At 63.8% G+C, this 57671-nt stretch carries 52 protein-coding genes, 3 tRNA genes and 2 pseudogenes (1 of these 57 running past the window's edge); 26 read left to right on the top strand and 31 right to left on the bottom strand.

What is annotated here, in order from left to right:
• A protein-coding gene (locus MSTE_RS00290; protein ID WP_162291335.1) for a MinD/ParA family ATP-binding protein crosses the window boundary here: on the top strand, positions 1-343 show its 3' portion. It extends 887 nt beyond the left edge of the window; only the last 343 of its 1230 coding nucleotides appear in the window; its start codon lies off the left edge, out of view; its stop codon occupies positions 341-343.
• Here MSTE_RS00290 and MSTE_RS00285 read toward each other — a convergent pair.
• A pseudogene (locus MSTE_RS00285) lies at positions 340-2055 on the bottom strand (NAD-binding protein). The gene MSTE_RS00290 and the pseudogene MSTE_RS00285 sit on opposite strands and share 4 nt — an antisense overlap.
• A 130-nt stretch (positions 2056-2185) precedes the next feature.
• Between MSTE_RS00285 and hrpA the strand changes: the two are divergent.
• Positions 2186-6070, top strand: coding sequence for an ATP-dependent RNA helicase HrpA (gene hrpA / locus MSTE_RS00280; RefSeq protein WP_096498304.1), 3885 nt, complete (start codon positions 2186-2188; stop codon positions 6068-6070).
• A gap of 79 nt (positions 6071-6149) precedes the next feature.
• On the opposite strand, the gene MSTE_RS00275 is transcribed toward hrpA, so the two are convergent.
• The 5 genes from MSTE_RS00275 to MSTE_RS00255 form a co-directional block, all read right to left on the bottom strand.
• Complete coding sequence (locus MSTE_RS00275; RefSeq protein WP_005062633.1) at positions 6150-6440, bottom strand: WXG100 family type VII secretion target; 291 nt, start codon at positions 6438-6440, stop codon at positions 6150-6152.
• A gap of 32 nt (positions 6441-6472) precedes the next feature.
• Positions 6473-6766 (bottom strand): type VII secretion protein EsxS, encoded by a 294-nt coding sequence (locus tag MSTE_RS00270; protein WP_096505247.1) that lies wholly within the window; start codon positions 6764-6766, stop codon positions 6473-6475.
• 64 nt (positions 6767-6830) lie between these two features.
• The gene (locus MSTE_RS00265) at positions 6831-8348 is read right to left on the bottom strand and encodes a PPE family protein (RefSeq protein WP_096498303.1); all 1518 of its coding nucleotides are present in this window, start codon (positions 8346-8348) and stop codon (positions 6831-6833) included.
• A 5-nt stretch (positions 8349-8353) separates the two neighbouring features.
• Entirely contained in the window at positions 8354-8662 is a 309-nt protein-coding gene (locus MSTE_RS00260; protein WP_096498302.1) for a PE family protein, read from the bottom strand.
• A gap of 437 nt (positions 8663-9099) precedes the next feature.
• Complete coding sequence (locus MSTE_RS00255; RefSeq protein WP_096498301.1) at positions 9100-9681, bottom strand: TetR/AcrR family transcriptional regulator; 582 nt, start codon at positions 9679-9681, stop codon at positions 9100-9102.
• A gap of 193 nt (positions 9682-9874) precedes the next feature.
• Here MSTE_RS00255 and MSTE_RS00250 point away from each other — a divergent pair, with 193 nt between their 5' ends.
• Together MSTE_RS00250 and MSTE_RS00245 are read left to right on the top strand one after the other, a co-directional pair.
• Positions 9875-11368, top strand: a complete 1494-nt coding sequence (locus MSTE_RS00250) for a flavin-containing monooxygenase (RefSeq protein WP_096498300.1) — start codon at positions 9875-9877, stop codon at positions 11366-11368.
• Entirely contained in the window at positions 11365-12435 is a 1071-nt protein-coding gene (locus MSTE_RS00245) for a DUF6670 family protein (protein ID WP_096498299.1), read from the top strand. Before MSTE_RS00250 ends, MSTE_RS00245 begins: the two co-directional genes overlap by 4 nt.
• 20 nt (positions 12436-12455) lie before the next feature.
• Here MSTE_RS00245 and MSTE_RS00240 read toward each other — a convergent pair whose 3' ends face one another.
• From MSTE_RS00240 to MSTE_RS00225, 4 genes and pseudogenes are all read right to left on the bottom strand, one after another.
• Positions 12456-12893, bottom strand: coding sequence for a DUF350 domain-containing protein (locus MSTE_RS00240; protein WP_096505245.1), 438 nt, complete (start codon positions 12891-12893; stop codon positions 12456-12458).
• A gap of 34 nt (positions 12894-12927) precedes the next feature.
• Positions 12928-14095, bottom strand: a pseudogene (locus tag MSTE_RS00235) (glutathionylspermidine synthase family protein).
• Positions 14095-14712: a hypothetical protein gene (locus tag MSTE_RS00230; RefSeq protein ID WP_096498298.1), complete on the bottom strand. Its 618-nt coding sequence runs from the start codon at positions 14710-14712 to the stop codon at positions 14095-14097. Before MSTE_RS00230 ends, MSTE_RS00235 begins: the two are co-directional and overlap by 1 nt.
• 251 nt (positions 14713-14963) lie before the next feature.
• Positions 14964-15046 (bottom strand) — tRNA-Leu (locus MSTE_RS00225).
• Between the two features lie 255 nt (positions 15047-15301).
• On the opposite strand from MSTE_RS00225, the gene MSTE_RS00220 reads away from it, so the two are divergent.
• From MSTE_RS00220 to pknB, 7 genes are all read left to right on the top strand, one after another.
• Positions 15302-16657, top strand: coding sequence for a DUF3662 and FHA domain-containing protein (locus MSTE_RS00220; RefSeq protein WP_193442050.1), 1356 nt, complete (start codon positions 15302-15304; stop codon positions 16655-16657).
• 161 nt (positions 16658-16818) lie between these two features.
• On the top strand, positions 16819-17283 hold the full coding sequence (locus tag MSTE_RS00215) for an FHA domain-containing protein FhaB/FipA (RefSeq protein ID WP_096505243.1): 465 nt from the start codon (positions 16819-16821) through the stop codon (positions 17281-17283).
• Positions 17280-18794: a PP2C family protein-serine/threonine phosphatase gene (locus MSTE_RS00210; protein WP_096498297.1), complete on the top strand. Its 1515-nt coding sequence runs from the start codon at positions 17280-17282 to the stop codon at positions 18792-18794. Before MSTE_RS00215 ends, MSTE_RS00210 begins: the two co-directional genes overlap by 4 nt.
• The gene (locus tag MSTE_RS00205) at positions 18791-20224 is read left to right on the top strand and encodes an FtsW/RodA/SpoVE family cell cycle protein (RefSeq protein ID WP_096498296.1); all 1434 of its coding nucleotides are present in this window, start codon (positions 18791-18793) and stop codon (positions 20222-20224) included. The genes MSTE_RS00210 and MSTE_RS00205 overlap by 4 nt, the downstream gene beginning before the upstream one ends.
• Positions 20221-21735, top strand: a complete 1515-nt coding sequence (locus MSTE_RS00200) for a penicillin-binding transpeptidase domain-containing protein (RefSeq protein WP_096498295.1) — start codon at positions 20221-20223, stop codon at positions 21733-21735. Before MSTE_RS00205 ends, MSTE_RS00200 begins: the two co-directional genes overlap by 4 nt.
• A complete protein-coding gene (locus tag MSTE_RS00195) occupies positions 21732-22994 on the top strand; it encodes a serine/threonine-protein kinase (RefSeq protein ID WP_030098145.1) in 1263 nt (420 codons plus the stop codon). The genes MSTE_RS00200 and MSTE_RS00195 overlap by 4 nt, the downstream gene beginning before the upstream one ends.
• Complete coding sequence (pknB, locus tag MSTE_RS00190; protein ID WP_096498294.1) at positions 22994-24877, top strand: Stk1 family PASTA domain-containing Ser/Thr kinase; 1884 nt, start codon at positions 22994-22996, stop codon at positions 24875-24877. The genes MSTE_RS00195 and pknB overlap by 1 nt, the downstream gene beginning before the upstream one ends.
• Before the next feature lie 3 nt (positions 24878-24880).
• On the opposite strand, the gene MSTE_RS00185 is transcribed toward pknB, so the two are convergent.
• Positions 24881-25555 carry an aminodeoxychorismate/anthranilate synthase component II gene (locus tag MSTE_RS00185; protein ID WP_096498293.1) on the bottom strand — a complete coding sequence of 225 codons (675 nt, stop codon included), beginning with the start codon at positions 25553-25555 and terminating at the stop codon, positions 24881-24883.
• Positions 25556-25622: 67 nt separating this feature from the next.
• Positions 25623-26339, bottom strand: a complete 717-nt coding sequence (locus MSTE_RS00180; protein WP_096498292.1) for a DUF881 domain-containing protein — start codon at positions 26337-26339, stop codon at positions 25623-25625.
• A gap of 203 nt (positions 26340-26542) precedes the next feature.
• On the opposite strand from MSTE_RS00180, the gene crgA reads away from it, so the two are divergent.
• From crgA to MSTE_RS00155, 5 genes are all read left to right on the top strand, one after another.
• Complete coding sequence (gene crgA / locus MSTE_RS00175) at positions 26543-26806, top strand: cell division protein CrgA (RefSeq protein ID WP_005082859.1); 264 nt, start codon at positions 26543-26545, stop codon at positions 26804-26806.
• Positions 26807-26927: 121 nt separating this feature from the next.
• On the top strand, positions 26928-27350 hold the full coding sequence (locus tag MSTE_RS00170) for a PH domain-containing protein (RefSeq protein WP_096498291.1): 423 nt from the start codon (positions 26928-26930) through the stop codon (positions 27348-27350).
• 57 nt (positions 27351-27407) lie between these two features.
• On the top strand, positions 27408-28307 hold the full coding sequence (locus MSTE_RS00165; protein WP_096498290.1) for a class I SAM-dependent methyltransferase: 900 nt from the start codon (positions 27408-27410) through the stop codon (positions 28305-28307).
• A 161-nt stretch (positions 28308-28468) separates the two neighbouring features.
• Positions 28469-29434 carry an SAM-dependent methyltransferase gene (locus tag MSTE_RS00160; protein ID WP_096498289.1) on the top strand — a complete coding sequence of 322 codons (966 nt, stop codon included), beginning with the start codon at positions 28469-28471 and terminating at the stop codon, positions 29432-29434.
• A gap of 106 nt (positions 29435-29540) precedes the next feature.
• Positions 29541-30470: an SAM-dependent methyltransferase gene (locus MSTE_RS00155; RefSeq protein ID WP_162291334.1), complete on the top strand. Its 930-nt coding sequence runs from the start codon at positions 29541-29543 to the stop codon at positions 30468-30470.
• On the opposite strand, the gene MSTE_RS00150 is transcribed toward MSTE_RS00155, so the two are convergent.
• Positions 30458-31219 (bottom strand): rhomboid family intramembrane serine protease, encoded by a 762-nt coding sequence (locus MSTE_RS00150; RefSeq protein WP_231896961.1) that lies wholly within the window; start codon positions 31217-31219, stop codon positions 30458-30460. The genes MSTE_RS00155 and MSTE_RS00150 overlap by 13 nt on opposite strands.
• A gap of 111 nt (positions 31220-31330) precedes the next feature.
• Positions 31331-31858 carry a peptidylprolyl isomerase gene (locus tag MSTE_RS00145; protein ID WP_096498286.1) on the bottom strand — a complete coding sequence of 176 codons (528 nt, stop codon included), beginning with the start codon at positions 31856-31858 and terminating at the stop codon, positions 31331-31333.
• 125 nt (positions 31859-31983) lie between these two features.
• Between MSTE_RS00145 and cwsA the strand changes: the two genes are divergently transcribed.
• The gene (cwsA, locus tag MSTE_RS00140) at positions 31984-32388 is read left to right on the top strand and encodes a cell wall synthesis protein CwsA (RefSeq protein ID WP_070941687.1); all 405 of its coding nucleotides are present in this window, start codon (positions 31984-31986) and stop codon (positions 32386-32388) included.
• 34 nt (positions 32389-32422) lie between these two features.
• On the opposite strand, the gene MSTE_RS00135 is transcribed toward cwsA, so the two are convergent.
• The 4 genes from MSTE_RS00135 to gyrA all read right to left on the bottom strand — a co-directional run bounded on the left by MSTE_RS00135 (position 32423) and on the right by gyrA (position 36224).
• A tRNA-Ala gene (locus tag MSTE_RS00135) sits at positions 32423-32495 on the bottom strand.
• A 126-nt stretch (positions 32496-32621) separates the two neighbouring features.
• Positions 32622-32698 (bottom strand) — tRNA-Ile (locus MSTE_RS00130).
• A 48-nt stretch (positions 32699-32746) separates the two neighbouring features.
• Positions 32747-33700 (bottom strand): DUF3566 domain-containing protein, encoded by a 954-nt coding sequence (locus MSTE_RS00125; protein WP_096498285.1) that lies wholly within the window; start codon positions 33698-33700, stop codon positions 32747-32749.
• Positions 33701-33710: 10 nt separating this feature from the next.
• Positions 33711-36224, bottom strand: coding sequence for a DNA gyrase subunit A (gene gyrA, locus MSTE_RS00120; protein WP_096505241.1), 2514 nt, complete (start codon positions 36222-36224; stop codon positions 33711-33713).
• 154 nt (positions 36225-36378) lie between these two features.
• On the opposite strand from gyrA, the gene MSTE_RS00115 reads away from it, so the two are divergent.
• The gene (locus MSTE_RS00115) at positions 36379-37344 is read left to right on the top strand and encodes an SAM-dependent methyltransferase (protein ID WP_162291333.1); all 966 of its coding nucleotides are present in this window, start codon (positions 36379-36381) and stop codon (positions 37342-37344) included.
• Positions 37345-37349: 5 nt separating this feature from the next.
• Here the strand turns inward: MSTE_RS00115 and MSTE_RS00110 are convergent, their stop codons facing one another.
• The 4 genes from MSTE_RS00110 to MSTE_RS00095 form a co-directional block, all read right to left on the bottom strand.
• Positions 37350-37922, bottom strand: a complete 573-nt coding sequence (locus tag MSTE_RS00110) for a YdeI/OmpD-associated family protein (protein ID WP_096498283.1) — start codon at positions 37920-37922, stop codon at positions 37350-37352.
• Positions 37923-38547: 625 nt separating this feature from the next.
• Positions 38548-40122 (bottom strand): DUF4185 domain-containing protein, encoded by a 1575-nt coding sequence (locus MSTE_RS00105; protein ID WP_096498282.1) that lies wholly within the window; start codon positions 40120-40122, stop codon positions 38548-38550.
• Between the two features lie 9 nt (positions 40123-40131).
• Positions 40132-40419 carry a hypothetical protein gene (locus tag MSTE_RS00100; RefSeq protein WP_096498281.1) on the bottom strand — a complete coding sequence of 96 codons (288 nt, stop codon included), beginning with the start codon at positions 40417-40419 and terminating at the stop codon, positions 40132-40134.
• A 16-nt stretch (positions 40420-40435) separates the two neighbouring features.
• Complete coding sequence (locus MSTE_RS00095; protein ID WP_096505239.1) at positions 40436-40660, bottom strand: hypothetical protein; 225 nt, start codon at positions 40658-40660, stop codon at positions 40436-40438.
• A 142-nt stretch (positions 40661-40802) separates the two neighbouring features.
• On the opposite strand from MSTE_RS00095, the gene MSTE_RS00090 reads away from it, so the two are divergent.
• The 8 genes from MSTE_RS00090 to MSTE_RS00055 all read left to right on the top strand — a co-directional run bounded on the left by MSTE_RS00090 (position 40803) and on the right by MSTE_RS00055 (position 47124).
• Positions 40803-41639: an arylamine N-acetyltransferase family protein gene (locus MSTE_RS00090; protein ID WP_096498280.1), complete on the top strand. Its 837-nt coding sequence runs from the start codon at positions 40803-40805 to the stop codon at positions 41637-41639.
• A gap of 9 nt (positions 41640-41648) precedes the next feature.
• Complete coding sequence (locus MSTE_RS00085) at positions 41649-42353, top strand: methyltransferase family protein (RefSeq protein ID WP_096498279.1); 705 nt, start codon at positions 41649-41651, stop codon at positions 42351-42353.
• Positions 42354-42559: 206 nt separating this feature from the next.
• Complete coding sequence (locus tag MSTE_RS00080; RefSeq protein WP_162291332.1) at positions 42560-42835, top strand: hypothetical protein; 276 nt, start codon at positions 42560-42562, stop codon at positions 42833-42835.
• 17 nt (positions 42836-42852) lie between these two features.
• Positions 42853-44295 carry a hypothetical protein gene (locus tag MSTE_RS00075; RefSeq protein WP_096498277.1) on the top strand — a complete coding sequence of 481 codons (1443 nt, stop codon included), beginning with the start codon at positions 42853-42855 and terminating at the stop codon, positions 44293-44295.
• Between the two features lie 121 nt (positions 44296-44416).
• Entirely contained in the window at positions 44417-44725 is a 309-nt protein-coding gene (locus MSTE_RS00070) for a hypothetical protein (RefSeq protein ID WP_096498276.1), read from the top strand.
• Between the two features lie 186 nt (positions 44726-44911).
• Positions 44912-45310: a hypothetical protein gene (locus MSTE_RS00065; protein WP_231896960.1), complete on the top strand. Its 399-nt coding sequence runs from the start codon at positions 44912-44914 to the stop codon at positions 45308-45310.
• Entirely contained in the window at positions 45307-45903 is a 597-nt protein-coding gene (locus MSTE_RS00060; RefSeq protein ID WP_231896959.1) for a DUF3558 domain-containing protein, read from the top strand. The genes MSTE_RS00065 and MSTE_RS00060 overlap by 4 nt, the downstream gene beginning before the upstream one ends.
• 15 nt (positions 45904-45918) lie before the next feature.
• Positions 45919-47124 carry a hypothetical protein gene (locus MSTE_RS00055; protein WP_096498274.1) on the top strand — a complete coding sequence of 402 codons (1206 nt, stop codon included), beginning with the start codon at positions 45919-45921 and terminating at the stop codon, positions 47122-47124.
• 117 nt (positions 47125-47241) lie between these two features.
• Here the strand turns inward: MSTE_RS00055 and MSTE_RS00050 are convergent, their stop codons facing one another.
• From MSTE_RS00050 to dnaA, 9 genes are all read right to left on the bottom strand, one after another.
• The gene (locus tag MSTE_RS00050) at positions 47242-47820 is read right to left on the bottom strand and encodes a DUF3558 family protein (RefSeq protein WP_231897176.1); all 579 of its coding nucleotides are present in this window, start codon (positions 47818-47820) and stop codon (positions 47242-47244) included.
• Between the two features lie 5 nt (positions 47821-47825).
• On the bottom strand, positions 47826-48083 hold the full coding sequence (locus MSTE_RS00045) for a hypothetical protein (protein ID WP_096498272.1): 258 nt from the start codon (positions 48081-48083) through the stop codon (positions 47826-47828).
• Positions 48080-49270 (bottom strand): WXG100 family type VII secretion target, encoded by a 1191-nt coding sequence (locus tag MSTE_RS00040; RefSeq protein WP_096498271.1) that lies wholly within the window; start codon positions 49268-49270, stop codon positions 48080-48082. The genes MSTE_RS00045 and MSTE_RS00040 overlap by 4 nt, the downstream gene beginning before the upstream one ends.
• Positions 49271-49408: 138 nt before the next feature.
• Positions 49409-51436 carry a DNA topoisomerase (ATP-hydrolyzing) subunit B gene (gyrB, locus tag MSTE_RS00035; RefSeq protein WP_096498270.1) on the bottom strand — a complete coding sequence of 676 codons (2028 nt, stop codon included), beginning with the start codon at positions 51434-51436 and terminating at the stop codon, positions 49409-49411.
• A 212-nt stretch (positions 51437-51648) separates the two neighbouring features.
• Entirely contained in the window at positions 51649-52200 is a 552-nt protein-coding gene (locus MSTE_RS00030; RefSeq protein ID WP_096498269.1) for a DUF721 family protein, read from the bottom strand.
• On the bottom strand, positions 52193-53341 hold the full coding sequence (recF, locus tag MSTE_RS00025; RefSeq protein ID WP_162291330.1) for a DNA replication/repair protein RecF: 1149 nt from the start codon (positions 53339-53341) through the stop codon (positions 52193-52195). Before recF ends, MSTE_RS00030 begins: the two co-directional genes overlap by 8 nt.
• Positions 53342-53360: 19 nt before the next feature.
• Positions 53361-54254 carry a phosphogluconate dehydrogenase (NAD(+)-dependent, decarboxylating) gene (gene gnd, locus MSTE_RS00020; protein WP_096498267.1) on the bottom strand — a complete coding sequence of 298 codons (894 nt, stop codon included), beginning with the start codon at positions 54252-54254 and terminating at the stop codon, positions 53361-53363.
• Between the two features lie 49 nt (positions 54255-54303).
• On the bottom strand, positions 54304-55503 hold the full coding sequence (gene dnaN / locus MSTE_RS00015) for a DNA polymerase III subunit beta (RefSeq protein WP_096498266.1): 1200 nt from the start codon (positions 55501-55503) through the stop codon (positions 54304-54306).
• A 692-nt stretch (positions 55504-56195) separates the two neighbouring features.
• Positions 56196-57671 (bottom strand): chromosomal replication initiator protein DnaA, encoded by a 1476-nt coding sequence (gene dnaA / locus MSTE_RS00005; protein ID WP_096498265.1) that lies wholly within the window; start codon positions 57669-57671, stop codon positions 56196-56198.

Genomic DNA, 57671 nt, shown 5'->3' with positions numbered 1-57671 from the left:
GGCCGCCACGCCGGTCGGTGCCGAGGGCGCGGTCCGCGCAATCGAGTGGCTCATTTCCGAGGGTTACGAGTATCTGATCCCCCGCATGGTGGTGGTGATCAACCATGTTCGCGGCTACGACAGTCGCGAGGATCGCAGGAACTCCGAGCGTCTGGTGGCGGCGATGGTCGCTCGCTTCCACCGCTGGATCTCGCCGAACCACATCGTCGCCGTGCCCTATGACCCGCATATCGCCACGGCGGGACCGCTGGACATCCATCAGCTACAGCCCGAGACCTGGCATGGCCTGGTCACCGCGGCAGCCTCGGTCTCGGCCGGCCTGGCGAGCGCCTGGAGCGTCTAGTCGCGACAGACCGTCCGCCCCCCGCGAAGCGTCTCGAGCAGCTCCCGGTACGGACCGACCACATAGGCGGTATCGCCGGCCACAAGGCGGGTATCCCGGCGGGGATGCAGCCGGATCGGCAGGCCCTGCCGGGATATCGCGATGACCCGTGTCTTCGTGGACAAGTCGGCCATCCGCATTCCGGCCAGTTCACTGCCTTCTTCGACCAGCACCCCACCGACGGTGAAGGACTGCTGTCCCACCGAGAAGGTGCCCAGCACCTGCAGGCCCATCGCGGCGCCGATGAACCAGGGTGCCGCGAGTTCGACCGTGGAACGCAGGTTCTCGAATCCGAATCGCTGAGCCACCGCCGTACCAAGCGTGCGATCAAAAACCCGCACTACCAACGGCACATGAGACCATCGCGAGCCCAGGCGGTTTCGCACCACAATTCCTGTTTCGATATTGGTGACATCGTCTTGAGTAAGCACCGCGACCGCCGCCGCCTCGTCCAGTCGCGCCGCATCCCAGGTCTGGGGCAGGGTCGCGTCGCCGAATATCACCGGAATCCCCAGATCGGTGACCGTCGCCAGGTATCGGTTGCTCTCCGAACGCTCGATGATGACGACGTCGCAACCGGCCGCTTTCAGATCTGTGGCCACCCGCACACCAAAGGACCCCACGCCGACGACGATGACGTGGTCCGAGAGCTCGCGCACCTTCCGGCGGCCCGAATTCTGCGCGATGCGCCGTGACAGCAGCAGATCCACCACGAAGGCCATCACCACCGCGGTGGTGGCGATTCCGGCGAACATCAGGAAGATACTGAACAATCGCAGCCACGTCGGCTGGTCGACGAAGCTGAAGTCCCCGTATCCGACGGTTGCGATCGTCTCAGTAGAAAAGTACAGCGCATCAACGTAACTCATTCCCGGCCGCTGATAGGTGTACCGCAGCAGAACGGTCGCTCCGACCAGTAGCCCGAAGGCAACGCCCAACGCCCGGAAGAAGATCGGATTCACATCGTCGCGAAAAGCACGGACGCCGTCCAGCAATCGAGATACCGGGGAACGCCGGTGCCGCACCTTCGTCTGCCCGGTCACAGAGACAATTCCCTGGGCCGTCAGGTCCTCTTGCGTACCGATCATTGCCGCCCAATCACCCTCGCGAACCGCAAGATCCCTCCCCGGGCACGCGACTACCTCTCCCGGAGTGGGTGAGGCTTCTCCATGGACGACCGCCACCGGCGCCAAGTCTCCGTATATCCCCCGTAGGGTTCCCGCTCGCAGCACGGTCGCCCCGAGACGATGAAATCGACACCGGCCGCGGGAATGACGTGGGTGGTGCGCCGCAGACACGCCTCCACCACCGAGCTCGCCGTCAGATCCGCGACACTGAGCACAGCACCCGGTCCGTTGTCCGCGGCGACGGCCGCGCGAAGCGCGAAGCACATCATTGGCCAGTCGGGCGATGACCCTCATCGTCGGATTGAGTTGCCTTGCCAGTAGGGCGATCTCGAGGTTCTTCTCGTCGTCGGCACTCGCACACACAATCGCAGCGGCGTCGGCGATCCCCGCGGCGGTCAGGCCGTCCACGCCGGATAACGCGGAGACGACGACTCCTGCGCTCCATAACTCCTCGGCAATCCGCACCGCCAGCGCATCCTTGCCGTACACAATCGTGTGTCCCTGCACTAAGCTTCCCCTTCTCCACCGCGCTCTTCCGCGTGACATGCTCAGGCAAACACGTTTCACCCTGGTCAACAGGGCATTTCCACGGTTTGACGCTGAGTCGGCAGTTCTACTCAGCGCGACCGGTAACTCGTCGGCGGCGCACCTCGGTCACGCGTTTATGATTGCGTGAGTGTCCGACCTGTCCCGCGCCGAGATCCGCGCGCGCCTCGACAACGTGACCCTTCGCGACGCGTCCCGGCTCGGGCGCCGCCTCAAGAATCTGCGCAACTCGGCCGATACCGAGAAACTCCTCGAACAGATCTCCGCCGCCGAGGCATTGGTGGCCACCCGGACCGCTGCCGTCCCGACCATCACGTACCCAGACCTACCCGTCAGCGCGCATCGGGACGAACTCGCCCGCGCGATTTCCGCGCATCAAGTGGTCGTCGTCGCCGGCGCCACCGGCTCGGGGAAGACCACACAGCTTCCCAAGATCTGTCTGGAGCTGGGTCGTGGAATCCGCGGCACCATCGGCCACACCCAGCCACGCCGACTCGCGGCGCGCACAGTCGCCGAACGCATCGCCGAGGAGCTGGGCACCTCTCTCGGCGAAACCGTGGGCTATACCGTCAGATTCACCGACCAAGCCAGCGACCGCACCCTGGTCAAGCTGATGACTGACGGCATTCTGCTCGCGGAGATCCAGCGCGATCGACGGCTACTGCGCTACGACACCCTCATCCTGGACGAGGCGCACGAACGCAGCCTAAACATCGACTTCCTCCTGGGCTATCTACGCGAACTGCTGCCACAGCGGCCCGACCTGAAGGTCATCGTCACCTCGGCCACCATTGAGCCGCAACGCTTTGTGGCGCACTTCGGAGGCGCACCCATCGTCGAGGTGTCCGGGCGGACGTACCCGGTGGAGATCCGCTACCGGCCGCTGGAAGTCCCCGTGTCCGGTGATTCGTCAGATGATCCCGATGACCCCGACCATGAAATCGTCCGTACCGAGATCCGCGACCAGACCGAGGCGATCGCCGACGCCGTCCGCGAGTTGGAGGCCGAACCGCCCGGGGATGTACTGGTGTTTCTGTCGGGCGAGCGCGAGATCCGCGATTGCGCCGAGACGCTGCGTGGCAGTTTCCGCAACACCGAGGTTCTTCCGCTCTACGCACGTCTACCAACAGCAGAGCAGCACAAGGTTTTTGCGCCCCACACCGGCCGGCGTGTGGTGCTGGCGACCAACGTCGCCGAGACCTCCTTGACCGTTCCGGGCATCCGATACGTCATCGACCCCGGCACCGCGCGCATCTCCCGATACAGCCGACGCACCAAGGTGCAGCGCCTGCCCATCGAACCCATCTCCCAGGCGTCGGCCGCACAGCGGTCCGGCCGGTCCGGACGAACGGCGCCCGGTATCTGCATCCGGCTGTACTCCGAACAAGACTTCGAGGCCCGGCCACGCTACACCGATCCGGAAATCCTGCGCACCAACCTTGCCGCCGTCATCCTGCAGATGGCGGCGCTGCAGCTCGGCGATATCGAGAACTTTCCGTTTCTGGATCCGCCCGACAAACGCAGCATCCGCGACGGTGTGCAGCTACTGCAGGAACTGGGTGCGTTCGATACCGGCGGTGCCATCACCGAACTGGGGCGGCGGCTGGCACGTCTGCCCCTCGACCCGCGCATCGGCCGGATGATCTTGCAGGCAGATGCCGAGGGCTGCGTCGGGGAAATCTTGGTACTCGCGGCCGCACTGTCGATTCCCGATCCGCGGGAACGTCCGACCGATCGCGAAGAAGCAGCTCGCCAAAAGCACGCGCGCTTCGCCGACGACCATTCCGACTTCAGTGCCTACCTCAATCTGTGGCGATACATCCAAGATCAACGAAGCCAACTTTCGGGCAGCGCCTTCCGGCGCATGTGCCGCGAGGAATTCCTGCACTACCTCCGTATTCGGGAATGGCAGGACTTGGTGGGGCAGCTGCGCAGCATCGCGCGCGACCTCGGCATCCGTGAGTCGGGTGAACCCGCCGATCCGAGACTGGTCCACGCAGCCCTGATCGCCGGCCTGCTGTCCCATATCGGTCTGCGCGAAGGCGACTCGCGCGACTATTCCGGTGCACGCAACACCAAATTCGTACTCGCCCCCGGCTCAGTGCTGACCAAAAAGCCACCCCGATGGGTGGTCGTCGCCGATCTGGTCGAGACCAGTCGGCTGTTCGGCCGGACCGCGGCCCGCGTCGAACCACAATCGGTAGAGCGGATCGCCGGGGACCTGGTACAGCGCACCTACAGCGAGCCGCACTGGGACGCCGAGCGCGGATCTGTGATGGCCTTCGAGCGGGTGACTCTCTACGGGCTGCCACTGGTGCCTCGCCGCCGGGTGGGTTACGCGCAGGTGGATCCAGAGCTGGCGCGCGAAATGTTCATCCGGCACGCCCTGGTGGAGGGCGACTGGCAGAGCAAGCACCACTTCTTGCGCGACAACGCGCGACTGCTGCGCGAACTGTCCGAGCTCGAGGACAAGGCACGCCGGCGTGATCTGCTGGTGGGCGATGACGAAATCTTCACCCTGTATGCCGCGCGCATACCGGAGGACGCCGTGTCCGCACGGCATTTTGATGCCTGGTGGCGCAAGCAACGGCACAAGACGCCTGCTCTCCTGACATTCACCCGTGACGATCTGCTGCGATCCGAGCACGCGACCGACGATATGCCCGACACCTGGAGATCCGGTGACGTGGCATTGCCTGTCAGCTATCGATTCGAACCCGGCGCGGCCGACGACGGCGTATCCGTGCATATTCCGGTCGAGGTGCTTGCTCGCCTGGGCGGTGATGAATTCGCTTGGCATGTACCTGCTCTGCGCGAAGAACTGGTCACTGCGCTCATCCGTTCATTACCAAAAGATCTGCGCCGCAACTTTGTTCCCGCACCCGACACCGCTCGTGCGGTGCTCGGGAACATTGAGCCCGGTCCTGAGCCGCTGGTGTACGCGTTGGGGCGGGAGCTGCACCGGCTCACCGGCATCCGCGTACCCACCGACGCGTTCGACCTCGACAAAGTGCCCCCGCACCTGCGGGTGACCTTCGTAGTCGAGTCCGCCGACGGCTCCGAGGTGGCGCGCGACAAAAACCTCGATGTGCTGCAGCAGCAGCTCGCGGGTTCCACCCGACAGGCCGTGGCGGCGGTAGTCGCGGGGGATTGGGAGCGCAAGGATCTACGCGGCTGGCCGGAGGACCTGCCCGAATTGCCCCGCACCGTAGAACAAGTCAGCGGCGCACACACCGTACGCGGATATCCGGCGCTGGTGGCCACGGGTAACACCGTGGATGTTCACGTGTTCGCCACCGCTGCCGAACAGCGGGCCGCCATGGCGGCAGGCACCCGTCGCCTGCTGCGACTGTCGATTCCGTCGCCGATGAAAGCCGTTGAGCGCGCACTGGACCCGCGGTCCCGGCTCGTACTCTCGTCAAACCCCGATGGTTCATTGGCCGCGTTGCTCGACGACTGCGCCGACGCAGCCGTCGATCAGCTGGCCCCCGCGCCGGTATGGACCCGGACGGAGTTCACGGCGCTGCGCGACCGGGCGGCACAGAGCCTGGCGGTCACCACGCTCGATATCGTGCGCCGTGCCGAGAAGGTCGTGGCGGCCTGGAATGAGGTACACGTGGCGCTGCCCACCACAGTGCCTGCGGTGCAGGCTGATGCGATCGCTGACATGCGCGATCAGCTCGCCAGACTGCTGGAGGCGGGATTCGTCGCGGCCACCGGCGCTGCGAAGCTGGCCGACCTCGCGCGTTACGTCACAGCGATCGGTAAGCGACTGGAACGTCTGCCCCAGGGGGTGGAGGCGGACCGCGAACGCATGCAACGCGTACACGCCGTCGAGGACATCTATGACGACCTGCTGCGTGATCTACCCGCTGGGCGTTCCGATGATCCCGACATCAGGGATATCGCGTGGTTCATCGAGGAATTGCGCGTGAGCCTGTGGGCCCAGCAGCTCGGCACCGCGCGTGCGGTCAGCGAGCAACGAATCATCAAGGCCATCAACGCCGCTCGATAGTAGTCCATCGACTCGACAGAGCATGAGAGCCAGAAACTCTTTGGAGTTTCTGGCTCTCATGCGAATCGCTAGTCGGCGTTTATGCGCCCCACTTGGCTCCTTCTGCCATGTCGCGGGCGTTCATGGACAGGGTGTTGGTCTCGTGGGTAGAGCCCATGGCGCGGTAGGCGCGGATGAGTTCTTCCATGGCGGTGTTCCACTGGGCCTGCCAGGCGGCTTGGCTCATCGAGGTATCACCGTGCCAGGCCGCCTGCAGAGAGGCCTGTTGGGCGGCCAGGTCGGCTCCCAGGGCGGTCAGCACACCGGAGTAGGTGTTCATCTCACCGGCGTGGGCCAGCATCGCGGGGTAGTTGAAAGTAATCTGCGACATCTGCTGTGTTCCCTTCCTTGTACGTGTGTGGGTTAGACGCCGATGTAGCGGCTGACGGCGGCGGCATCCTCGGCCACATAGGTGGCGGCGGCATCACCGAGGTTGATCTGCGCGATATCGAGCAGGGCGTTGACCTTCGCGGCGACCTCCACGAACCGGGCGTGCGCGGCCTGGAAGGCCACCGAGGACTCCCCGACATGGAACGCCTGCGCCGACAACGCGGCCTGCTCGGCCTGTGAAATCGTCGAACGCATCAAAGCGGTCTTGGCACCAAACGTGCCCTCCGCAGCCACCAGGGCCGGAATGTGCGCATCAAGCAAACTCATATTCATCTCCTCAATCGTGTTGTGTTGCATGTGATTCAAATGGTCGGCGAAGTGGGGCGGCCGGTCAGCTGCTGGACCCCCCTTCGGCGGGTCTGTCAGATTCGGCTCCCCAGGTGTTGGGGAGCATGGGCATGGTGCGCGTGCCGTCCATGCTCTCTGAGGCGCTCTCGCGCTCGATCAGACCGGCCGCGCCGGCGCTCGAGGTACTCCTGGACACCGTCCCGGAAAAGCCGAGCCGGCCCGTGCCGCGAGAAGATGCCCCCACGCCTGCGGGCTGACGTGCTGCCTGTTCCGAAAAGTCCGGGTCCACTGTGGAATTCATGTCCATGAACTGCGGGGCCGGATCCTTGATCCGGGCCGCGCGCTTGCGGCGCGCGCGTGAACGCGCCGACGCGGCCGCGGCGGCTGCAGCGGAAATCCCTGCCGCCGGCGCCTTGGCACCTGCACCCTCATTCAATGTCGGCCCAAACCGCGCAGCCGGCGGATCTTCCTGCACCGCGTACACCATGTATGCGGGAGTCACCGCCGCCGGGGCCGGTGATGTGGACATAGGTGCACTGGAAGTCGTTGGCGCGGAAGATGAACCGCCTGGCATCGACTGCCCCGACGGCACCTGCGCCAGCTGCAGATCTTGTTGGAGGTTACGGCGCTCGACCCGTACGGGCTCGCGACCGGGCTCATCCTCATGCCCGGGCTCTTCGATACCGGCGGGCGGAACCAGGGCCGAAAGCGCAAGCCCGAGCACAATCGGCAGCCACGCCGGCGCCGAAAGCACAATGCCCCAGAAGGTGAACCCGAAGGGGATGAAGAACGCCTCGTACGCGATGAAGAACAGCAGTGGGAACCACGCGAAGAATGCAGCGATCGGGTTCTTCATGAAGTCTTCGATCATGTCCTGGAGCGTGCCGAGCGGATTGGTCATGAACCGCATGAGCTGGTCGATCATGTTGTTGCTGTTATCCAGCGCGGTGCCGGATTCGGCAGCCTGCGCTTGCGCGGCCAGGCCGGACATGTCGGCCATCCGTGCCGTTACTTCGCCGCCCGGCGCCATGATCATCGGCGCGGGTGTTGTCGGCGCGGCCGAAGCCACAGCGGCAGTGGAAACACCTTGGTAGACGCCCATGGTGGTGGCGGCCTGGACCCACATCCGGATGTAGTCGGCCTCGTTGAGCGCGATCGGAATGGTGTTGATACCAAGGAAATTGGTGGCCAGCAGCACGCCGTGGATCATGTGATTGGCCGCCAGCTCGGCCAGCGTCGGCATCGCCGCCAGCGCCGTCGTGTAACCGGCGGCGGCCGTCTCCTGCAACACCGCATTGGTGGCGCTGAGCGCGCTCTGCTGAGTCAGCCAGGCCAGATACGGCGCGTGGCCGGCAACATACTGGGTGGCGCTGGGCCCCTGCCAAGGCCCGGCGTTGGCAGCAGCGAGCAGCTGCGTCAACTCCGTTGCGGCAGTGGTGTATTGCACCGAGAGTGCTTGCCATTGCGCGGCTGCCGCCAACAGTGCTCCCGGCCCGGGTCCAGCGCTCAGTAGCGCCGAGTGGACCTCGGGCGGGAAAGCCATCCAGATGGGGGCGGACACGGAATCTATCCCCGCGCGATCATGTACGTCGCCGCGGCCTGCATATCACCGGTGGTGTAACTGGCCGCGGTCTCCGAAACACCCAGCCCGGCCCGGCCCAACTCCTCGACAGCCAACGTGGCCACACCGGTGTGTTCCACACCGCGAGCACTAAAACCCGCCGCGGTCTCCAACGAGACCGGATCGGCTGCCGGCGGCACCACCGCACCGATCACCGGTGCGGCGGCAGCATGTGCGGCAGCCAGACGCGCGGTCAGCGCCTCCACCGCGGCACTGGTGGCAAGCAGACCTTCCGGAATGACATTCAGATACATCGTGGGTACTCCCTTCCCTGAGCAGCATGCTCACTGACGAGCGAAGACGCAGCCTGGGCGCATTCGGGCGCACCGGCTCGGGGAAACGTCCTCACCTGCAGGCGATTTGAAGTAGCTGTACTGATCATTGGTGATCGACCAACCTTGCGAATCGACGACCGCATGAAGGGAAATTAGCATCGCCTAACACTGTTGTCGATAGTTCGCTCAATGCTGATTCACTAGTACTGAGCTGTTTCAATTCGAAACTTGTAGGTTGCTGGAATCGACATTAGGCCGGACTGGCGTCCCGCGCTCGGGCGTGAACTGCGCTTATTACGCCCTCGGTCTAGAAAAATCTCTTTAGTGCGCTAATGGTTTAGGTCCCACGGGTCTTTGTGCCACTGTGGCACAAGTCACTGGCAACGCTGCGGCCCGCCGCGCCCATGGAGTCGGAATCACTCAACCGGACGGTCTGATAACGCGGAGAGAACTCTGCGTGCACGCGCCGCCATCTCATCGGCCGACCGCTCGGGGTGGTGCCACCACCACTGCACCAAGGCCGAGACCATGTTCTCCCAGACCAGAGTCGCGGCCGACAGGTCATCCTCATCGCTCAGGCCCAAAGCACCGAGCGCCTCCGTTACCGCCGCCGCGGCCTGTTCACGCAGCACGGTCCGCTGGCGCCTGGCGGCATCCCGGGCCCGTCCGCTGGGCACCGTTCTGTCATAGAGAACCGGCCAGTCGCTGCGCCGGCCCTCCAAGGTGGCGAAAATCGCCGTCAGCACCGATTCTGCGACCTCTTTACGCGCAGACGAGCCGGACAGCGCGCCCCCGATCGCCGCGGCCAGCCGCTCCCCGGCCCGTTCCACACACGCGACGTAGAGATCTTCTTTAGACCCGAAGTAGGCCAGGACGAGGGCTTTGGATACCCCGGCGCGGGCGGCGATCCCATTCATGCTCGACGCCACGAAGGTCGATTCGCCGAACTCATCCGCCGCGGCGGTCAAGATCCATTGCTCCCGCTCCTGCCGGGGCATTCCCTTGCTGCCAGTCCGGACGGGTTGCACGCGTATGACGGTAGCGGAGTGCTCGCGCAAGTCCGTGACACGTACCACCCGCGCTCGCAATCCGCACCAGCCAAGGGATTGACCGTACGGTCACTTAGTCATATATTACCGAACGGTCAATTCGCGGCGGCGAAAGCCGTCGCAACGCAGAGAGGCGGTTGAAATGACGTCGGTAGCGATCATCGGAGCGGGTTTCTCGGGCCTGGCGGCAGCCATCGAGCTCCTCGCCGCCGGCCACGACGTCACGCTCTATGAGCGTGCCGACGATGTCGGCGGTGTCTGGCGCGAGAACACCTATCCGGGCGCGGCGTGCGACGTACCGTCCGCCTATTACTGCTTTTCCTTCGACCCGAACCCCCGCTGGTCGCGGCGGTACGCCCCGCAGCCCGAGATTCTGCAATATCTGCGCGCGGCGGCGGACAAGTACGGGGCGCGCGAACGGATTCGCTTTGGCACCGCGATCGTGTCCGCGTCCTTTGGCGCCGCCACCGGCCGATGGTGTCTCGAGTCCTCCCACGGTGACCGGTTCTGGGCCGACGTCCTCGTACCCGCCGTCGGGCAGCTGTCACGGCCCGCACTCCCGGAAATCCCGGGGCGTGAATCCTTCACCGGCCCGTCGTTTCACTCCGCCCAGTGGGACGGCACCGTGTCCCTGGCCGGAAAACGCGTCGCCGTCATCGGCACCGGCGCGAGCTCCATACAACTGGTTCCGGAGATCGCTCCGATCGTGAATTCTCTCAAGGTCTTTCAGCGCTCCGCGCCGTACATCGTGCCGCGCCCCGATTCGCCGCTCACTCGCCTGCACCATGTCCTGGCGTCTCGGATTCCCGCCACCCTGCGCGCACAACGCCTGAGCTGGCAGGCACTCACCGAGGGCTTCACGGGCGTGCTGCACTACTCGCCGCTGTTGTCCCGCGCCATGACCAGCATGTCCCGCGCCTTTATGCGATATCAGACCCGGGGTGACGCGGAGCTCTTCGCCAAGGTCTGGCCGAACTACCCGTTGGGATGCAAGCGGGTGCTGTTCTCCAACACCTACCTGCCCGCCCTGCGGCGCGACAATGCCACGCTCATCACGGATGCGATCGCCGAGATCACTCCCGACGGAGTCTTATCGGCCACCGGCGAGCACCACGCCGCCGACATCATCATCTATGGAACAGGTTTCGCGGCAGGCGGTTTCCTCGATCATGTGACCATCACCGGACTCACCGGCACCGAGCTACGCACGCAATGGCGCCAGGGCGCACGTGCCTACCTGGGCATGGCGGTCCCGGGCTTTCCCAACATGTTCCTCATGCACGGACCGAACACAAACCTCGGATCAGGCTCCATCGTGGCGATGCTCGAATGCCAGGCGGCATACATCCGCCAGGCCGTCGATGCCGTCGGCCCTGGTCTCGCCCTTGACGTCGACCCTGGTACCGAAGACGTGCACGACGCCGCCCTGCAGGCGCGGCTCGGCAGCGGTGTGTGGTCGCGCTGCGAGAGTTGGTATGTGGGCCCCAACGGCCGGGTTACCACGAACTGGCCGGGTCTGGTCAGCGAATACCGGTGCCGCACCAAGGAATTCGCGATATCCGATTACCGTGTCCTACTGCCCGAATCTGAAAGACCGAATCGACGCGCCGCAATGACCGACGGAGGGAATCGATGAACGGCCAACCCATCTCCCGTGCACTGTCCCGCCTCATCGTGGATGGGCTCCTGCCCCGTATAGATCGCCGCCTCGAGGCGTCACGAAAACCCTTCACCGACCAGTCCATCCTGCGGCCGCACGCCAGTAGCGGCCCCTGGACGGCGACGCACTACGGCGTCTTCATCCCGGACCTGGACTCGCCGTATCGGTACCTGAACACCATGACCCTGATCGGTGCGATCGGCGCGGAGCTGTTCGACAACGACTACCTGACCGTCCCCGATGCGCGGCACACCGCCACCGTCCTGTCCTCGACCGCGGCCGGCGACCACCATCATTACCGTGCCTACGACTCCCAGAGCGACTGCCACTTCGCTACGGACGGCAGCATCTTGCGGTGGGGAGAGGATTTGCAGATCGAGGTCGATTTTCCACATGTGACCGTTCGTGGCCGCTACCAACACTTTTCGGCTGACATAGAGCTGACCGTCACCGATCAGGTCTCCTACTTCGTCAAGACTCCGATCTATGACCACCTGAGCCTGCTCGCCAAATACACCGGTGTGATCGCCGACGCGGCGGGAGCTACGGCGATCAACGGACTCGGCACCTTCGAGTACGCGCGGTTCCTCAGCCACCAGTCGCTCACGCGGCGAGCGCTACCGAACCAACTTAAACTTCCCATCGACTTCTTCACCTATCAGATCATCGATCTGGGGAATCGGACCCAGGTGCTGCTCACCGATGTCCGCGCCCGGGGTGCCATCGCCTGCCGACTGGCGCATGTGCGCGTCCTCGGTAAGTCCACCGAGGTGTACACCGATGTCCGGATGGACGTCACCGAATACCGAGAGAATCCAACGATCGACGAGCAGGGGCGCTCCATGCGACTGCCTCGTCGCCTGAATTGGACCGTCCGCGATGACCACGGACACATCGTGCTCGCCGTCGACGGGGTCGTCGACTCACCCCTGCGCTACGGCCATGGCCGCGGGTACGTCAGTGCCTACAGTTATACCGGTGAATACCAAGGCAATCCGGTAGGCGGTTCGGCCTACATGGAGTGGGTGGACACCGCACAATAGGTAGCCCACATAGATATGGACTACAGAATCGCGGCGGCGATGATCAGGCCCACGGCCACATAGGCCGCGGCGACGACGAGGGTTGCGGGCGCAAACCTCCTGTGAGCCAGCAGGTCTCCCACGTCAAGACCAACCACCCACTCGATCAACCTGATGCAGATCGTCTGCGCCGCGATACCGATAAGCCCGAAGACCAACGTGCGCACCAGGCCTTCGGTGATGTTTCCCGACGCGGTGTAGATGGCCAGCACGATCACGAATGCCTGCGAGAGAAGTCCCGCCGCGGTAATCACGGCAGCGTTGGGCAATCCCGCGCGGACCATCTGACGCAGCGGGCCCGGAGTTGTCCAGTCAAGCACAAAGAATCCGATGACCATCAGCACGAAACCGACAGCCGCGTAAAGCCAGATCGCCGCCGCTCCGTGAGCGACTATCGACCAGTACCCTGCTGCGTTCATGGTTGCCATCCCCATCTGTCGTGTTCGGGTGTCGCTACTGAGGTGATATCCGGTGTGGAATGAACGCGGCGCCATCGTCCGTGATCAGGCCGGCCGTCTCCCGTATCCCCAGCCCCGCCGATTCGTCGCCGACAATCCAGGCACCCAGTGCCGGCCTCATGCCGCCGAACTCCGGTAATGGGTCCAGCAGCTGGTAGACGTAGCCTTCCTCACCGTAGACACCTCCGGTGGCCGTCTCATAGCCCGCTCCCACCACGGTGATGTTGGCGCCTTCCCGGCCCAATTTGGGCTTGCGCACATACTCGGTCAGTTCGTGTGGGCTGTCGACGTAGGCAGGAAGCAGATTGGGGTGGCCCGGGTACATCTCCCACAGCACCGCCAGGATCGCCTTGTTGCTCAACAGCGTTTTCCACAGCGGCTCGATCCATAGGGTCTCGGGCAGCAGGTCTAGAGCGTGGCGGCCGAAGTCGTCGTCGACGATCCATTCCCACGGATACAGCTTGAAAATCGATTCGATCGGCGCCTCTTCCAGATCGACGAGACGGTTGAGATCATGATCCCAACCCGATGTCCTCGATCGGCAGGCCCACCGTGTTGATCCCGGCCTCGGCCGCGCATTCCTGGAGATAGGCCAGGGTGACGTTGTCTTCACCGCTCTGGTCCGCCGATGACCACGTGAAATGTGTTTCTGCACCGGCTAGTTGCTTGCCGATCTGCTTCCAGCGCGCCACTAGCTGTTCATGAAGAGAGTTCCATTGGTCATCCTCGGGGAAGACATCTGTCTTCCAGTGCCACTGCAGGATCGAAGCCTCCAGCAGTGAGGTGGGGGTATCGGCGTTGTATTCCAGGAGAACCGGCGGCCGGCGACCGTCATAGCGAAGATCAAAACGCCCATACAGATGTGGGTCTCTTCTGCGCCAAGACTTTTCGATGTGCTCCCATGTCCATTCCGGCAGCCCGAAGTCTTGGTAGCGCCCGGTGAGGACAACGTGCTCAACGGCATCCAGGCACATGGAATGCAGTACTTCCACGGTCGCCTCGAGGGAGAGCACCTCATCCATCTCGAAGACGTAGTGCACCGACTCATCCCAATACGGGCGGTCACTGCCATCTGCCATCCGCGCCGGTGTGCCGTAACACATTCCTTGGGAGGCCACGATTTCTTCCCAGCCCACGCGGGGCCGCGCATGCTCACGGCGCATCAGCTCCCCGAACCTCCCGAGCTGCTGGACCCGAAGCCACCCCGCGAGACCGACGGCGAGCGAGAAACACCGCCCGAGTTATCCGATTTGGTGAGGGTGGTGCCCGAACTGGTCTTGGCCCTCGTTCCCCTGGGCAGCTCCACACTGCCGCCGGTTGCGATGGTGCCGATACCTCGGTTGTGTCCGCCGTAGTAGTAGCGATAGGGCGAGCCGGCGTAGATGAACACGCCGCCCGAGGACGAGGCGGTGCCCCGCTCGCAGTACTCCTCGGGGGCCACGACATTCGAACCGTCCTGCACGCACGTCGCCTCGATATCGTCATCACGATCGATCACCGCGTAACCCACGGCCACCACCGCCGCGATACCGGCGACCACCATCGAACCCATCAGAACGTGATTGCGAGTCCGGCGCCGTTCCTCTGCCTTCTGAGCCTGAACCTCGGCGAGCCTGCGCTCGGCCTCACGGGTCCGGCGTGCCTTATCGCGAGCCCGCGACTCAGCGACGGTAGGCGGCCGCGGCAGGGTGATGCCCGGTTCCTGCCAGCGAACGGCGCCGCGAACCGGCGGCGGCTCGCGCTGTTCAGATTCTTCGTCGCCTACGGACGAATCGGGCATCTTCTCCCCCTAACGGCCCGAATCATAGGAAACACACTCCAAACGAACTTACAGCAGCAGCCTCGAATGACGGCACAAACCGCATGGCGTGGGAAACGCCGCAGCAAATACCTCGACGTCATGGTGGGGCACACACGCCAACCGCCCATGCGACTGTCAGCCCAGCCCGACGTCTCGACCAACAAGCAAGAAGGCCGGAAACCCTCGGGTCTCCGGCCTTCTGTCGTTGGGCTTCTCAGCCCACTCATTTGTGGGCGAAGGGGGACTTGAACCCCCACGTCCCGAAGGACACTGGCACCTGAAGCCAGCGCGTCTGCCATTCCGCCACTCGCCCCAACGACCGCGAGAGCCTATCACGCTCCAGGCCTCATCTTTGAACCGCGAACGGGCCGCCGGAGCCCGCGCACGCACGCCAATCCTCTCAAACGGCGAGCATAGAAGGCCTCTTGGTGCCAAGACGATGTCGTCTCGTAATAGAGGAGTGGGTGCCGACGATCATCAAACCGATACGATCTACTCGAGATCCGCTCGTGGCGGAGCGCTGTGTCATGCGCTCAGAACTGCCACGCGATCGCCGAAAGGAGGAGGCATGGGAATTGTCCAACGCTTCGAGCGCAAGCTAGAAGACGTGGTCGGCGATGCCTTCGCCCGCGTATTCGGCGGCAGCATCGTCCCTCAGGAAGTGCAGGCCTCACTGCGTCGCGAGGCCGCCGACGGCGTCCGCTCAGCGGGCCAGGGGCGGCTGCTGGCTCCCAACGAGTTCTTTGTTCTCCTCAGCACCGGAGATCACGAGAAGGCGGCCGACGACCGCGATCTCAACGCAGACACGTTCGCCGAACACCTGCGCGAATATATTCGCGATCAGGGGTGGCAAACGTATGGTGAAGTTGTTGTCCGATTCGAACAATCACCGAACTTGCACACCGGCCAGTTTCGCACGCGCGGTGTGGTCAATCCCGACACCAAGCGGGACCGTACGCACGGCGCCGTGACGACTGCCCCTTCGACCCCGGATCCACAACCAGGAGCATCCATGACTGACAACCCAGGTCCCCAGCAGGGACGCCCCGGCGAAGAGTACGGCCGAGAGGACGACCGGTACGGGCGTCCCGAACAGGATCCACGTGGTCAGCAGCCTCCGCAGGGCGACCAGGGATACCCCCCGCGCCAGGGCGGATACGGACAGGGCCAGCAGTACGGGCAGGATTACGGCCGCCCGCCGGCCGGCTACGAGCAGGGCGGCTACCAGCAGCGCCCACCACAGCAGGGCGGATACGACCAAGGCGGCCGCGGTGGCTATGAGCAGGGCGGCTACGGCGGCGGTCAGGAATACGGTCGCCCCCCGGCGCCTCCCCAGCAGGGTGGCTACGGCGCCCCTCCGCAGCAGGGCGGTTACGGCGAGCCTCCACGTCCCAACTACGGCGAGTACGAGCAGGGCGGCGGCTACGGCGCACCTCAGGGCCCGCCCCCGGGCCAGGACTACGGTCGTCCCCCCGCCTACCCGCAGCAGGGTGGCTACGGCGCCGCACCGCAGCAGGGCGGCGGCTACGGCGCGCCTCAGGGTGGTTACGGAGAGCCCGAGTACGGCGACTACGAGCACGGCGGCTACCAGAGCAGCCCCGACTACGGCGCCCCGGCAGGCAACCCGGGCGGTGGACGTACCACCGTCACCTTGCAGCTGGACGACGGCAGCGGGCGCACGTACCAGTTGCGCGAGGGCACCAATGTGATCGGCCGTGGTCAGGACGCGCAGTTCCGTCTACCCGATACCGGCGTCTCGCGCCGCCACCTCGAGGTGCGCTTCGACGGGCATGCCGCGCTGCTGTCTGACCTCAACTCGACCAACGGCACGACCGTCAACAACGCGCCGGTCACCGAGTGGCAGTTGGCCGACGGCGACATCATCCGGTTGGGCCACTCCGAGATCATCGTTCGGGTCCAGTAGGGAGCAGGAGAACCGCGCCCGCAACGCCGCGTTCGACACAGGCTGCACGTATCGAGCCCCGGCGGGTAACCCGGCCAAGTATCGTTGCCCTGCCGAATATGTCCGGTCTTCCGGACACCCTCGCCGAGGCGCGATGGACCAGCGAGAGGAACGACAACCGGATGCAGGGACTGGTGCTCCAGCTCACCCGCGGTGGGTTCCTGTTGCTGCTGTGGGTGTTCATCTGGTCGGTGCTGCGCATATTGCGCACCGATATCTACGCGCCAACCGGTCAGCTGATGGCCAATCGCGGTTTGAACCTGCGTGCGATTCGTCCCGCGAAGGCGGGTCGGCGGCAGATGCAGTACCTGCTGGTGACCGAGGGTGCCCTGGCCGGTACCCGGATCACGCTCGGCACCCAGCCCATTTTGATCGGTCGTGCGGACGACTCAACACTGGTGCTCACCGACGATTACTCGTCGACGCGGCACGCGCGGCTATCGCCACGCGGGCCCGATTGGTATGTCGAGGATCTAGGATCGACCAACGGCACATATCTGGATAGGGAGAAGGTGACGACGGCGCTGCGGGTTCCCCAGGGGACGCCGGTACGGATCGGTAAGACAGTGATCGAGCTGCGCTCGTGACACTGGTGCTTCGCTACACAGCGCGTAGCGACCGCGGACTTGTGCGGTCGAACAACGAAGACTCCGTCTACGCCGGTGCCCGCCTCTTGGCATTGGCCGACGGCATGGGCGGTCATGCCGCCGGTGAAGTCGCCTCACAGCTGGTCATCGCGGCGTTGGCACCACTCGACGACGACGAGCCCGGCGGCGATCTGCTGGACACGCTGGCCGACGCGGTGCACTCCGGTAACGCGGCAATCGCCGACCACGTGCGCGCAGAGCCCGAGCTCGACGGAATGGGCACCACGCTGACGGCATTCCTGTTCACCGGGAAGCGGCTGGGCATGGTGCATATCGGCGACTCACGCGCGTACCTGATGCGCGATGGCGAGCTGGCGCAGATCTCCAAGGACGACACATTCGTCCAGACCCTTGTCGACGAGGGTCGCATCACTCCGGAACAGGCACATAACCATCCGCAGCGCTCGCTCATCATGCGCGCGCTCACCGGCGCACCGGTCGAGCCCACTCTCGTCATCCGTGAGGCGCAGGCCGGAGACCGGTACCTGCTCTGTTCGGACGGGCTGTCCGATCCGGTGAGCCACGAAACCATCGCCGAAGCGTTGGAGATACCCGATGTCTCCGCCGCGGCCGACCGACTCATCGAGCTGGCGTTGCGCAGCGGCGGGCCCGACAACGTCACCGTCGTCGTCGCCGATGTCGTAGAGCTGGACTACGGCCAAACCCGCCCGATCGTGGCCGGGGCGATATCCGCCGCTGCCGACACCGACACCCCTCCGCCGAACACGGCCGCAGGGCGGGCCGCCGCTATCCAGCGCGCGCTCAAGGAGCCCGAGCCCGCCCCGGACGAATCTGATAGCGACACAACCGATTCCGATGCAGCTCGGCCCAAGAAACGCCGGCTCCGCTGGCTGGTCGCGGCGGTGCTCGTGGTGTTGATCGCGTTGGCCGGGTTGGCGATCGGCCGCCGCGTGGTGCTCAACAACTATTACGTGAGCGCCTACGAGGGCAACGTCTCCATCATGCAGGGCGTTCAGGGCTCGCTCCTGGGTTATCGGCTGCAGCGACCAGACCTCGTGGGTTGCCTCGACAGCCGGGGGGACCTGTCGCTGGTGAGCTACGGCGAGTCTGCATCCAACCTGTCCTGCAAGTACTTCAAGGTGTCCGATCTTCGTCCGTCCGAGCGTCAGCAGGTCGAAACCGGCCTACCCGGCGGCACTCTCGACCAGGCCATCGGGCAACTACGTCAGCTCACCAAGAACGCGCTGCCGCCCTGCGCGCCGCCCGCACCCAAGACGGCGCCGCCCGCACCGACCAGCGCGGGACGCTCCCCCTCCGCCACATCCGGATCGCCCACGACGACGACCACGACCACGCGGCCGTCCTCCGCGCCCACGTCCCCGGCGACACCCGGCGCAAGCACCACGCAGACCACAACATCCACCACCGCGCCGGCGCCAATGCCGGCGCCACCACAAGAGCCGGGCGTCACCTGCCGGACCGTGTCATGACGACGGCGCCCCAAACCGCTGTAGTGGCCCGTGGGGCAGGCACCGCGCCACCGCCCCAGTCCACACGACGTAGTGCGGAGTTGGGGCTCCTCGGCTTCGCCGCCGCGATCACCACCGTCGCCCTGATCCTCGTCGAGGCCAACCTCGAACGCGGTCTTTCCTGGGATCTACTGAAGTACGGTCTTGCGTACCTCGTCCTGTTTACGTTGGCGCATCTAGGAATTCGTCGTTACGCCCCCTACGCCGATCCGCTGCTGCTGCCTTGTGTCGCGCTGCTGAACGGCCTCGGGCTGGTGATGATCCATCGCCTGGACCTGGCGAAAGCGGCCGCCGGTGATGGCAACGAGACCCTGGAGGCCAACGCACAGGTGCTGTGGACGCTGGTGGGTGTCGCCGCGCTCGTCGGGGTCCTGGTAGCCGTCAAGGATCACCGGGTGCTGGCGCGGTACGGCTACACCTTCGGAATCCTCGGCATCGTCCTACTGGCCATCCCCGCGCTGCTGCCCTCCTCGGCCTCGGAACGAAATGGCGCCAAGATCTGGATCGAATTGCCGTTCTTGTCGATTCAGCCCGCCGAGGCCGCCAAGATTCTGTTGCTGGTGTTCTTCGCGGCCTTCCTGATGACCAAACGCGACCTGTTTCGCACCGCCGGCCGCAGCTACTGGGGCGTGGAGTCGCCCCGAGCCAGGGACCTGGGCCCGCTGCTCGCCGTATGGGCAATCTCTGTGGGCGTCATGGTCTTTGAGAAGGATCTTGGCACCTCACTGCTGTTGTACACCTCATTCCTGACGGTGCTGTATATCGCCACGGCACGAATCAGCTGGGTGCTGATCGGTCTTGGTCTCTTCGTCGTCGGCGCGTTCTTGGCGTACTTCCTGTTTGCGCATGTGCGCGTGCGGGTCGAAACCTGGCTGGATCCCTTCGCGGATGCGGACGGCAACGGGTACCAGATGATGCAGTCGCTGTTCAGCTTCGCCACCGGTGGCATCTTCGGCACCGGTCTCGGAAACGGTCAGCCGGGCACAGTTCCGGCCGCCTCAACGGATTTCATCATCGCCGCGATCGGCGAGGAGCTCGGACTGGTCGGCCTGGCCGGAGTGCTGCTCGTGTTCACCATCCTCATCGTCCGAGGCTTCCGCACCGCACTGGCGGTGCGCGACAGCTTCGGCAAGCTGCTGGCCTCCGGCCTATCGGCGGCATTGGCGCTGCAGCTGTTCATCGTCGTCGGGGGCGTCACCAAACTCATTCCGCTGACGGGACTCACCACACCCTGGATCTCCTATGGCGGATCATCACTGGTGTCCAATTACGTGCTGCTGGCCATCCTGCTGCGCATCTCACATATCGCCCGCCGACCGCTCACCACTTCCTCCGCACCCAACGCCGCCCCCATCGCAGAGGCCCGGACGGAACTGATCGATCGCGTATGAACACATCGATCCGCCGGGTATCTCTCGTCGTCATGGGACTGGTCGTGCTGCTGCTGGCCAATGCCACTCTCACCCAGGTGTTCACGGCGCCGGGACTGCGCGCCGACCCCCGCAATCAACGGGTGCTGCTCGACGAGTACTCGCGCCAGCGGGGGCAGATATCGGCGAGCGGGCAGTTGCTCGCCTCCTCGGTGGCCACCGACAGCCGGTTCCGGTTCCTGCGGCAGTACGCCGATCCACTGGTCTACGCGCCCGTCACCGGCTTCTACTCGCTCAATTACTCCAGTGCCGGGCTGGAGCGCGCCGAGGACAGCGTGCTCAACGGATCCGATCCCCGGCTGTTCGGCCGCAGGCTCGCCGACTTCTTCACGGGTCGCGACCCACGTGGCGGCAGTGTGGTGACCACCATCCGTCCCGATGTACAGCAGGCCGCCTACGACGCCATGCATCGCGGCTGCAAGGACGGCTGCCGCGGCTCGGTGGTCGCGCTCGAACCCTCCACCGGAAAGATCCTCGCGATGGTGTCGACGCCCTCCTACGACCCCAATCTGCTGGCCAGCCAGGACTCAGAGAAGGAGAACGCGGCCTGGAAGCAGCTGCAGGAAGATCCCGCGCAGCCGATGCTGAACCGCGCCATCTCGCAGACCTATCCGCCGGGGTCGACCTTCAAGGTGATCACCACCGCCGCGGCGCTGGCCGATGGCAAGACGGTCAACACGGAGGTGACCGCGTCCCCGACCATCTTCCTGCCGGGTAGCAACGCAACCCTGGAGAACTACAACAGGACCTCCTGTGGCGGTGGCGACAACACCACCCTTAAGGAGGCCTTCGCGCGCTCCTGCAACACCGCCTTCGCCAAACTCGGATCCGAACAACTCAAGCGCGACAAGCTGGTCAAAGCCGCGCAGGCATTCGGTCTCGACCACGAAATCGACGGCATCCCTCTTCAGGTGGCTACCTCCACCGTCGGGTCCATGTCCGATGATGCGGCCGTCGCGATGTCGAGCATCGGGCAAAAGGATGTCGCGGTGACCCCCCTGCAGAACGCGATGGTCGCCGCCGCCGTTGCCAACAAGGGTGTGCTGATGCAGCCGCACCTGGTCGATAGCCTTAAGGGCCCAGACCTTTCGAATCTGTCCACCACCACCCCGGATGACATCGGCCAAGCCGTGACACCCGCTATCGCGAACACATTGACCGAACTGATGATTGCCTCAGAACAGCGCACCGCACAGACCGGTGCCATCCCCAGCGTGCAGATCGCATCCAAGACCGGCACCGCCGAGCACGGCACCGATCCGCGCAACACCCCACCACACGCGTGGTACATCGCATTCGCACCGGCATCGAGCACCACATCGGATCCTCAAGCCACGGTGGTCACCCCTAAGGTGGCCATCGCGGTACTCGTCGAAGATGGCGGAGACCGCGCCCTGGCGGCCACCGGAGGCTCCGTCGCCGCACCCATCGGGCGGCAGGTCATTGCCGCAGCACTACAGGGGGCCTCATGACAGTTCGTGTGGGCGAAACGCTTTCCGGCCGCTACCGGTTGCAGCGGCTCATCGCTACCGGCGGTATGGGCCAGGTCTGGGAGGGCACCGATAGCCGCTTGGGCCGCAAGGTGGCCGTCAAGGTGCTCAAGGCCGAATTCTCGTCGGACCCAGAGTTCATCGAGCGGTTCCGCGCCGAGGCACGCACCGTGGCGATGCTCAACCATCCCGGCATCGCCAGCGTGTACGACTACGGCGAGACCGATATCGACAGCGAGGGCCGCACCGCCTATCTGGTCATGGAATTGATCCACGGCGAGCCGCTGAACTCCGTGCTCAAGCGCACCGGCCGGCTGTCGCTGCGTCACTCGCTGGACATGCTGGAGCAGACCGGGCGCGCCCTGCAGGTCGCGCACGCCGCGGGCCTGGTGCACCGCGATGTGAAGCCGGGAAACATCCTGATCACGCCCACCGGGCAGGTGAAACTCACCGACTTCGGCATCGCCAAGGCCGTGGACGCCGCCCCGGTCACCCAGACCGGCATGGTGATGGGCACCGCCCAGTACATCGCCCCCGAACAGGCTCTGGGTCACGACGCCACCCCGGCCAGCGATGTGTACGCACTGGGAGTCGTTGGCTACGAAGCAGTTTCGGGTAAGCGCCCGTTCTCCGGCGACGGCGCACTGACGGTCGCGATGAAGCACATCAAGGAAACACCCTCACCGCTGCCCGCCGATCTGCCCCCGAACGTGCGCGAGCTCATCGAGATCACGCTGGTGAAGAACCCCCAGAATCGCTACACCAGCGGCGGCCCGTTCGCCGATGCGGTGGCGGCGGTGCGTGCCGGTCGCCGCCCGCCCAGGCCCAACCAGGCGCCCACCATCAGCAGGGCCACGCCGGCGGCCATCCCGCCCGCCACCCAGGTGCGGCCCGCCGTGGGGACACCCAGCAGGGTCGCCCCGCCCACCTCCCGCACCCGACCGCCTACGGGCTCGCACCGGCCGCCACCGCCCCGGCGCGGCACGTTCTCACCCGGCCAGAAGGCCCTGATGTGGGCTGCCGCGGTGCTGGGCATCTTCGCGATCATCATCGCGGCCCTCATCCTGCTGCGAGCAAGTGAGCAGAAGAATGACGTGCCGCTCCCATCGGCAACGACGCCCAGCAGCGAGGCACCCTCAAGTCCGGCTTCAGCTTCGCCAGGAGCGCTTGCGCCAGCTAATATCGTGGCTCTGCTTCCGGTCGCCGAACCGGACCCGATCACTGGGACGAAATCACCGTAATGACCACTCCGCAGCACCTCTCGGACCGCTATGAGCTGGGGGAGATCCTCGGCTATGGAGGCATGTCCGAGGTTCACCTGGCGCGCGACCAACGGTTGAACCGTGACGTCGCGATCAAGGTGCTGCGTGCCGATCTGGCCCGGGACCCCAGCTTCTATCTGCGTTTCCGCCGGGAGGCCCAGAACGCCGCCGCGCTGAACCACCCCGCGATCGTCGCCGTCTACGACACCGGCGAGGCCGAGACACCCACCGGGCCACTGCCGTACATCGTCATGGAGTACGTCGACGGCATCACCCTGCGTGACATCGTCAAGGATGACGGCCCCATGCCGATCCGCCGGGCGATCGAGGTCATCGCCGACTCTTGCCAGGCGCTCAACTTCAGCCACCAGCACGGCATCATTCATCGTGATGTCAAGCCCGCCAACATCATGATCAGCAAGACCGGCGCGGTAAAGGTGATGGACTTCGGTATCGCGCGGGCCGTGTCGGACGCCGGGGTAAGCGTCACCCAGACCGCGGCGGTCATCGGGACCGCGCAGTATCTTTCTCCGGAACAGGCGCGGGGCGAGACCGTGGACGCGCGTTCCGACGTGTACTCCCTGGGCTGCGTCCTCTATGAATTGCTCACCGGCGAGCCGCCTTTCGTCGGCGATTCACCTGTCGCGGTGGCCTACCAACATGTGCGTGAAGATCCGATTGCGCCGTCTAAGCACAACCCGGAGATTCCTCCCGGCCTGGATTCGGTTGTGCTCAAAGCACTTTCGAAGAACCCCGACAACCGGTACCAGAACGCCGCCGAGATGCGCACCGACCTCATGCGGGTGTATCAGGGCGAGCAGCCAGAGGCTCCGAAGGTTCTCACCGACGCCGAGCGCAGCTCAATGCTGAACACGCCTACCAACACGAAGGCCTACCCGGCCTCCGGACCGCAGACCAACCCGCTGCCCAGCCATTACGTAGAGCCGCGCCGCAGTCCACTGAGCCGCTGGCTGGTCGGACTCGCCGCGCTGGTGGTGCTGACCGTGGTGGTCACCTTCGCCATCATCTTGGGCAACGGACCCTCGCGCGATGTCCAGGTTCCCGACGTGACGGGCAAGTCCCAGGCCGATGCTGTCGCCGTCCTGCAGAACCTCGGGTTCAAGACCAAGATTCAGAAGAACACAAGCTCAAAGCTCGCTCCCGAGAGGGTCATCGACACCGATCCTGCCAAGGGCTCCACCGTGACGGCCGGTTCCGAGGTGACCCTGAACGTGTCCATCGGACCGGAGAGCCAGCAGGTACCCGATTGCCACGGCCTCAGCTTCGGCGACGCGGTGAAGAAGCTGCAGGCCGCCGGTTTCAAGGGCACCTTCACCCAGAGCGAGACCAAGTCGCTGCCCGAGGACAAGGGTCGGGTCATGGCCACCAACCCGCCGGCCGGACAGTACTCCGCGGTCACCAACAACATCACCATCGTTGTCGGCAAGGGCCCGGGGGAGAAGCCCGCGCCGGACTTCGTCGGGCAGAACATCGACGTCGCCCTCAAGAACCTGCCCACCTACGGCTTCACGGCACCGCCCACGGTGATCCCGGTCCCCAGCCCCGAGCCCAAGGGACAGATCCTGAGCACGAATCCGACTGCCGGAACCATGTTCCCCGAAGACGGTGCCATCGAGATCCGGGTGTCATCCGGCGGGCAGTTCCGCATGCCGAGCGTGATGGGCAAGTTCTGGGTGGATGCCGAGCCACAGCTTCGCAGCCTTGGATGGACCGGCGACATCACCACCGAAGACGTGCCGTCCGACGGCAACAACAGAGCACGTGTGGTCTTTCAGGACCCGCAGCCCGGTGCCGGGGTCAACTACAACGCAACGATCAAGCTGCGTTTCGGTACGGGTTAGTCCTCAGCCGCCGAGGGCGCTCACGCGTCCGCTGACACCGTCCAGTGCCGAGGCGACCTCTTCCTCAAGCGAGCGCACCAGTGGTTCATCAAGGGGCGCACCGCAGTAGGTGAGCCAATTGGCCAACATCCGGTGCCCACCCTCGGTGAGGATCGACTCCGGGTGGAACTGCACCCCGTGAATCGGATGTTCGGTGTGCATGACACCCATGATCACCCCGCTGGCGGTGCGGGCGATCACACGAAGCCCCTCGGGCACGGTGTCGGGCAGGATCGTCAGCGAGTGATACCTGGTGGCCGTGAATGGGTTGGGCAGACCGCGCAGCACTCCGGCGTCTTCATGCTCGACCGTGCTCGTTTTGCCGTGCAACAGCTCCGGTGCGCGGTCGACGGTGCCGCCGAACGCCACCCCGATCGCCTGGTGCCCCAGACACACCCCGAGCAGCGGGGTGCCCGTCTTCGCGCAGGAATGCACCATCGCGATGGACGCGCCCGCGCTCTCGGGCGTACCCGGGCCGGGGCTGATCAGTACGCCGTCGAAGTCGGCGGCCACCGCGTCGGTGTCGGCCAATCGCGGGTCGTCGTTGCGGCACACTGTCGCGTCCACGCCGAGCTGACCCAGGTACTGGACCAGGTTGAACACGAAGCTGTCGTAGTTGTCGACGACCAGGATGCGCACAGGTCAAGGGTACGGACCCGCGCCAGCGGATTCCCAGCCGGTTTACCCGGCAGGTGCCGACGGATGTCTACCGGCCCTCCAAGGGAGCCGCCCGGCCGGGCCCCACCGCATCCCGATACCCGGCCACCTCGAGATGATGGCCGCGGGTCACCGTGTATCCCAAGCCAAATCGCGCGACGTACTGCCGGTACAGGGTTACCAGCGGAGCGGCGTCGAGTGCTGCCTGCATGGCGTCGGCATCACCGATGGCCGTAATCACGTAGGGCGGGCTGTAGGTGCGGCCGTGCAGCAGCAAGGTGTTGCCGACACATCGCGGCACCGAACTCGCGACCAGACGCTGGTCATCCTGCATCTGAATGGCCTCGGCGCCCGCACTCCACAAGGCGTTGAGCACACCTTCGACATCCTGCTGGTGCACCACCAAGTCATCCGGTGACGCATCGCGGGGGAAACGCCCGTACGCATCGCGCTTGGCATCGGTCAGCGTCACCACCAGACCGGGGCCGGTGACGGGCTGGACACCCGCGGCGTCGGCCATCTCACCGGTTTCGGCGAGCGCCGCCGCCACCCGGCTGTCACCCCCGGCAGACTGTGCCCGCGCGGCAGCCATCTGATTCGCCAAGCCGTCGCGGGTGGCGCTGAGTTTGTCGACGGACTTTTGCGTCTCGCGCACCAGGTCCACCAACCGGGGCGCCGGAGAATCGCCCCGCCGGATCTCATTGCCGCCCGATACCGTGTGCGTCGCGGCCAGCAGAAAGCCCGCAAGCGCGCACACCAGGGGCACCCCGACCCGCCAGAGGAGGCCCCCACGAGCAGGAGGGGCCGCCGGTTCGCGCTGGGGGCTGCCCCCGCTCCTGGGGGCCTCATCGGCGGTCACCAGAAGATTGTCGCAGCATCGCGCTGTAACCTGCGTAGGAACCCATGACGACTCCGGCCATGGCGACCAGTCGCCGTGCCGCCATATCCCAGATGCTTCCGAGGTAGTCGATGCCCAAGTCCAAGGTCCGTAAGAAGTCAGCGTTCAACGCGACCACCGTTAGCCGTACTCCGGTCAAGGTGAAGGCCGGTCCGTCGAGCGTCTGGTTCGTCGCGTTCTTCCTCACGCTCATGCTCATCGGCCTGGCCTGGTTGATGGTTTTCCAGCTCGCCGCGCAGCACATCACCTGGATGCTGGATCTGGGGCCGTGGAACTACGCCATCGCGTTTGCCTTCATGATCACCGGTCTATTGCTGACCATGCGGTGGCGGTGACACGAGGCGGGACGGAGCACGGGCTGCCGTTGCCGGTCCGGTTAGCACCCGTTTCCATCGAGTCCACCCAAGAGACACCCAATCACAACGATGTGATTTATCCCCACTGTGGATAACGCCTGTGGATAAACCGACCGCATCCCCTGCTGAATGGGGCCCGAAACCTGCCGGTATCGCCGCCGCCGCCCTCGTGGGTGTCGCGTTCGGTATCGCCGTCTTCCTCGTGGCCGATGCGCCCGGACGTCTGTTGGCCTCGGTGGCCGCGCTCGGTCTGCTGGGGTTCGCGGCCGTGTCCTGGCGGTGTCGTCCGAAACTGCGCATCACCGACGAGGGTCTTGAGCTGCAGGGCCTCACCCGCCTCACGCTGCTACCCCGTGCTGCGGTGAACTCGGTGAAGGTCACCGAATTCCGCAGGCTGGGCCGACGCACCCGGCTGCTGGAGATCGAATCCGGCGACGACCTGATCGTCTTGAACCGCTGGGACCTGGGTACCGACCCTCGCGGGGTGCACGAGGCACTGCGCGCCGCCCACTATCGGGCGTGAACGCCACAACGCGCGTATCGTTGCCTTAGGTAATTACTCCGAGGTAAGAGGCGGGATATGACACGGACCGAGGGCGATCAGTGGGACATTGTCAGCAGCGTCGGTTTCACGGCCCTCATGGTGTCGTCCTTCCGCGCCCTGGAGACCACCCGATCTGAACCACTCATCCTCGACGAATACGCGCGCGCCTTCGTCGAGGCTTCGGGGGAGCCTCATCTCACCGAGGCACTTGTCGCACCGCGCCCCGAGTCCGAATGGGACGTCGCCACCACCTACCTGGTCAATCACCTCGCCGTCCGCACCAAGTACTTCGATGAATTCTTCATCGCTGCAACAGCTTCCGGCATTCGGCAGGTCGTCATCCTGGCCGCCGGACTGGATGCGCGGGTCTACCGGCTGCCCTGGCCGGACGGCACCGTCGTCTACGAACTGGACCAGCCGAAGGTCCTCGAATTCAAGGACCACGTCCTTACCGAAGAGAACGCGACCGCGCGGGCCGAACGGCGCGAGGTCGCCGTCGATCTACGCGACGACTGGATCGCCGCGCTGGAGAGCGCGGGCTTCGATGCGGGCAAGCCCACGGCCTGGCTCGCGGAGGGCTTGCTGGCGTACCTGCCGGGTGCCGCCCAGGACGCACTGTTCGAGAAGATCACCGCCCATTCCGCCGCCGGCAGCTTCCTGGCCACCGAATGGCGCCGCCGCGTGGCCACCGCCGGCCAATGGCAGGACGCCGTGAACAAACTCAAGCCGGACTTTCTCCAGAACGTCAGCATCGGCGATCTGATCTACGACGATGAGCGCAAAGACCCGATCGAATGGCTCGGCGAACATGGTTGGCACGTCGACGTCACCAACCGCCTCGAACAGGCGGCCGACTACGGACGGCCCGCCCCTGAGGAGCACAGCGAGATCACCTCGCTGTGGTCGGACGCCTACTTCATCACCGCCACCCGCTAGCCCATACGCCCAGGGCGCGCGGACCGGTGCTGGGGTGGGACCTTCGGTCCCGTTTCGACTAAAGTTTCCCATGCAATCGATCACAAGGGTGCCGTCTGTACGAACAGGTCATTTGGCAAAGGCTTGTCGTTTGACGGTTGGGGGATTGAAAGCTGGACTTTATGCCAGGAGATGGGCATAGCAGCGGATTCGTCCGCCAGAGCATGCAGATCGGGCTGACGATCGCCGCGATGAAGGCGCTCGAGGCACGCCGCGCACAGCCGGTGCTGTTCGACGAGCACGCCCGGACGATCCTCGATGCCGTCGCTGATCCCCACACCCAAGCGCTCCTGGACATCGGCCTCCACGAGAACCCGTCGACGGCGAATGAGCTGAGCACCCATCTGCTCGCCAACTACGTGGCGGCGATGTGCCGGTACTACGACGAATCCCTGCTCGCGTCCGTCACCAACGGCATCCGCCAGGTGGTGCTGCTGGCCGGGGGCCTGGATACCCGCGCCTACCGCCTCTCCTGGCCCCCCGGCACCGTCGTCTACGAGGTCGACTATGCCGAGGTCCTCACCGTCAAGATGAAGGCACTCGATAACGCGGGGGCTGAGCCCCGTACGACGCAGCGGATGGTCCTGTGTGGACTGGGCGAGCAGTGGCAAGCGGAGCTGACCCTGGCCGGATTCGACCCGGACATCCCCACCGCGTGGCTCGCCGAGTGCGTCGTCTGCAACCTCCCCGGTGGCAGCCACGACACGATGTTCGAGCGGATCATCGAGATGTCGGCTCCCGGCAGCATCATCGCGACGGACAATGATCCGCTGGCCCCGTCCGGGCGGACATGGGGCGAGGCCGTGGACACCGTCTTGCCGGACGCGCTTCGCGGCGCCGACTACTCGGCGCTCGCACATCGTGACGAGCGCACCCATCCCGGGGACTGGCTCTCCGGTCACGGGTGGCTGACCCGGACGTACACGACACGTGAGCTCGCCGAGCGCTGTGGCCGACCGTTCGGGAACGAGCTGGTACCGGGTTTCGACGATCTCGCGGACCGTCGCTTCCTGACCGCGACGCTGCCGACCGATTACCTTGCGCATTCCACGGAATCGCCGCTGAGTGACGGGCCCGCGGCCCAGTGAGCTTGGATCCGTAGCCCGATCCCGCCGAACAGCTTGCGCAGCACCATTACCTTTGCGCCGCGCGGTGGCTATCTTGGGGGCAACGTGCAAGAAGGCAGGTGATTCCTTGGATGGTCAACCGGAAAAGGCTGTGACCTCGCCTGCGCACAAATATCAGTTCGATCTGATTGCCGCAGCTCTACGGGCGCTGGAAAGTCGGCGCGGCCATCCATTGATCGACGATCCACTTGCGGAGGTCCTGGTCACCGCGGCGAACGAGCCGCTCAGTAGCGCCTTCCTCGCCACCGGATTTCCCGAGAACCCCTCGGCAGCCGACGGCACCTTTCTTCTCATCAACGCGTCGGGAATCTTCACGCGGTACGGCGACGACTTCATCGCCACGGAGCTTGAATCGGGAACCCGGCAAGTCGTGCAGTTCGTCGCGGGCTTGGACACTCGCGCCTACCGGCTCCCATGGCCGACCGACGCCGTTCTGTACGAGGTGGACCATCCGCACACGCTGGAGTTCCGGTCTCGCGTGCTCAGGGAGCACGGCGCGGTCCCCGCGGTGACGCAGCGCCTGGTGCCCGTGGCGACGACCGCCGGTCCGTGGGCGGAGGATCTGTGCGCCGCGGGCCTCGACCCAGAACAGCCCACCGCCTGGCTGATCGCGCCACTGATCATGGCGGGCCTGCCCGGCCAGGCGCAGGACCTGCTCTTCGAGCGCATCATCGAGCTTTCCGCGCCGGGTAGCGCCATCTGCAGCGACGCCAACATCTTTCTGCCGTCGACCGAGACCTGGGATTCACTCGCCGAACCCGTTGTCCCCGACGATATTCGGGCGGCCAACTTCTGGATGTTGACATATCCGGATTCCCGCATGCCCCCCGCGGACTGGCTGACCGGGCACGGCTGGGCCACCGATGTACAGACCGCCGCCGAGATCGCCGCACACTACGACCGGCCGTTCACCGACGACGTACCGGACATCGTCAAGCAGCACACTCAATGGCAGTTCCTCAGAGCCAAGCTGCCGCACGTGCACTATCCGGAATAGGTGAGAACCCTCGCCACGATGAGCGCCACCGACAACGCGATCACAACCGCAGCCAGCACCCACGGCGTCGAGGGCTTCTGAACCAGGTCCGGCACGCCGATCCCACGGCACACCTCGCGGTAGTACAGCAGCGCGCCCGCGCTCAGGACGCCGAACAACAGCCCACCCATATGCCCGGCCAACGAGATGCCCGGCAGCGAGATACTCAGCCCGATGTTGAGCACCAGCACGATGATGATGGTCTGCGGGTTCAGCCGCTCCCGCAGATACAGCACCAGTGCCGCACCCAGCAGACCGTAAATGGCGCCGGATGCACCGGCCACCAACGCATTTGGACTGAACCACATGGCGATGGCACTGCTGCCCAGTAGCGCGGTGCCGTAGATCGTGGCATAGCGCTCACGCCCGAACGCGTGCTCCAGTCCGGGCCCGATCAAGGCCAGCGAGAGCATGTTGACCCCGATGTGCATCAGGCCGAAATGCAGGAAGCCCGCGGTGACCGTGCGCCACAGCTCACCCTGCGCCACCCACGGCAAGTACAGGACCAGATCCCGGAACAGCGGGCTGGTGGTGACGGCCATCGTCTCATCGGTGCCCCCCACCACGGCGGAGTACACGAGCACGTTGACAGCGATCAGCGCCCAGGTGACCCAGGCCCGCGCCTGCCGCAGCGGTTTGACCTGACGTACCGACTTGGCGCCCTGCTGGACGCATTCGACACACTGCTGTCCAACGGGCGCTGATCGCATGCAGTCCGGACACACGGGGCGCCCGCAGCGCACGCAGCGCACCGCGGTGGCCCGGTCCGGGTGCCAAGCGCACCCGTAGACCGGTACCTGTCCGGGATGAGCCATCGAGACCTAGCTGATGGTGATGGAGTTGATCACGACGTCCTCGTTGGGACGGTCGCCGCGGCCGACGGAGGTGGAGGCGATGGCGTCGACGACCTTCTGAGAAGCCGGGTCCACAACCTCACCGAAGATGGTGTGCTTGCGGTTCAGGTGCGGGGTCTTGCCGACGGTGATGAAGAACTGCGAGCCATTGGTACCCGGTCCGGCGTTGGCCATGGCCAGCAGATACGGCTTGTCGAACTGCAGCTCGGGGTGGAACTCGTCGGCGAACTGGTATCCGGGGCCGCCGCGGCCGGTGCCGGTGGGGTCACCACCTTGGATCATGAATCCCTCGATGACGCGGTGGAAGACTGCGCCGTCGTAGAACGGGCCGGCGGCCTCGCCCTTGGCGTTCTTGGTGGAGTAGTCCTTGCTGCCATCGGCGAGGCCGACGAAGTTGGCGACGGTCTTCGGGGCGTGGTTGCCGAAGAGCGCGATGACGACGTCGCCGTGGTTGGTGTGCAAGGTGGCGGTCTGTGTCTGGATTGGTGAAGTCACGACGACTACCTTATCCGCGCCGAAAAGACATTCATGCGGATGTTTCCCAATAGGTGGCGCAAAGATGGCAATCTGGAGTACCAGTCATTCTGGAGATCACCGCCCGACGAAGGGACCCGCTGACAATGAGCCTGCTGACCAAGACCTCCGAACCCGCCGTCAAGCTGACCTCAGGGGAGCGGCTCGTACGGGGTCTGAAGGAGGCCGCACTGGCCCCCATCGACGTCTCACGGGGTACCGCTGGACTCGGGTTCGGGCTGGCGAAATCTGCGGCGAGCGTGGCGGGCAAGCTGGTGCGTCGCGGTAAGGCGGTGTCCTCGGAGGTGCAGGACGCCGTGGCCGATGTCGTGGACACCCTGCCCGAGGTGGTCAGCGGAGCCCGCAAGCGCAAGCTACCGCGCGCGTTGACCGGCCTTGCGGTCGTTGGTCTGCTGGGTGCGGGTGCTGTCGCGTTCAGCGTGCTGCGGCGCTCAGGACAGCCCGAGCCGTCGCCGCTGGCGCCGAGTGTGGATTCGCAACCTCAGCCGTAGGGCCGGATCGGGTCGCGCGAACTGGAGACTTGAGTGGAGCCTAGGAGAATCGAACTCCTGACATCTACCTTGCAAAGGTAGCGCTCTACCAACTGAGCTAAGGCCCCTCACCTGCTGCTGTGTGCCACACTTCCATGTTGTTGCGCGCCACCGTGATTGCTGTCGCGTAGGCCACGCCCAGCAATGTGAGCACCAGCAGCAGCACTCTCATGTGGTCGACCTCCCAACGAGTGTGGTGGGGCTAGGAGGACTCGAACCTCCGACCTCTTCGTTATCAGCGAAGCGCTCTAACCACCTGAGCTATAGCCCCTGAACCGAAGGCAGAGATTACCGCACGGATGGGTTGCATCCCAAACCGTTAGTCGCGATCGGCCAGTGTGACCTCGATACCACCGACTAGATCAGTGGTCAGGTTGTAGATGAACGCACCGATGGTGGCGGCCGCGGTCATCAGCACGATGTTCACCAAACCGATGAGAAGCGCGGTGCCGAAGATGGTGCCACTGGACACCAGCTCACCGCCGCCGCTGTTGGTGATCAGCTCGCCGACGTTCTCGTTGAGCTTCGACCACACGCCCATCGCGCCGAGCACCAGGTACAGCATCGCGACGGCGATCATCCAGACGAAGAAGAACACCACCGACAGCACCAACGACACCTTGAGGGTCGCCCACGGATCCACGCGCCTAATCTGCATGGCCGCCCGCAGCGGGCCGCGGCGCGCAGGGCCCACCGTTACTGCCGAACCACCTTGTGCCGCATCACTTCTGCGCGGAGGACGGGGGACCGGGCCCGACAGATCGGGCAGGTCGTTGTTCTTGGGAGCGCGCACGGGCTCCTGCGTACTCGAATCACCCCACGGGGTGCCCGAACGCACCGGCTCGGGACGTTCCGTTCTTTCCGATCTCTCGGGACGCTCCGGCCTTTCCGGGCGCTCTGGAACCTCGTCGTAGGGCTCCGGCTCCGGCGCTGCTTCGGGCTCGGGGCGCTCCGCCGGGGTATTGAATCCGGCCGGGGCAGCGGTACCCGAGATGAACCGGCTGAGCCGGGCATCCAGGCCGGCCGACGGACGGGGCCCGGGCCGCGGCGCCGACGTCGGAGCGGTCGGAGGAGCGGTCGCGTCGTCCACGATGGGGATGATCTCCGTCGGTACGCCGCCAGGGCGCGGTTCCCTGCTGGGAATCCGCTGCGGACCGGTGGCGGCGGCGTGTGAACCACGCCGCCGCTCCGCCCGCTGCCAGGGAGGCAAGTCCGCCTGGTCCACGGGGCGTTCGTTGGCGCCAGACTCCCCCGGATCGTTCGGTGAACTCACCTACAGCTCCTTACTCGCTTGCGCCGACTGTGTCGTCGTCAGGGTCAGCATCACCCTCATCGGCATTATGCGCGATTGCCAATAGGGTGTCGCCCTCGCCGAGGTTCATCAACCGCACGCCCTTGGTCTGACGACCGGCCTTACGAACCTGTTTCGCGATGGTGCGGATGACGCCGCCGCCGGAGGTGATGGCGTACAGCTCCGACTCCTCGTCCACGACGAGTGCACCCACCAGAGAACCGCGGCGCGGGTCGTACTGAACCGTCAGCACGCCCTTACCGCCACGTCCCTGCACCGGGTACTCCTCGATCGCGGTGCGCTTGGAGTAGCCGCCCGACGTCGCCACCAGCAGGTAGGTGCCCTCGCGGAGGACGTTGAGCGACAACAGCTCATCCTCGCCGTTGAATCGCATGCCCTGCACGCCGGAGGTAGCGCGGCCCATCGGCCGCAACGCCTCGTCGGTGGCACTGAACCGGATGGACTGGCCGTGCGCCGAGACGAGCAGCAAGTCATCCTCGGAGGCGCACAACACCGCACCCACCAGTTCGTCGCCGTCACGCAGGTTGACGGCCACCAGACCACCGCTGCGGTTGGAATCGAAATCGGTGAGCTTGGACTTCTTCACCAAACCGTTCCTGGTGGCCAGCACCAGGTAAGGGGCGTCCTCGTAGCTCTTGATCTGGATGACCTGTGCGATGCGCTCCTCCGGCTGGAAGGCCAGCAGGTTGGCCACATGCTGACCGCGCGCGGTACGGGCCGCCTCGGGCAGGTCGTACGCCTTGGCGCGGTAGACGCGGCCCTTGGTGGTGAAGAAGAGAATCCAGTCATGCGTCGAGCACACGAAGAAGTGCTTGACGATGTCGTCCTGCTTGAGGCCCGCACCCTGCACGCCCTTACCGCCGCGCTTCTGGCTGCGGTACAGGTCGGTCTTGGTGCGCTTTGCGTATCCGGTTTCGGTGATGGTGACGACGACGTCCTCACGTGCGATGAGGTCTTCGTCGGCAACATCGCCATCGGCGGAGATGATGCGCGTGCGACGGTCGTCGCCGTAGCGTTCGACCAGTTCGCTCAGTTCGTCCCGGACGATGGCCCGCTGACGCTCCGGCTTGGCCAGGATGTCCTCGAGGTCCGCGATCTCTGCCTCGATCTTGGCCAGGTCGTCGACGATCTTCTGCCGCTCCAACGCCGCCAGGCGACGCAGCTGCATATCGAGGATGGCCTGCGCCTGGATCTCATCGACGTCGAGCAGCTCGATCAGGCCCTGGCGCGCGATGTCGACCGTCGCCGAGGCGCGGATCAATGCGATCACTTCATCAAGGGCATCAAGGGCTTTGACCAGACCGCGCAAGATGTGTGCGCGCTCGTTGGCCTTGCGCAACCGGTACCGGGTACGCCGGATGATGACGTCCAACTGGTGATTGACGTAATGCCGGATCAGCTGATCGAGGCGCAACGTGCGGGGGACACCGTCGACGATCGACAGCATGTTGGCGCCGAAGCTGGTCTGCAGCTGGGTGTGCTTGTAAAGGTTGTTCAGCACCACCTTGGCCACTGCATCGCGCTTGAGTATCACCACAATTCGAAGGCCGACGCGGTCGGAACTCTGGTCTTCGATGTTGGAGATGCCGGCGATCTTGCCGTCGCGCACCTGGTCGGCGATCGAGGTGATGAAGTTGTCGTGGTTGACCTGGTACGGCAACTCTGTGATCACCAAAGACGTTCTGCCCTTGGCGTCTTCCTCGATCTCGGCGACTCCGCGCATACGGATCGAGCCACGCCCGGTGGTGTAGGCCTCGTGAATCCCTTGTGTCCCAACGATCAACCCGGATGTCGGGAAGTCGGGTCCGGTGATCTTTTCGCAGACTGCCTTGAGGGTGGTCTCCTCGTCGGCCTCGTGGTTGTCGAGTGCCCAGTACACCGCCTCGGCCAACTCACGCAGATTGTGCGGCGGCATGTTGGTGGCCATACCGACGGCGATACCACCGCTGCCGTTGGCCAGCAGGTTCGGGAACCGGCTCGGCAGTACGGTCGGCTCCATGACACGGCCGTCGTAGTTTGGGATGAAATCGACTGTCTCCTCGTCGATTTCACGCAACATCTCCATGGCCAGCGGCGTGAGCCGGGCCTCGGTGTAACGCATGGCGGCGGCCGGATCATTACCCGGAGAGCCGAAGTTTCCCTGGCCGTCCACCAGCGGGTAGCGCAGCGACCAGGGCTGCGCCATACGCACCAAAGTGTCGTAGATGGAGGAGTCGCCGTGCGGGTGGTAGTTACCCATGGTCTCGGCCACCGAGCGCGCCGACTTTGCGTGGCTGCGATCGGGCCGGAACCCGGAGTCGTACATCGCGTAGAGGACGCGGCGGTGCACGGGCTTGAGGCCATCGCGCACTTCGGGCAGAGCGCGGCCCACGATGACGCTCATGGCGTAATCGATGTAGCTGCGCTGCATCTCCTGCTGGATGTCTACCGGCTCGATCCGGTCGACGGCGTCGTCACCGCCGGGGGGCAGCGTTGTGTCGGTCATGTGCTCCTCGTTCATGCTGCGCCCGGAGAAGGCCGGGCAACCCCACCAGCCTAGTCACTTCTGCGATGGGTTTCTCGGATCCAGGCCCGTGCGTCGTTCTCAGCGGCTTTAGATGCCGATATCCCAAGTATCCGGTACTGTTCGTTACGCAGGCGTGAGCCGCAACGAGGCGGCCAGAGCCGAAAGGGAGCTGCCAGCCATGACCCCTCTGACGTCCGATTTCACCGAAGAATCCACCGGCGAACGGCTACGCCGATGGGCCGACGAGTGGCGGCGCATGGCGGCGGTCGCGGTATCGAACGCCGACGGCCCCAAGACCGGAATGGTCTACGACATCGTCGGTCCGCAGAACTTGTTCGGCGAAGAGTCGCTCTTCATCAACTTCGGATACTGGCGTGACCACCCGACGACCCTCGACGAGGCCAGCCGCGACCTGGCACGCCTGGTTGCCTCCAGCGCGGGGTTCACCGCCACGGATGTGGTGGTGGATTGTGGTTGTGGGTACGGCGATCAAGACATTCTGTGGGCCAACGAGTTCAAGGTGAAGAAGATCACCGGGGTCAACATCGCCGAAGAGCAGATCGTGATCTCGACTCAACGGGTCGCCGAGGCGGGTTTGTCCGACACCGTCTCCTATGTCAAGGCCTCGGCCACCGATCTACCCTTCGGCAACGAGTCCTGCACCAAGGTGGTGGCGCTGGAGTCGGCATTTCATTTCCCGTCGCGTATCGACTTCTTCCGGGAGGCGCTGCGCGTCCTCAAGCCCGGCGGGCGGCTGGTAACGGCGGACATCGTCCCGCGGCGCACCGCGCTCACCGCGCTGGCACGCAATCAGGTGGCGCGTCGTGGCTGGCAGGGTGCGCCACCGAGCGCGGTGCCCTGGGCCGTCGATGTCCAGGGCTATCGGGATCTGCTGCTGGACATGGGCTTTGCGCGGGCCGAGACATGGTCCATCGCCGACGACGTCTATCCACCGCTGTCGAAGTTCCTGGCCAAGCGGCTACGCCAACCCGATATGAAACATGTCAACCCACTGCTGCGAGCGCAGTTCAATTCGGTGGGTATGCGGCTCTTCTCGCTGCATTCGGACTACATCGTGTCCGTTGCGCACAAAGCCTGAGCGCACTAGCTCAACGTCTTCCCCTGCGCGAGTAGCTCGACGTACTGGACGATCCGCCGGGCGCGAGTCTCCGGTTTCTTGATGGTGGTGAGCCGGAACAGGAACGGCCAGCGCGCCGTCTTGGTGAGGGAGTCGAAGAACTGCTGCGCCTGCGGCTCGGCGCGCAGTGCCTGCGCGAAGTCGTCGGGGACCTCGATGGTGGCCTGCGAGCTGTAGGCGGCGTCCCAACGACCGTCGGCCTTGGCGGCGTCCACTTCTCGTAGGCCGGCGGACCTGAGCCGGCCCTCGCCGGTGAGTCGTTCGATATGGCCGACGTTGATCTTCGACCAAGTGCTGCGGGCGCGACGTGGGGTGAACATGCGCAGGGTGTACTGCTCGTCGAGCGACTTGGCTTGTCCGTCGATCCACCCGAAGCAGAGTGCTTCCTCTAGGGCTTCCTTGTGGTTGACGCTGGGGATGCCACTGGCCTTCTTGGCCATCTTGATCCAGACACCGGGGGAGTCCTCGTGGTTCTCTTCCAACCACTCTTCCCAGTCTCGTTGCGACGCAAAGTAGATGGTGGGGCGATCAGCGGCCATGTGGACACCCTATGGGTGGGTAGTGACAGGGGACCTACTCAAGGCCAAGTGCTTAACTCCGCGATTAGACCTTGGGAATCCAGCCCGAACCCCGCTTCGACAAAATGAACCCGCGCCCCTGCGGGTCTTTACACGCGGTGGTGCCGTTGTCATCGACACCACAGACCACACCGTTAACTGTGATCGAATGGTTGGCTGGCAACAGAGGGTAGTGCGACACGGTTTCCGGAGTAAGTGTTTCATTGATTTGCGTTAAACCCGAATTAGTACTGATCGCGTTTAGTCCATTGATACCTTTAGCCGGATCTGATGGCGCCGGCGGTACACCTGGGAAGTTATTTCCCAAACATGACGCAGAAGGGGGCTCGAAGAATCTGCACGCGATACCGTCCGGAGTACGGAAGTAGTACGCAGCTATCGGCTGCCTTCCTGGAGTAACTAACGGTATGTCAAAGTCTTGGATATTGACCGCTACGTATCCAGATATATCGGGAAATTTCAACGGCTCAGCGGCCGCATTGCAGGCACAGGACGCCGATACTCCGACAATCATTGCTATTACTGCAGCTGCTCTGATAGTCACCTTTTTCCCCTTGCTGAATTTTTTTATCACGATATTGCTACTTTAGTGGTAGGGATTAACTTCGATCAATTGTGTGTTGTATGGCGTTCCATTAGCAACCACCCACTGGCTTCCGAACACACGCATATTATCCAGCGTGGAGCCCGGTAATATGTACCCGCCATAATTCTGGAGTACGAAATTGGGTGCACTCGGATCTGACTGTTGCATCAGAACGGTAGTGGGTGAGTTAAGCCCAAAGACGCTTGAGGGGTCGCCTGCGTTACCCACTCGCATCTCGACGCGAGCGGTGCCATTGAGCGGATCCGTCCCCATATTGAGCCCTGAAAGCACTGGCCTTCCACCCACCTCCCGGAGGCTAAGTTCGCCGTAGGGAGTTCCCGTCACAGGTTTCGGAGAGTCTCCAGGCTTACCCCATCCGGATTCTGTCATTGGTTGCCATGAGTCACGATCCAAGACATTGCCCCCCGGCGGCACGCGATACATCGCCACCTGCTGATTGCGGTCGAACGAGTCTGCCGCGATGTACACCGTGCCGTCCGCGGCCTGGTATCCGCTGATTTGCGACGGCGCTTTGTCGCCCGCGCGCCAGGTGCCGGGTTCTGGTGGCCAGCCGCCTTGCGAGGGGTCCCCGGCCTTAACCAGCCAAGAGCCTCCCGTCGGGTGGAGATCGTTCGTACCCGCGGCCATCATGTAAGTGGTCCCATCTCTCATCACGATGCTGCCTGCGGGAAGAGTGTTTGTGTTCTGAGCCTCCGGCGGGAGTCCTGTCGTCGGGAACAAGGGAGGCCTACCGTTCTCGCCGTCGTAACCTGTGAGAACGTTGCCCCAGATGGGCTTGCCGTTCTCATCAAATCCCTTAATTTCGACGGCCACCGATTTGTAATGATCCGCCGCCTCGCCGGGACGGGGGACGTGGTCCGTGTTGAACGAATCACCGAAGACAGCGATCAGTTTCTTCCCACCCTTGCCGTCGGGCACTTCGATGACTTCGCCCAGGTCGGCGGAGCCGATCCCCGGGATAGGCGCGCCTGTGCCTGCGACGGGTCCCAAATTCCGTGATTCACCAGGCTTAAGTCGATGACCACTGAAGTCTGTATTGCCATCGGGTCCCTCAAGATGGAAGTTGCCTAGGTCTTGCGCAATTTCATGCAGTTTGCGTGCAATCGCGTTGTCCGTCGCCTCCAGCTCGTTTGCCCTCACAGCAAGAATGCCCTGCAGCCATCGCCTTCGTATCGCCCGTTTCAGACGATCGAGCCCAGAATGTGACCGCCGCTCGGTCACCGACAGATCCTCGTTCACGTTGAAGTCTTCGTCTTCGGGATCGTGAACGGCATACACGGCCTTGTCTTTGGCGCCCTTCAATTGTTGTTCCGACGATTCCGCGACCTGCTTGGCGGACTTCAATTTGTCCACTTTCGGCCGTGTTTTGTCGATATAGCCTTTCAACCGCGTCCGAAATGCCTCGACAAACTGGCCTGAACCTTGCAGCCTGTCCAGCAATCCCTGTGCACCGTTGACTGCCGACTCAAGCTGTGTAGCTTGGTCGCCCCACGACTTAGCCGCTGCGCCAAGGTGGTCCGTTCGCCAGTTGAGAATCTCTGTCTTTGTGGGCATCGCACGGACCTACATACTCTGTGGTCCAGCAACATTGATGTTGGCCGCGTTGTTATGGTCCATATTTTCGAACGTCTGGACCGCGTGACCCAAGAACGCGGCCGCCTCCTGAAGCAAAGTGCCGTACTCCTTAGCGACATGATCGCTCGACACGGACACCGCCAGGGTGGCGGCCACGGACTTTTCCGGGCCCGCACCCTCTGCGGCGGGTGAGCCGGCCGGCATCAAATGGTCACCGAGGCCCTTCAAGCCTGCCGCTACTTGCCGGGCTTGATCGAGATCTATCTGTAGTCCCACGGCCCACTCTCCGTCATCAGCGGAACCTCTGGAACTGATAGAAGTCATCCTCGTCAAGATCCGATGGTGGCGACGCAGGCGACCTCACCTGAGCCTGCGCATCCTGTCCCGGAGTCGTGGTGGCCCGCCGATCGATTTCTGCGATGGCCTCCCGGCCAGCGGCTTCGATATCCATGACACTGCGGTCGGCGACACCACGGATCAGGTCGAGCTCACGCTGCAGCTCCTGCTCGTCATTCACGACCTTCACCTCCCGATCCCGGACAGAATTCCCCTTCTATTGTGCTCCGACGCGCGGGCGAGCCATTCGGTTCCACCCTTCTGCCAGATATGGTCTGCGGCGCTACAGCGATACCCAGAGCTGCTAGTAAATTGTCCCCACCATGTGGAACGGAGACGAGCTCGAGCTCGACGAATACCTGGCCTTCATAGGCTTCGACGGCGCCCGGTCGCTGTCCCTGGACACCCTGCGTCGCCTGCAGCGTGGGCACGTCCTGAACGTCAAGTGGGAGAACCTCGATGCGGTGCTACATAAACACGTCGCATTGGACATCCCGACGGTTCAGGCGAAGCTGCTGCGCGAACCCCGCGGCGGCTACTGCTACGAGCATGTCGCCCTGTTCGCTGCAGTTCTAGAGCGCCTCGGCTTCGACTTCTTCGGAATTCAAGGGCGCGTACAGATGGGCGCCACCACCATTCGGCCCGCGACGCACGGCATGCTCGTGGTCCGTCTGGACGGACAACAGTGGCTCTGCGATGTCGGATTCGGCACCAGCCCTCTTGCCCCGATACGCGTGGTCGACGAGGACACCATCGACGACGGATCGTGGACGTACCGACTGCTACGCGGCGAGGTCACACCCGGCGCCGACGGCTGGACCCTGTCCGAGGCCGCCGGGGACGGGACGCGACCGGGGTGGATGAGCCGATACACCTTCGTGCTCGAACCTCAGTACCCGATCGACTATCGCGCCGCGAGTTACTTTGTCGCATCGAGTCCCCATTCACCCTTTAGTACAAGGGTTTTCGTACAGAAGATCGCGCCCGATCACGCGTACATCCTGGACCATCGCGACCTGCACGACATCCGGCCCGGCATCGGCCGAAAGACCCGGCAGTTGGCACCCGCGGAAGTCGTGGTGACACTTCGCGAAATCTTCGGTATCGAACTAAAGGACGATGACTCGTCACTGCTATTGGAACGGCTGGCCGAGCAGTAACGTCGACGCATGCCCCAGGCCATTCCGTCGAAGACCCGGCTGCTGGTCAAGCTGCTCGTCGCCAACATCGTGTCGACCGTCGCGCTGGGCGGGCTGTTGATACTGACCGCCGGCACGTGGAACTGGCCTCAGTTGTGGATTCTGGGTATTGAGGTCACTGTCCTGAACCTGGGCGTGCACCTGTGGCTGCTCAACGACAACCCGGCGCTGCTGGCCGAGCGACTCGGCTCGCCTCGTCAGCCCAACCAAACCTCCTGGGACAAAGTCTTTATGGTGTTCGCGATAGTCGGTATGCCGGTCTGGTTCGCGGTACCGGCACTCGACCATCGCTGGGGTTGGTCGACGGTGCCGGTCTGGATCCAGGTCGTGGGCGCGGTACTCATCGCCGTCTCGCTGCTTTCGATGGTGCTCGTCTTCCGCGCCAACAGCTTTGCCGCGCCCGTCGTGAAGGTTCAAGCAGAGCGCGGACATTCGATTGTCGATACCGGCCCCTATGCCTATGTCCGCCATCCCATGTACTCGGGGGCGATCCCGTTCCTGGTGGGCACGCCCCTGCTGCTGGGCTCCTGGTACGGATTGATCGGATCCGCTGCGACCGTCCTCGCACTGGGGTTTCGGGCCGTCGGGGAAGAGCGCCTGCTCACCCAAGAACTCGACGGCTACCCCGAATACGCGGCCCGCGTTCGATTCCGGCTGGTACCCGGCATCTGGTAGTCCCCAGATCCGCGCGGCACTCACCCGCATGCGTGGATCTTGATGCGCGACAAGCGCTACGACCCTGAATCGTCGAGCCCACTCCACCCTGCGTGGCGCGGTTCTCCACACGTCCGAATCCGATGGAACCGAATCTGGCATACCCGCGTCTCAAGTACTTAGAGGCGGAATCTGGGCACTTCTGGGGCATGAAGGGACATCGGGACATGGGGTACGCGGACAGGCTGTACGCCCTACAACTGGAGTTTGGGCGCTCCTCTGAGGCTCGAAAACTCAGAACTGCCCAGCGCTTCCAGGAAATCCGGGCCGAGCAGACCCGCCAGGCACGAGAACGTGCCGTCTGGGAGGCAGGAAACGCACCCCCGCCTGTGAAGAAGTTCCCTATTGCGGCCAACGATGCGTCCCCGAAGCGGCTGACCCCAGCCGGTTGGGACGACGAGGATAGTTTCTGGGAATTTCGCGGAAACCGGCTGAAGTTCTAGGGCTGCGGGGGGTTGTGATGGTGGTTTATGACACGGGTCGGCAGGTGCTCGATGACGGTGCCAAGATTCGGGATTTTTGTGTGTACTGGGAGATTCTGAAGACTCACCAGAGCGAGTTGAGTCAGGCCGGGGTCGACTTGTCCGGGCTGCCGATGGACCGCAGTGCCGCCGATTTTGAGTCGGCCTACTACAAGGAAGCCGACATCGATTTGAAGGTGATCCGCGAATCCGGTGACCACCTGCAAGATGCCGTCACCGGTGGCACCGAGCAGATCGGGTTGATCGGGGAGACCGAACGCCTCTCGCAGTACGTGAAAGGCCATGCCGCCGATGCGGCGTGGGAGAAATACAAAGCCAACACCGAACAGCTGCAGACCAATCTTCAGAAGCTGAAGGACGCCCAGGACGCGGTGAAAGGTGTCGACGACAACCTGTACTTCGGCCTGAACAAAAAACAAGATGAATACACCGCGGCGATCACGCTGATGATCGAGGGAACCATTCAGAACAATCCAACAGATTTCGCCAACCGGTTGATCACCGGCGCCGCCGCGATCAGCGCCAACAACACCGGAGTCGAGGGCTCAGAAAAACATCTGTACGCCTGGCACGGCAGCCCCGGCGTCAATTGGCCTGCCCGACAAGTCAAAGACGACCTACGCACCAGTGTCATCGGTGCGGTCGCCACCGCCATCGCCGCCTTCAACGACGCCAACACCAGCATGGACCAATTCGTCACCGACAACTACACCATCCTGCGCCAAGCGCTCAACATCGGCGAAAACGTTCCGGCCGTGGGGAATCCACTCACCGCCGAGGAACAGGATCAGGTGGGCCAGTGGTCGCAGTACTCGCTTGAAGCCGGCGGCGGCGACTGCTCCCGGTGGGCGCTGGCGAGCGCTCTGGCCAACAAGTACGGGACGCGAGAAGGACCCAATGGCAAGGAGATCAACCTTCCCGCCGACGTGCAGAACAAGCTGATGGACGGTGCGCCCCTGCACTTCCCACCGAATCGGGCGGAGATCGACCAGATCACCCGCTGGCAAGGCGTCCAAATCTACGATCCCGGCGCCGAGCGAGACGGCTTCCCCGGAGGGCCCGGTCTGATGACCCAGCAGCTGCAGAGCCTGGGCATCGACTCCGCCGTCAACAACGCCACAAGCAACTCGCCAGAGGCGATCGCGGAGCTGACCAATCAGATGACGGCAGATCTACAGGCCGGGCGCCAGGTGATTGTCAACGGCTCGGTATCGCCTGGCGGTGGACACTTCTTATCGATCTCACGCGTGACATTCGATGCGAACGGCCAACCGCAGTACTGGGTCAACGACTCCAATCGGACCTCGGCGGGTACCCGGAACGGTGGGACGCTGCCGTATCCGTGCGACCGCGCAACCTTGGAGAGATTCCTCCGGAACAGAACCGCCGCCCCGCCCGGGTACAGCACGGTTCCGTTCTAGGAGCCCCACCCTGTCGAGCTCACCGCCACCTGCCCGGCCCGTCACCCGCCCAAAACACATGGAACCGATCCGCGTGGACCCGCGTCCGAACAGGTAGTTGAAACTAAGAAGGGTCGTTCTTATGACGTACCTCGACTCTGACGGTGTCGAGAGCTTGGCGGGTGTGTGGGGGCGAGCCGCCGAGGGTCTACGGGCTCAAGGGGACAAGGTTCGGTCCTGCGAGCTGCGGGCCGAGACATTTGGCTCTCACTACGCCGACCAGATGGCCGACATCGGACCCGCCGTCGAGCGGCTAGCGGGGCTGATGACCGGAGACGGGGCGCGCTGCGATGATTATCGCGACAAACTTCGGATGACCAGCATCGCATTCATCGGGACCGACGACCGGACCGCCGCAGGGCTCGGTGGGGACCCGTCTCGCCAGGGCTGAGGCTTCGACTCGGGAAAGGCGTCCTAGCCTGAGGTTATCCTTCGAAGATCCGTGCGATCAGAATCGCCCGCGTTGTCACCGGAAATTTGTCGCGGCAAAATGGAACCGAAGCGGGGGTGGCTACGTCCATCCATACATGAGCGTTTTCTGGGTGGAGGGTTAGCGATGGGGTCTCAGACGACTGACGTGGGCAACAACCCTGGTCTCCAGGACATCCTCACGCAGGCCAAGAGCGACCGTGCCACGGGAAAGCTGCACATGGAGGCGGACGCTGGCAAGACGATGGCGAAGTTAGTGCTCGCCGCGCGCGATGAGATCGACCAGGCAATTGACGATGCCCGTGCCTTCAAGAAGGCGCAGGGATTCGGGGAGGCGGACGGACTCGCCTCCGGCACCCAAGCCGTCGAGCACTACCAGCATCAAGTCGACACGCTGTTGAACAAACTGAAGGCCCAACGCGACATTTACACCGCGCAAATTGACCACTTCATTGCGATGGAACAGGTCTACTCGCGCGTCGACGAGCTCTCCGCAGAGAACATCGCCGAGAAGCTCGGCGGGGTGCAGATCACGGTGACCGCGTGAAAGCCGGACGTGTTGCCCTTCTGTCTGGTTTCTTGGCAGCGGCCAGCATCACCGCGTGCACAACTCAAACCGGCGGGGAACCGTTAGGCACCTCGTCAACGGGCGCGACGGCAACTAAGTCGACTACCAGCGCCCCAACAAGCGCCTCCTCCATACCGCACCGATCGCCCACCAGTAAGAACGACGGCACAACGTTTGACCCGTGCGCGGCTTACGGCGATAACGATCTTCGCGGAGTCGGTCTCGACCCCACATCGATCAAAGAGATTGACTCCACCCTCCTACGCGGGTGCAAATGGTATGGCGCCGGTTGGCGCGTTCAGATCACGGTTCTCAATGGTTCCGTTGATCACTATCTCGACCAGACGCAGTTCCCCGGGGCCCAACCCATCACGATCGAAGGATTGAACGGCGCGACCTATCGCGATGAGCCCGGCGATATGCGCAGTTGCTACGTGGAACTTCCTTCCGAGAAGGCAACGGTAGGAATCATATTGGCCGTTTCGGACCCACCCGCACTTGATCAGATTCCCGACGCCTGCACCAAGGCCGTCGAGGTCGCGACCTTAACCGCACAAAAGCTTCCGAAGTAGTAGGGGAGGACCACCGTGGCAAACGATAACTGGTACGGAAAGTCGTTCGAGACGATCAGCCAACAGCTGTCCGCGCTGTCGAAAAACAACGCATCCGAGCTGATTGCGGACTGGTACAAGACGTCTCAGACCATTCACACGTCGCTCGAGAGGCTCAAAACAGCGCACGACAAGTTGAACGACGAGAAGTTCTGGGCCGGTTCGGGGCCTAGAGCCGCGCAAGCTGCACTACGCGCGACGTACATGGAACAAATCACCGACGACGGCCTCCAAAACAAGACTTACAAGATGAGCGCCGCCCTCGCCAATGACGGCGGCACGCTCAATGCTTCGTCTGGGGTGCCCGGACGGCACCAGTTGCCGGACGACGCCACCAAGAAACAACGTGAGGACGCTACGTTCCAACTCGCCCAAGATGCTCAAAGCACGTACAGCACGCCCATGGACGTCACCCGACCCAAGATTGCGGACGCCGCCTCGGAAACCCCTGGCGGTGGTTCTATTCAGCAGCCGGGCGGTGGAGGTGGCGGCGGCGGGGGCGGCAACTCGGGTGGTGGGTCCGGTAACAATCTGCAGTCCCCAGGCGGCGGCACCGACGGTCTGGCCAACAAGGACACCAAGCCCCAGCTCGCCAACGGCGAGGGACAAGGCGGCCAGGGGCAGGGCGCCGGTTCCGGTTCCGGTAGCGGCTCAGGCGGCGGCCAAGGTGCTGGATCCGGATCGGGCGCTGGTGCCGGGGGAAGCTCGCCGTTTGGTTCCGGAACGGGCACAGGCGGTTCCGGGCTTCCTCTGGGATCAACGACCGCTGCTGGTTATGGCTCTTCCGGCTCTGCCGGCGGGACAGGACTCGCCTCGGGAACCGCCGGCGGTGCCAGCGCATTGCGCGCCGGCGGCGGACTTCCGGGCGGAGCCACAAGCGGGGCGGGTACCAACCCGGCCGCCGTCGGTGCGGCCGGAGTACGCGGCGGCGCAATGGGTCCCATGGGCATGATGGGCGGCGCGGGCGCCCATGGTAAGGGCGGTCACGACGAGGACGACGACCACGAAACCCCGGCGATCCTGATCAACCTCGACAACACCTACGAGTTCATGGGCGACCTACCCAAGGCATCACCGGCCGTCATAGGCGACTGGAGCGAGCAGGAGAAGGCCGACAAGCAGGCGCAAGAACGTGAGAAGCAGCGCTATAAAAAGCTCGGTTGGGACGTCAAATACGAGTGAGCGTGAACCGCTCAAGGCCCTCGTAACCGCTCCGCACCAAAATTCTTAGCCCCTAACTTCGGGGGCTACAGGAAGAGGCGTCTGGGCTCCAGTGCGGCACCGAATAGCGCTCTGTGTTTAGTGCGTCCACCCCAGGCGTTCTCCTGCGAGCACCATCACCGCAGTAGATCGATCACACCAGGTCTGGCCAGGGGGCAGCTGAGCATTCGCCACCGCCTCGGGTGTCGGCTCGAACTTGAAGACGACCAGATTGTCGTCAGGACCGACCATCGTGGCATCGCACTTGTCAGCGGCCTCGGTGGAAACGTAGATCTCGAGGCCGCGCTCCGTTACTGCCCGTGCGTGGAGAGCCCGGTTCATCGAGGCGCCATCTGCGTTCTTGAAAAGGCTCGTCTGCAACACGAACGCCTCGTTGGCATCCCGGTAGACGCACCCGACCATTGGCGCCGGGTCGCTCTTGTTCTGATGAGCATCGTACGGCGCGGTCCCATGACCTTGAAGAGCCTCGGGCTGGATCGCACTGCATGGATCGGTCGGCGGCGTAAACGGCTGATACGCAGTCGATTTCGTGGCGCTCGAACTCACTGTCGTTGCACCGCTCGTACCCGTACTCGAAGCCGAAGGTTTCGTAGATTGACAACCAGCGACCGCAATGGGCAACAGTAACAACGGAATCCAGGCGTGACGCCTAAACATGAATCTCACCAATCTGTCCTACGGTACGGTTTACGGAACGCGAATGCGTCATCTTCTTCGAATTCTGCTTCCGTAGGAAGCTGGATCCGAGGCACTGGCTTGGTGGTCTCCGCGGGTTGTCGCTGCTGGTCGTCTGCGACAACGGGGGGAACAAGTTCGTCGATCGGTGTCGCGATGAATTCCTCGACAGAGAGTCGCACCTGTTCCATTTCAGCGATCCGGGTTTCGACCTTCTGCATGATCCAATCCAATGCTTCGGTCATTGCGCGTCCTTCCACGGGTCGGCGCCAAAGCCTCCGGAATAGCTGTCCTTGGGCGCCTTGACGATAGCCGGAACCGCCGCAGGCAGACTAGCGATGTCTACCCCCAACTCAGCCGTGGCCTGGGCGTCGTCCATCTTCTTTTTGAGTTCAGCAATCTTTGCGTCTGCGGCTCCCTGGAGGTACTGCTCGGGATTCTGTGCGAAGGCGATGATTTCCTTGAGCAGCGCGATCGTCTTCTCGATCTGATCAATGATCTCGTTTACTTTTTCGTAGACCTGCCACAAGATCTGAATAATGCGGGCTCCCTGCAGGACCCAGCCGACAATCGGGATCTTCTTCGCAAGCAGCTTGAGCCAAGCCCACACCGAGCTAGTGTCGACTTCCTCCTTCAGTTTCTCCTGAATTGTCTTGCAGGCGGTCCGGACCATTTCCTCGATCTGCTTGGCGAGCTTCGCCATGCTCTTCTCCAGGACCCGCATCAACGGACCCTCGCCCTGCATCGCTCCAGCAAGGTTGGCCGCGTAGTCATCGAAAGCAGATGCCGCCTGTCCATCCCAAGTCGGCTTCAGGGCGACGGTTGTGGTCGAGAACTCCTTACCCGCCGCCTCAATGCCGGTCCCGGACTTTCCGTAGACCTGACCGATTCGAGTCAGTTCCTCCCAGTTTCCGAGGAGCGGCTTCATACCTTCCTCAATCGCATCCCAGCCGATCAGGTCTTTGATCGCACCATTGACATCGGCGAGCCAACTCATCGTGTCCTCCACGATGGCCTTCACGTCAGCGGTTTTCGCTTCCGGAGCGGTGAGATCGGGCAGGTTTTGCACATAGGGACCCATCGGCATCCCCGGATCGCCCGGGCGATTCTGGTCGTGCCCACCAGGTGCCCCGCCCTCACGGAAGCGCCGGGAGTTGTTGTCCTCGTTTTCTTGGTAAACCTTCGCCAGGGAACGCAGTTCATCGCCCGTCATGTGCAGCGTGGTCTGCCGCTGGTCATACCGATCGCGAGTCTTGGTCATCAACGTTTCGATGGGCTCACGCAGCTCGCCCATCAGGCCTACGAAATCGCTCTTCGGCACCGCTTCAGTACCCAGCAGGTAGGTGATGCGGTCGACGTACCGTGACTCCAGTTCAACCGTTGCACCAGCCCGGCTAAGTTGTTCCGGCCGCACCGAAAAGCGTTCCGACATGTTCGTCGCTCCTTGACGTCTCTCTTATCCCACTTGTAGAGATACGACGCCAAGCTCTCAGGATCGGTTCCACCGTCCGACAAAAAGATTCAAGACCAAATTGAATCCGCAACTATCTCGCCAGTTGGGCGAGAGCCACTACACGTCGAGGAAGCGCACGTCCCTGGCGTTTCGGGTGATGAAGCTACGACGCGCCTCGACGTCCTCGCCCATCAGAATCGAGAACAGTTCATCGGCCGCGGCGGCATCGTCGAGTGTCACCTGACGCAGCACACGCACAGACGGATCCATGGTGGTCTCCCACAGCTCCTTGGCATCCATCTCACCAAGACCCTTGTAGCGCTGGATGCCGTCGTCCTTGTTGATCTTCTTGCCGGCCTTAAGCCCTGCTTCCATCAATCCGTCGCGCTCGCGGTCGGAGTAGGCGAACTCCGGCAGGCTGCGCTGCCACTTGAGCTTGTACAGCGGCGGCTGCGCCAGGAAGATGTGCCCGTGCTCGACCAACGGGCGCATGAAACGGAACAACAACGTCAGCAGCAACGTCGAAATGTGTTGGCCGTCAACGTCGGCGTCAGCCATCAGCACGATCTTGTGATACCGCAGCTTGGCGATGTCGAACTCATCGTGGATACCGGTGCCCAGTGCGGTGATGATTGCCTGGACTTCTGTGTTCTTCAAAACCCGGTCGATACGGGCCTTTTCAACGTTAATGATCTTGCCGCGCAGCGGCAGGATGGCCTGGAACATCGAGTCGCGGCCGCTCTTGGCCGAACCACCGGCCGAGTCGCCCTCCACCACATACAGTTCCGACTTCGACGGATCGGTGGAGCGGCAGTCGGCCAGCTTGCCGGGCAGCCCACCGATGTCGGTGGCGCTCTTGCGGCGGACCAGCTCGCGCGCCTTACGCGCCGCGATCCGTGCCTGTGCCGACGAAACCGCTTTATTCACCACAGTTTTCGCGTCGGCGGGGTTGGAGTCGAACCAGTGCTGCAGCTGCTCGTTGCATACCTTCTGCACAAACGACTTGACCTCGGTGTTGCCCAACTTGGTCTTGGTCTGGCCCTCAAACTGAGGCTCGCCGACCTTTACCGAGATGACCGCCGCCAACCCTTCACGGATGTCATCACCGGTGAGGTTGGTGTCCTTCTCCTTGAGAAGCTTCTTCTCCTTGGCGTACTTGTTGACCACCGTCGTCAGCGCCGCACGGAATCCCTCTTCGTGCGTACCACCCTCGTGGGTGTTGATGGTGTTGGCGAAGGTGTGCACCGACTCGGAGTAGCCGGCATTCCACTGCATCGCGATCTCGACCTCGTGGCCTTCACCTTTTCCGGAGAAGTCGACGATGGTGGTGTGGATGGCTGATTTGGTGCGGTTGATGTGCTTGACGAAGTCGACCAGGCCATCGGGGTAGTGGAAGATGCGGTTCTTAACCTTATGCGGGGCAGCCGATTCCGCAGCCTGCTCCTGCGCGGTCTTGGGCGCCTCGGCGGTGTCGCTAACCACTTCGTCGGTCACGTCGGCGTTGCTCACACGCTCGTCGGTGAGCTTGATGGTCAGACCTTTGTTGAGGAAGGCCTGCTCCTGCAGACGCCTGGCGACCGTCTCAAAGTCGTAGGTGGTGGTCTCGAAGATTTCCGGATCCGCCCAGAATCGGACCGTGGTACCCGTCTTCTTGGTGGCCGCGCCCTGCTGCAACGTCCCCGGCTCCGAGGCCGTGTACACCTGCTGCCACTCGTGGCCATCGCGCAGGATCTCCAGCTCGACCTTGGTCGAGAGCGCGTTCACCACCGAGATACCCACACCGTGCAGACCGCCCGACACCGCATAGGAATCGGAGTCGAACTTGCCGCCAGCGTGCAGCTGGGTCATGACGACGTCAACGGTGGGTATTCCGGATGCGTGCATGGCCACCGGGATACCGCGGCCATCGTCCTTGACCTGGATGCCGCCGTCCTCAAGCATCGTCACCTCGACGGTGGTGGCGTAGCCGGCCATCGCCTCGTCAACGGAGTTGTCGACAACTTCCCAGATCAGATGGTGCAGACCGCGTTCACCGGTGGACCCGATGTACATGCCGGGGCGTTTCCGGACCGCTTCGAGCCCCTCTAGGATGGTGATCGAGTCGGCACTGTATTCGCTCTTGGCACTCTTCTTCGGCGCAGCCACGATCGACTTTGTCTCCTGTCTGGAAGTAACGACTCTCGCGGGCCACAGACCCAGCGAACCGTGTTACCAACATCCTACTGGTCTGTACCGGCGGCACCTAGCTTCAGGGCATGTTTCATCCCCTCTATTTACGCCGTCCGTCGCATATCTCGGATCAGGCCGTGTCAGGCGCTCTAGACGTCGGTTCTACGGCACGACGCGGCGATGAGCCCTCAGCCGTAGGTATCGCGCGGACCGCGTCCGGCGATATGCCGGGGACCCTTACGCCAGGAGGGCGCGGTCGGCCCGGAGATCTTCAAACTCGTCACCACACCGTCTCCCACCGCCGCCGCGATCTTCGCTAGCAGCTGTGCCTGCACCAGCCGCAGTTGCGTCGCCCAGGCGGTGGACTCCGCAGCCACTGTCAGCACGCCCTCGTTCAAGGCGGTTGGGGTCGCATGTGCAGCGATCTGCTCGCCGACGACAGCCTCCCACCGCCCGAATACCGCACCCTCGGAGACTCGAGAGGACCAGCCCCGGCGGTTAGCCAAATCGCCGGCGGCCCGTCCCAGCAGCTGCGGGTCGCGCGCATCCGGGCCAGGACCTGACCACGTGCGACGCCCTCCTGCGACCCGGCGGCGCTGCTGCGGGGACCTGCCGCCTCTGCCGATGTCTTTACCTTGCTGTTTGGCCGCGCCACGTGCCTCTTCGAGCACCCGGCGCACCAGATCCATCCCCGTGACCCCGGCCAGGTGCTCCGGCGGCCAGGCCTCTTCGTCATTCATGTGCCACCGACTTTCGTCCCGAAGAATCTTCCTGTACGTCGACGGTAACCGTGCGTGCCGACAACTCCTCGGGAACGTCGTCGGGAACCGCCGCCGTCACCAGCACCTGCTCCGCATCGGCCGCCACAGTGGCCAACGACCTCCTCCTGGCACCGTCCAGTTCTGCGAATACATCGTCGAGCATCAGGAGGGGATCGGTGCCGTCGGAACGGAGCAGATCAAAGGCAGCAAGGCGCAGAGCCAACGCGAAAGACCACGATTCCCCGTGACTGGCGAAACCCTTCGCGGGCCCGTCTCCGAGTCGCAATTCCAGATCGTCTCGGTGCGGTCCCACCAGGCAGACTCCGCGCTCGATCTCCGCCGACCGCTTGGCGGCCAGCCCCGCATGCAACGCCTCCGCGAGGCGGTCCACCGAAAGTTCTCCCTCGACACCCTCGACGCTACTGCGGTACGCGATATCGGCCGGCCGCGACGCGGGCGCCAACAGTTGATACGACTTTTCCACCAGTGGCCGCAGCTCGAGTGTCAATTCGATACGCGCGGAAAGCAATTCGGCACCGTGCGCCACCAGGTGCCCGTCCCACACGTCGAGGGTATCGAGCACACCCTGGTCACTGCGCTGTCGCAGCGCCGCACCTGCGGTCTTGAGTAGCGCGGTGCGCTGCCGAAGCACCTTGTCGTAGTCGGCACGCACTCCGGCCATCCGAGGACGGCGCTGAATCAACAGGTCGTCGAGAAACCTGCGTCGGTCGGACGGATCGCCGCGCACCAAGGACAGGTCCTCTGGCGCGAAGAGCACCGCGTGCAGAATTCCAACGATCTCGCGTGGACTGCGCACCGGGGATCGGTTGATCCGGGCCTTGTTGGCCCGCCCAGCAGTGATCTCCAGATCGACCGCCAGTTCCCGGCCGTCGTTGACGACGATGGTCGACACCACCGCCCGCTCCGCACCGTTGCGTATCAGGGGGGCGTCGGTGGCAACTCTGTGCGATCCGAGAGTCGACGAATACCACAGGGCCTCAACCAGATTGGTCTTTCCGTAACCGTTGGGACCGACGAATACGGTGCGTCCGGGTTCGAGCTCCAGGTCAACCCGTTCCCATGACCGGAAGTCCCGCAATCCCAGCTGTCGTACGTACACGTCGGTCCGCGCGGGTCCCTTAGCCGGAAAGACCGACGCGCTTGACCGCGTGGCCACCGAACTGGTTACGCAACGCCGAGACCGCCTTCATCGCTGGCGAATCTTCCTGCCGCGAAGCGAATCTCGCGAACAATGACGCGGCGATGACCGGCGCGGGCACCCGGTGGTTGATGGCCTCTTCGACGGTCCAGCGGCCCTCGCCCGAGTCTTCGGTGTATCCGGAAATCGCATCGAAGCCGGGGTCTTCCTTCAAAGCCTTGGCCAGCAGATCCAGCAGCCATGACCGCACCACGGTGCCCTTGGTCCAGGCCTGCAACACGGCCTGCACATCGGTGATCAGCGGTTCGGCCGCCAGCAGCTCGTACCCCTCGGCGTAGGCGTGCATGAGGCCGTACTCGATACCGTTGTGGATCATCTTGGCGTAGTGGCCCGCGCCCACCGGGCCGGCGTGTACGAAGCCGTCCGCGCGATCACCCTCGGGGCGCAGCGTGTCGAAGATGGGCAACGCGCGCGCCACATCGGCGTCGCTGCCGCCCACCATCAGCCCGTAGCCGTTTTCCTTACCCCACACCCCACCGGAGACACCCGCGTCGATGTAGCCAATTCCCTTGGCGGCCAAGAGATCTGCGTTCGGCTGATCCTCGGTGAATCGTGAGTTACCGCCGTCTATCACGAGGTCGCCTTCGGATAACTCCTCGGCAAGCTCAGCGATTGTCTCTTGGGTGATGGGGCCCGATGGCACCATCACCCACACCACGCGCGGCGCCTCTAACGCCTCTGCCAGCGCTTTAAGCGACGGCACATCGGTGACCTCCGGACGTGGGTCGTACCCGATGACCTCATGCTCACCGGCGCGCAGCCGGTCGCGCATGTTGAAACCCATCTTGCCCAGTCCAACCAAACCCAGCTGCATGACCCATAACCTCCGATGACCAGTACCTATATCGATTGGGGCGCAAGCCCTAGCCGGGCAGGCGCACCGGCATCAATAGATAGACATAGTCAGTTTGCGCTGCCGTAAACGGCCCGGGGCCTTCCGGCGAGCTTTGATCGTCTTCCGCTGGACGCAATACCGCCGGACGGCTCGGGGTGGTGAAACCGAAAGTCACCCGATTCGAGTGCAGCGATCCCAGACCATCAGTCAGGTATGTCGGATTGAAGGCGATGGTCAGCGGTTCACCGACGAAATCCACTTCGAGCTCTTCCTCGGCACGTCCCACGTCATCGGCACCCGCCGACAAACGCAGCAGTCCCGGCTCGAACTCCAGCCTGATCTGCGCTCCACGATCGGCAACCAGCGCAACACGTTTGATGGCTTCCACCAACTCCGCGATACCGATTGTCGCCAATGCGGTGTGCTCGGTCGGCAGCAACTGACGGAACTTGGGGAACTCCGCATCCAGCAGGCGCGTCGTGCTGCGCTTGCCGTTGCTGACGATGCCCAACAGACCTTCGGATCCGATCGCCGAGCCTGCTCCCAGCGCAAGCTGCACGTCGGATCCGCTCGACGCCGACTTCGCCGCCTCCGACAACGTCTTGGCCGGAACCAATACCGCAGCACTGGTCTCACCAAATCCGGAAGTCCACTTCAACTCCCGAACGGCCAGACGGAAGCGGTCTGTTGCCGCCAAAACGACTGTGTCGCCATTGATTTCAACGCGGATACCGGTCAGCATCGGCAGTGTGTCGTCCTTGCCCGCGGCGACCGCGACCTGGCCGATCGCCTCGGAGAACACCTCAGAACCTAGAGCACCGGTCTCCTCCGGCAGCGAGGGCAAGGCCGGGTAATCCTCGACCGGCATGCTCGGTAGTGAGAACTTCGCGCTTCCACAGCTGATCAGCAGGCGTGTGCCCTCCAAAGCCACATCGACGGGCTTGTTGGGCAACGACCGAGTGATGTCCGAAAGCAGTCGGCCCGACACCAGCGCACTACCGGAGGCGGCTACCTCCGCCGGCACCTGCACCTGGGCGGAAACCTCGTAATCGAAGCCCGAGAGTGTCAGACCTGTGTCATGCGCGGTCAGCAGCACACCTGCCAATACCGGAACCGTCGGCCGCGAGGGCAGGCTCCGCGCAACCCACGCCACCGAATCGGCGAAGTCGTCGCGCGCGACCCTGAACTTCAGGCTGGTGTCTGCGGCAGTGGGGCTCGCAAGATCCATGAATACCCTTCGCTTCCTCGTTGTCCAGGTCGGACTGTCTGCACACAAAAATCCGTGATAGCCATCGTGGCACGCCCGGGTGACAGCGTTCACAGCGCATCGGACGACCCCCGGAAGGTAACCGGGGTACGCGCACAAGTCCTGTCACTCGGAGTGGGAAGTCGACAGGCCATGCGACTTCCGAAGCACAACCGTAGATGCTTTCGACGCATCGGGAAAGCGGATCCGTCTCTCCGACGATCCCTGAAGTCCATCGCCGGGTTACCGGCTGGACGGTCCTTGTTGACGCGTCCATCCACACAACTGCTTTTAGAGAGAAAGATTAGATAGAGATCTAAGCAGTATTAGTAGGTGCTGTGGAATCTGTGGACAGACAAGTGTTGTCGCACGACAGAGGCTCATCGGGGCTGTCAGGAGTTTGTGGATTCCGATGAGGGTTGCGGCCCGCGGATGTGGAGGACATGTCATTCGTTCAGCAACCCCCAACTGATCGTAGGTTTGCCCCACAGCAGTCCACAGTCCTGTGCACAACTCCGATTGGTGTGGATGTGACGTGTGAGCCAGACGAGGTGACAAAAAATCATCGAGAAAAATCCTGAAAAGTCTTGAAATACGCACGTGTTGAGAGCCCGACGCGCCGCTGCGGGACAAAAAACCCGGCCGCGGGGGCCGGGTAAGGGGAGGAATTTAGGTTAGTGCCGGGAGCGCTGGCGGATCCGGGCCGTGAGCTCCTTGACGTGATCGAAAACCTCACGCCGCTGAGCCATTTCGCCGCGAACCTTCTTGTCGGCATACATGACGGTGGTGTGGTCACGTCCGAACGTCTGGCCGATCTTGGGCAGCGAGAGGTCCGTGAGTTCGCGGCAGAGGTACATGGCGATCTGGCGTGCCTGGGCCAGTGCACGTGTCTTGCCGGGCCCACGAAGTTCTTCCACGGTGGTATCGAAGTACTCCGCGGTGACCGCCATGATCGTGGCAGCGCTGATCTGGATGGAGTTTGAGTCGGGGATGAGGTCGCGCAGCACGATTTCGGCCAGCGACAACTCGATGGGGGACTTGTTCAGCGAGGCGAATGCGGTCACCCGGATGAGCGCACCCTCGAGTTCACGAATATTGCGTTCGATCCGACTTGCGATGAGCTCCAAGACGTCATCGGGGACGTCCAGCCGATCCATCTGCGCCTTCTTGCGCAGGATCGCGATCCGGGTTTCCAGTTCCGGGGGCTGAACATCGGTGATGAGGCCCCACTCAAAGCGGGTGCGCAGCCGGTCTTCAAGAGTGGCCAGGCCCTTCGGCGGCCGGTCGGACGAGATCACGATCTGCTTGTTGGCGTTGTGCAGGGTGTTGAAGGTGTGGAAGAACTCTTCCTGGATACCTTCCTTGCCCTCGATGAACTGAATGTCGTCGACGAGGAGAACATCGATGTCGCGGTAGCTGCGTTTGAACGCGACGCGACGGTCATCGCGCAAAGAATTGATGAAGTCGTTGGTGAACTCTTCGGTAGAGACGTACTTGACGCGCATACCGGGAAACAAGCGCTGGGCATAGTTCCCGGCGGCGTGCAGCAGATGCGTCTTACCCAGCCCGGATTCGCCCCAGATGAACAACGGGTTGTAGGCCCGGGCGGGAGCTTCGGACACCGCGACGGCGGCCGCGTGCGAGAAGCGGTTGGACGCGCCGATGACGAAAGATTCGAACGTATAGCGCGCATTGAGGCTCGTATCGGGGGTCTCCGCCTTGTCGGCTCCGCCCGGACGGTTGATGAAGTACGACGGCCACGATTCGTGTGCGCTAGCAAGTGCCTCGGTGGTCTCATCGACCTCGTCGAGCTCGAGTTCGGGCGCGGCGCCGGCGACTTCTAAATCTTCGCCAGGAGCCGGTGCCGCGATCCGTACACCCAGCTCGACGTTCTCGCCGAGGCGACGGGAAAGGGCCTCCACAATCGGTCCGCGCAGGTGCCGCTCAATCTCGTTCTGCACGAAGCTGGACGGCACGGAAAGCAGGGCGAAACCCTCGGCCATGGTGAGTGGTTTGACCAATGTGAGCCAGGCGCGCTGCTGAGGCGTCAGTGGCGGAAAACTCGACAAATATTGGTTGTCGTCACCATTGAGCTCTGCGACGACGGTATTCCATACCGCCGTGAACTGGGAATTCAGTTCATCAGTCAA

This window comes from [Mycobacterium] stephanolepidis (genome assembly GCF_002356335.1).
Lineage (GTDB): Bacteria > Actinomycetota > Actinomycetes > Mycobacteriales > Mycobacteriaceae > Mycobacterium > Mycobacterium stephanolepidis.
Note: the sequence above shows the minus strand (reverse complement) of the source record. Positions and strands in the feature narration are given on the sequence as shown.

Bases quoted from the DNA above. Each gene is read 5' to 3' on its own strand.
- MSTE_RS00275 (WP_005062633.1), bottom strand. From the start codon at position 6,440: ATGTCGCAGATTACTTTCAACTACCCCGCGATGCTGGCCCACGCCGGT.
- MSTE_RS00270 (WP_096505247.1), bottom strand. From the start codon at position 6,766: ATGAGTTTGCTTGATGCGCACATTCCGGCCCTGGTGGCTGCGGAGGGC.
- MSTE_RS00260 (WP_096498302.1), bottom strand. From the start codon at position 8,662: ATGTATCTGAATGTCATTCCGGAAGGTCTGCTTGCCACCAGTGCCGCG.
- MSTE_RS00255 (WP_096498301.1), bottom strand. From the start codon at position 9,681: ATGCCCCGGCAGGAGCGGGAGCAATGGATCTTGACCGCCGCGGCGGAT.
- MSTE_RS00250 (WP_096498300.1), top strand. From the start codon at position 9,875: ATGACGTCGGTAGCGATCATCGGAGCGGGTTTCTCGGGCCTGGCGGCA.
- MSTE_RS00245 (WP_096498299.1), top strand. From the start codon at position 11,365: ATGAACGGCCAACCCATCTCCCGTGCACTGTCCCGCCTCATCGTGGAT.
- MSTE_RS00240 (WP_096505245.1), bottom strand. From the start codon at position 12,893: ATGAACGCAGCAGGGTACTGGTCGATAGTCGCTCACGGAGCGGCGGCG.
- MSTE_RS00230 (WP_096498298.1), bottom strand. From the start codon at position 14,712: ATGCCCGATTCGTCCGTAGGCGACGAAGAATCTGAACAGCGCGAGCCG.
- MSTE_RS00220 (WP_193442050.1), top strand. From the start codon at position 15,302: ATGGGAATTGTCCAACGCTTCGAGCGCAAGCTAGAAGACGTGGTCGGC.
- MSTE_RS00215 (WP_096505243.1), top strand. From the start codon at position 16,819: ATGCAGGGACTGGTGCTCCAGCTCACCCGCGGTGGGTTCCTGTTGCTG.
- MSTE_RS00205 (WP_096498296.1), top strand. From the start codon at position 18,791: ATGACGACGGCGCCCCAAACCGCTGTAGTGGCCCGTGGGGCAGGCACC.
- MSTE_RS00200 (WP_096498295.1), top strand. From the start codon at position 20,221: ATGAACACATCGATCCGCCGGGTATCTCTCGTCGTCATGGGACTGGTC.
- MSTE_RS00195 (WP_030098145.1), top strand. From the start codon at position 21,732: ATGACAGTTCGTGTGGGCGAAACGCTTTCCGGCCGCTACCGGTTGCAG.
- pknB (WP_096498294.1), top strand. From the start codon at position 22,994: ATGACCACTCCGCAGCACCTCTCGGACCGCTATGAGCTGGGGGAGATC.
- crgA (WP_005082859.1), top strand. From the start codon at position 26,543: ATGCCCAAGTCCAAGGTCCGTAAGAAGTCAGCGTTCAACGCGACCACC.
- MSTE_RS00165 (WP_096498290.1), top strand. From the start codon at position 27,408: ATGACACGGACCGAGGGCGATCAGTGGGACATTGTCAGCAGCGTCGGT.
- MSTE_RS00160 (WP_096498289.1), top strand. From the start codon at position 28,469: ATGCCAGGAGATGGGCATAGCAGCGGATTCGTCCGCCAGAGCATGCAG.
- MSTE_RS00150 (WP_231896961.1), bottom strand. From the start codon at position 31,219: ATGCGATCAGCGCCCGTTGGACAGCAGTGTGTCGAATGCGTCCAGCAG.
- cwsA (WP_070941687.1), top strand. From the start codon at position 31,984: ATGAGCCTGCTGACCAAGACCTCCGAACCCGCCGTCAAGCTGACCTCA.
- gyrA (WP_096505241.1), bottom strand. From the start codon at position 36,224: ATGACCGACACAACGCTGCCCCCCGGCGGTGACGACGCCGTCGACCGG.
- MSTE_RS00110 (WP_096498283.1), bottom strand. From the start codon at position 37,922: ATGGCCGCTGATCGCCCCACCATCTACTTTGCGTCGCAACGAGACTGG.
- MSTE_RS00105 (WP_096498282.1), bottom strand. From the start codon at position 40,122: ATGCCCACAAAGACAGAGATTCTCAACTGGCGAACGGACCACCTTGGC.
- MSTE_RS00090 (WP_096498280.1), top strand. From the start codon at position 40,803: ATGTGGAACGGAGACGAGCTCGAGCTCGACGAATACCTGGCCTTCATA.
- MSTE_RS00085 (WP_096498279.1), top strand. From the start codon at position 41,649: ATGCCCCAGGCCATTCCGTCGAAGACCCGGCTGCTGGTCAAGCTGCTC.
- MSTE_RS00080 (WP_162291332.1), top strand. From the start codon at position 42,560: ATGGGGTACGCGGACAGGCTGTACGCCCTACAACTGGAGTTTGGGCGC.
- MSTE_RS00075 (WP_096498277.1), top strand. From the start codon at position 42,853: ATGGTGGTTTATGACACGGGTCGGCAGGTGCTCGATGACGGTGCCAAG.
- MSTE_RS00070 (WP_096498276.1), top strand. From the start codon at position 44,417: ATGACGTACCTCGACTCTGACGGTGTCGAGAGCTTGGCGGGTGTGTGG.
- MSTE_RS00050 (WP_231897176.1), bottom strand. From the start codon at position 47,820: ATGTTTAGGCGTCACGCCTGGATTCCGTTGTTACTGTTGCCCATTGCG.
- MSTE_RS00045 (WP_096498272.1), bottom strand. From the start codon at position 48,083: ATGACCGAAGCATTGGATTGGATCATGCAGAAGGTCGAAACCCGGATC.
- MSTE_RS00040 (WP_096498271.1), bottom strand. From the start codon at position 49,270: ATGTCGGAACGCTTTTCGGTGCGGCCGGAACAACTTAGCCGGGCTGGT.
- MSTE_RS00030 (WP_096498269.1), bottom strand. From the start codon at position 52,200: ATGAATGACGAAGAGGCCTGGCCGCCGGAGCACCTGGCCGGGGTCACG.
- gnd (WP_096498267.1), bottom strand. From the start codon at position 54,254: ATGCAGCTGGGTTTGGTTGGACTGGGCAAGATGGGTTTCAACATGCGC.
- dnaN (WP_096498266.1), bottom strand. From the start codon at position 55,503: ATGGATCTTGCGAGCCCCACTGCCGCAGACACCAGCCTGAAGTTCAGG.